This window comes from Alteromonas sp. AWJ4_197 (assembly GCF_056160285.1).
The window spans coordinates 519,042-576,712 of sequence record NZ_JBSWWW010000003.1; the positions used below are offsets into that span (position 1 = coordinate 519,042).

Consider the following 57,671-nt stretch of genomic DNA (forward strand, 5'->3'; position numbering starts at 1 on the left):
GGGTGTCGCCAGGATCAAGCCATCTGCCTGCCTGATTTTCGCGACAAATTCTGCGGCCTCTGTTGATTGCTCTACAACGCCATAAGCATAGTGAGGCAGTGCCGCCAGCGTATTGCTGCCGATAAGCTCTACATCAGCGCCTCTTTCTTTCGCTGAAGCCAGGGCAACAGCGAGTGCTTTTTCAGTTGATGAGTTTTCAGAGGTCGTGCCTCCGATCCCCACAATTTTCATTGGTCTGGTCATGTTTTTCTCTGTTTGCAGTGTGAATATGAAGGCAAGTTCAGCGCGCATCTTCGGCGCTGACTTTTTGTTTAATCATGGGTATCAAATCCCGTCCGAACAGTCTGACGTCCTGAATGGTGTCAAAGCCGTTGATCAGAAACCGGTCTACGCCGGCGCGGTAATATTCAAGCAGAGCATCAGAGACTTCTTCAGCCGTCCCCACCAGCGCCATTGCCTGTAAGCGCCCTTCAGTGGCCTTTGCAACGCCGGTCCACAAACAGGTGTCCAAACATTCCCCCTGCGAGGCCAGTGCCATTAAATGGCTGGCTGCGAGATCATCCTTTCCCTTATCCCGCCCAATCTTTGTGCCGTCCTGCTGAATTTGCGTCACCCGCTCCAGAACATTTTCTGCCTTCTTCCAGGCTTCTTCTGTGGTGTCGCCGACAATGATCCGCACTGACATTGAGCTCCCCGGGTTACGGCCAAACTCAGCCGCTCTGGCTTTAAACTTTGCGATTAAGGCGCGGGTTTGTTCAAGTGTACCCGGGCCAATGGCATACACATCTGCGCATTCCGCACCCAGCTTTACAGCAAGGTCTGAGGCACCGCCCCAGAAGACAGGCAGAACGGCTTGTACCGGTTTGATTTTGGAAAACGCCTGATTGAAGCGGTACCAGTCACCTTTGAAATCTGCCGGCGAGTGACTTCCCCATATCATTCGTAATACATCGATGTATTCCCGGCTGCGATAGTAGCGCTCTTCTTTACTGGTAAAATCGCCGTCGCATTCCAGTTCTTTGTCGCTGGCGCCGGTAATGATGTGTACCCCCGCTCTGCCACCGGAAAGCTGGTCCAGCGTGGCGAACATGCGGGCAGCCATAGTAGGTGCGATGAATCCCGGACGGTGTGCTACCATGAACTTCAGTTTGCTGGTGACCGCAGCGATATGACTGGCGATGGCAAAGCCGTCCGGCCAGGTAGCTGTCTGACCGATTAACACGCGGTCAAATCCGGCCTCTTCGTGGGCAATGGCGTAATCAACAGCAAATTGTGTATCAAAAACTGTGTCCACCGGACGCAGCTCCGAAGAATCGGCGTAAAAGTGCAATCCTACGATTTCACAAGGCATGATCAGTTCTCCCTCACTAATGGGTGTTTATCTTCTGCTGACAGAAACCGCTGCCAGGCATCCTGTTCAACCTTCAGCAGTGCACAAGCGTCTGCAGCAGGCGCCTGTGCGAACACATCCGAAGGCCACAGTGGATACTGCTGAACCGGGCTGTGTATAGCGGGTTGAAGTTGCGCAAGAAAATTGGTGGCTGGTTTTTTTCGCGCCTCTCGCAACGCGGTAATGTCTATTTCAGCGATGACCAGGTCTTCATCGCCGGCGGCTTTAACAGCGATACTCTTACCGTTGTAATCAAAACAGGCAGATGCTGCCGCTAACTCCCCCTGCACATTCGCCATGGCGAAATACAGTTGATTCTCGAATGCTCTTACGCCTCTTACACTGGCAGCGCCCTCCCGCTGCATATAATCCACACCGGTCAGGGAAGCCACAGAATTAACAATGAGTTCAGCGCCGTTTAAGGCAAGACTGCGGACAGCTTCCGGCCAGTGAGGCTCAGCGCCTATCAGCATGCCGATGTTTCCGAGTTCACAGGCGTATACAGGAAAGAAACCGCTTTCCCCGAATACCCGCGTGTATTGAGTGAATACATCATTCGGACTGGTGCGCAGGGAAATGCCGTAATTTTTCCGGTACACCATGCCAACTTCACCGGAAGGTGTAAGTAATGCGGACGATAAAAAGTATCTGTCGGGAATATCTGGGTGGGTTTCAGCAGCCTGGATAACAACATAAGTGCCGGTGGCAGCAGCCACCTCAGCAAATGCCTCTGTTTCGGGACCGGGCATAGTGACTGATGCCTTCAGCCAGCCCTCATAGTCCATTTGCTGATAGCCGGTAAAGGTGAATTCAGGAAACACGACCACCTTAGCGTTGTAGCACTCTGCCGCATGCTTTATCCGTGCGCAGCACAGCGCGATATTAGCTTGCAGTGTCTTGTTGCAGAGCGTGCCATCTGCATTGAAAGCAGGCCTGACAGGCGCATTACACATTGCGATGTTGTACCGCTCAATAGCTGGCATAACGGGTTCCCTGATCTGTTCCGGATTAAGCTACCTTAGAGACAGGGGTATAATATTTCTACATGAAAATACGCATTGATTATAGAGTTATTCTATAGCAGGATAAGTCATACACTTATATCAAATGCAGCGAGCAAGAATATGGATATCCGCCAGTTACGCAGATTTGTCACCGTGGCCGACTTAGGGAGTTTTAATAAGGCATCTGAAGCGCTGGCTATATCGCAACCGTCTTTGTCACGCAGTATCCAGATGCTCGAAGATGCGCTGGATATAAAGCTGTTTGAAAGAAGTTCCAGAGGAATATATCTGACTGCCCAGGGAGAAGAACTGCTGCCCCATGCAAGGATCATCATGACTGAGCGGGACCGGGCACTGGCAACCATCAATTCTTTGCGTAACAGGCGCGAAGAAAAACTCACCCTCGGGACAGAAAGCATGTTCACGGTAAACCGCCTGCCCGTGGCTATTTCAATGCTGGCAATCAGCGATCCGAATGTTCAGGTGATTGTCAAAGAAGGTAGTTTTCATGAACTGCTGGAACGGGTACGGGAAGGACGATTGCAAATGGCGCTGGGTTCTAAAGCACCGGACCTGGATATGAACGGACTCACCTTTGAAGAGTTGTCTGTAGAAGGCGCCAGCATTCTGCTCAGGGCTAATCATCCGCTGTTGAAAAACGGCAAGCCTTCCCTGAAAAATTTAACCAGAGCACGGTGGATAGTGCCGGATAACCCTGTGATGTATAAACGCTGGGAACAACTTTTTAATATGCACAACCTTCCCCGCCCGCAAATCGGCCTGCGCACCTCGTCCTTTCTGCTGATGAAAGGCTGCCTGCTGAACTGCGACCTGGTTTCAATGGGCAATCACAGAGAATATGCCGATGAAATCAATGCGGGAGAGCTCATCAAAATTGATTTCGGCGAGACCGCTTACATGCGCCCCGTCGGCCTGTTCTGGCGCGCTGAGGCACTGCTCTCCCGTAGTGAAAAAACCTTTATTGCGGCACTGAAGAAAATCAGTCAGTCCTGACCTTTTCTCTGATATACCCCGTCGAGCCATTTTTTCAGATCTTCACCGGTTTTACCGGGCAGTTCCAACATGGGGTAATGACCCACATCGTCGTAGTGGATCACATCGACTTGTGTACTCTGAAAGTCAGCCACGGCTTTTTCCACCAGATATTCCGGCAGTACGGCGTCCCTGTCGCCCCATTGCAATAAGATCGGCGCGGTAACCTGTGAAGCTTCCTCTTTCGCACCTTTCGACCACACCGCAGCCAGATTCGCTTCATAATAGGCCTTCACCAGCGCGAACTTACCCGGGATATTATTGGTTTCGTAATACCAGCGTACGGTTTCCGGTGTCAGCCTGGAAGGCTCACCATACAACCAGCCGAGGAATGCCGAAAAATAGGCTTCCGGTAAGTAACCCGGCGTCCAGTTCTGATGAATATACTGAAAGATATCCACCAGAAAAGGAGGCTCAGAGGTGGGCGGTGCAGACAATGGCAATGTAGAGAGTGCCAGTGCTTTTACCTGTTCAGGATGTTTCGCAGCATATAACACTGAAATCGTTGAACCGCTGGAACTGCCCACCAGAGTAAACTCAGAAATGTTTTGCTGCTGAACAAACTGTTCCAGCAGCGTAACCACACCGGGCATGCCCTTTGAAGGTTCAGGATCATCAGATAATCCGTAAGGTGGCCAGTCTATCCGGATGACACGGTAACCGGTTTTCAGCGCCTCCGCCCAGCCATCGTAAATACGCAGGTTAGTCATTGAACTGTGAAGCATAATGACAGCCGGCCCTTCCCCTTCATCACGAACATGCAGGGTAACATCACCTGTTTTAATAAATTCTGACGGTGCACCGGCATGCTTTGCCTTTACCTCTTCAAGGGAGGGATTCCACCATCCGGCACGCATAGAGCCAATGATGGCCGCTGCAGAAATAAACAACACTGCCAGAACGGCTAAAAACCATTTCAGTAAATAATGCATTTTTTATCCTTTTCCCGGCTTCGCCATATCAGCCACAGACGCTTCCATGCCGTCATACTTTTTCACGATTTCTTTTTTGATGGTGAATGCAAAGAAAGCCGCGAGCGCCATAGCAGGACCCACTACAAGCCCAAGAGAAACACCGACCATATCGTCAGTTTTAAACACATGCTGGGTCAGCATGGCCACCAGTACCGGACCAATGGATGCGCCAATCAGGCTGGCAAAAAGATGGTTCACTGATGTCGCTACCCCGCGCATATTAGAAGGAACAATATCCTGCAGAATAACCAGAGACATTACCCCCGCCATGGCAAGCAGCACCGATGGAATAGCAATGAGAAACACAGTGGTATAAAGCGCAGGGTTAAACGCAATCAATCCGTAACTGATGCAAATACAATACGTGAAGATAATCACGTTGCACCGGTTCACCGGGCTTTTGCCGGTTTTCTTTGCCGCAAATCCGCCGGCAAGCGAGCCCGCCGCACCGGCTGCAAAAGACATGATGCCCATGATCAGACCCACTTGCTGTGGCCCGATATCGAACCGGCGAAGCATAAGCGGCACATTCCAGGCGAATCCGGAATACTGCACAACAGCAACCACCATTGTCAGTAAGTAAAGAGAACCCACCGATTTCCAGTTGGCCCTGAAGAAATCATAAAAAACACGAAGACCACTGAAAGGGTTCTTTGACGCTGCTTCAGACACTATTTCCCTTGGTGGTTCCTTACCGGTAAGCAGCAGTAAAATAGCCAGGGTACCGAAGCTGCCATACAAGATAAACAGAAAGCGCCAGCCCTCAAAGGAACCAATTACAGGTAAATGTGTGAGACTGCCGGCGGTAACCGACTCCAGCACCTGCCCGCCAACAATGAGTGAAAAGCTGCCTCCGAACAATTGCCCGACAATCAACCCGCCTATGAGCATGCCGCGATAGGCTTTCGGGGCCAAATCACCAATCAAAGATATGGCCACAGGCCAGAGTGCTGCTTCGCCCGCTCCCACCAGCATTCTGAACACAAATAGAGACTCGAAACTGTTTGCCAGGCCACAGGCCAGTGTGCCAACACTCCAGGTTAACACTGCAAAGGCCAGTAGTTTGTTCCTTGCAAGGCGATCTGCCATTAATCCCAGAGGGATGCCGCAAACAGCGAAAAGCAAAGAAAAAGAAAAGCCCTGTAATACGCCGATTTGGGTTTCTGTGAGGCCTAAGTCAGCCCGTAACGGATCAACCACCATTGATAACACCATTCTGTCCATGGTACAGAGTGCAGCGGTAATGATCAGGGCGGCGATAGTTAACCGTCCACCGGTTGAATAGAACGTTTTATATTGGATGCGATCGGGTTTTACAGCTGAACCGTCAGCTCCCGGACTTTCTGCTTGCGCATTTGCCATGTTGTTCCCCTTTATTATTCTGTTCTTGCCTATATTTGAGGAGGGCCGGCAACAACATTTATACAAGCCCTCCTGTGATTTCTCAGAACTTGTAGCCTACCTCGACACCGAATTCTGCAGGACGTGGCGCAGCAATACTCAGGCACAACTGGTTATTGCCGTACAAAGCAGTGTTGTTTTCATTGAACACGCAAGGCGCAGAACCGCCCGCCAGTCCTGTTCCGATAGCACGGTCCTGGTTGAAAATATTCCGGCCATAAAGTGAGATATCGAGAATATCGTCCGCCAGAGTGATGCGGCTGTTGAAGGTCCATGCACTTTCAACCGTGACAAGGTTTGATAAATCCGCGTAAAACTCACCGCGATAATTACCGTCAACACGGACTGACAAACTCATGTTGTTGTAAACATCCGGTACAAAGTATTCACCTGCCAGTCTGCCGTTCCAGCGCGGCACGTTAGTCTGAGTTTTACCGTTCAGAGAAACCGGGTCGCCGCTCTCTCCTTCAAAGCCCCATGCAGATGTAGCAGACATAACGAAGGGATCGCTGTCTACAAATTCATGGTGCGCATAGCCCACTGAGGCAGATAAAGACAAGTTGTCTGTGACAGCAATCTTGCTCTCTGCTTCAAAACCGTAAACTTCAGAGTTACCCACGTTATCAACGTAAGTCAGCGGCACTATCTGATCGCCCACTTCCAGGTTATTAGAACTGGTAAGTTGCTGATCAGACACATCCTGATAGAAGGCCGCCAGATTCAGCATCATTTTGCCGTCCAGAAACTGGTTTTTAGAACCAAGCTCGAAGTTATCCAGCTCTTCCGGTTTTGCCGCAATGGCCTGCGGTACGCCATCAATCACAACTCGGCTCAACCTCGCACTTTTTATGCCTGATGAATACAAACCGTAAATCATGTTGTCTTCTGACAGCTTGTAAGTCAGTGTCAGCCGCGGAGAAAAGTTAGTGGAACTGTTGCTGCCCTCTTCAGGCATCGGCGTGGTGCATTGCGGGCAGGCGTTGTAGATGACTTTTTCTGTGGCAATCCTGCCTTCAGCACTGAACATCAGTTGCTCAGTGATATCGTAATCGAGACCACCAAACGCAGCATAGTTCTGCATTTCATCCACCCGCGCAGTACCAGAAGGGTTCACGTCACTCGCCAGAGACGTAAACTGGGTTTCGTCTTCTTCCCAAAAGTAATAAAGACCGGCGCGCCAGCGTAAATCCTGTGCATCGGGTGAAAGTAACAGTAACTGATGGCTGGTATTCTTAAATATTTCCCGTGACGGGTAAGTAAAACCTGCATAGAACGTCAGGCTGACTTCGTCGGTGCCCACCACATCGCCGAATACCGGATCCTGCCCCGGCAGATACGCACGGGTTGAGAATGCGGCATCCCTGTCGTCTTCGCTTTTGTAATAACCCCCGCTGTAAACCAGACGGTAATCAGCAATATCTTTGGTGACAATCAGAGAAGAAAAATAACGGTCTCTGGCCGTTCCCGCCGCGCCGAAGCTGGCGATTGTGCCGGTATCAGGGTCTGGCACCACTGACGGATAAAAGGAACCGCTTGCCCGGGGCAGAGTGATAAGGTCAGCACCATTTTCAACCCAGTCTCTGGGGTGCTGAATAACCGCCAGCTGACCGGTATCTTCGTCATGGGAATACATGGTTCTGAACTTCACAGATAATGTATCTGACGGTGCATAATATAACTGCGCGGTGACAATTTCCGATCGCTCACGACCAATAGATGTACCGTCGTCGGTAGCCTCTGCCACACCACCGTTCTGGAATTTGGTCGCCCCCACATTCAGCCACAGCTTGTCTTCAATTAAAGGGGTTTCAATTGAGCCTGCCACAGAATAACTGTTGTCAGCACCGCCGGAAACAGTTCCGGCAGACGCACGGAACTCACCTTCGGTTTCATTAGCATCAGGCGTTGCGGTAACAAAATTTATGGCGCCGCTGTATGTTGCGCGGCCAAAGCTGGCTGCTTGCGGCCCCTTTATGACTTCGATACGGTCAATGCCGATAAAGCCGAAAGATGCCAGCTGACCACTTAACGGAATGCCGTCAAGAAAGAACGATACGCCCTGATAACGCTCATCAGAGGTGTTTGGCGTCAGACCCCGCATACCCACTGCGGTGGGATCATTCCGGTTGCCGCCGGCCAGATAGAGGTTCGGGGTAATGTCCTGCAGATCGCGGACTTCGTTAATCTGGTTATTGCGTAATTCTTCTTCTGAGAATGCATTGATCGCCAGCGGCACTTCCTGTAGCGGCTCGGCACGGTTTTTAGCGGTAACGACGATACGTTCCACGCCTGAAGACTGAGAAGCAGCCTCTTCCGACCAGACCTGACCGCTAACGGCTAATGTGGCCAGACTGAGGATCCCTTTTGTGATGCTATTGAGTTTCGCGTTTGCCTTGTTTTCCATGATTTAACCTTGTTGTTGTAGTTTTATAATCCACCGGTTAAAACACATCTTTGTGTGCTGGTAATGGAGCGGACCGGCGGTGGTCAAGATACTGCTTTGACTGTGTGGTTAAGAGCTGTCTGAACCACCATAGGCAAACCTCATTTGTTATCTTATTAGGTATGGCAGTGTCAGAAATTGATAAATGTCGGGTCTCAAACCGAATTAGTTTTCGTTTGCAGCAACGGATTGCATTGTTTCTGCAATGGTTTGTTTGAGAAGCGGAATCACCTTTTCACCAATGAAGCCGGCATCGTTATCCTGATCAGGACCACGCAGCAGAAAGCGGTCTACACCCAGGCGGCGATACTCCATCAGGCTGTCGACAACCTGCTCAGGGGTACCCACCAGCACGCTGTTATTTCCGCGCCCCATGTACGCCTTGTTCAGACCGGTCCAGAGACACCGGTCAAGACGGTCACCACTTTTTGCCTGGTCCAGCATTCTGCGGAATGCCCCGGAAGCTGCTTCATCACCGGCTTTCTCATGATCGCCGACAATACCGATGTCGCCATTTTCACGCTGCGCCACCACTTTTTCATACAATGAAGCAGCCCGTTCCCAGGCAGCATCTTCGCTGTCACTGGCAATCACCACGATGGTCATCAGGACACTGATTTCACGTTTATATCTGGCAGCCGCTGCTCTGGCTTTTCCGGTGAGCATGGCTGCACGGTCAAAGGTGTCACCACCGAAGGCATACACGTCAGCACATTTACCACATAAATCGAGGGCCAGATCGGATGTGCCGGCCCAGTAAACCGGTACTGCGCCATTGCCGGGACGGACGCGGGCAAACGCACCACGAAATGTGTAATATTCGCCGTCAAAGTCAAAAGGCTTTTCTGAAGACCACATTTTGCGCATCACTTCCACGTATTCAGCGGCAATCAGATAGCGTTCATCTTTGGTGTTGAATAAGCCGTCAGCCTGCACTTCCCTGTCATCAGCGCCGGCGATGATGTGTACAGCACAACGTCCTTTGCTCAGACGGTCGATGGTGGCGATATGTCTGGCTGCCACGGTTGGCGGCACGACGCCCGGGCGGTGTGCCATTAAGAAATTCAGCGAGGTTGTTGAAGAAGCCAGGTAAGCACTGATTGCAAAGCTCTCCGGCATGGTGGCCGCGTTTGCGATCAAAACTCTGTCGTAGCCTGCTGCTTCCTGAAGATGTGCTGACGAGCGGATATAATCTGCATCGAAGTCGATGCCTGAGGGGGCCTTACCTACCGCAGCAGGAAAATGATTTACAAGGCCGATGACTTCCAGTTCATCATGATTGTGTACGCTCATGGCGTCTCCCGTAGATGTGTTGTTTTATTGACCAAAATCATCTTATGGGCTTTTAAATAGCTTTTCTAAATCAATTTATTAATCTGTTATAGACATACCGTATAGCCGGATACCCCGAAAATTTACTGATAAATTTCACTGACTTCCGGTAACAGGCGGAGCATTACACCAAACAACAGGCAATAAAAAACCACGCGGTCAAGGCGTGGTTTCTTGCGTGATTAACAACAGCGGAAGCTCAGGTGTAGTACGGGTCTTTCATCGGTCCTACAGAGCGCGAGCGAACAGGTTGCAGCGGAACAGGATCTTGCGTTCCCGGGAAGTCAGGGCCCCAGTTCACAGGGTCGCCATGCATTTCCATCTTCGCATTATCAGTATACCAGTCAACCAGACGGCCATCGCAACGCAGCAACCAGGTAGTGCCGTTCGGACCTGCCGCAAAGTCGCCGTGACGCACCAGCGCAGGACGGAAGAAATAGACACCCGGCCACTGCTCACCGAAGTTAAACTCAAATGTGCCTTCCAGCGTGTAGGCTTCTTCAAAGCATGGGTGATGCGCAAGAGGATGCTCTACCCAACCCGGTTTTGCTTTGATAAGACGGGTATAAAACTGTGTTTTCTTATCGATAAACAGCAGTTTAATGAACAGACCCGGTACCGGAGTGCCACCTGCTTCGAAATCCATAGGGCTGCCAATTTCAACAGGTACCCATTCCATCAGGTTACTGTGCTTAATAACCAGTTCCTGATCTTCACGGACAAAATCTTTCTGCTCAGTAGTCGCTTCAAATTCCCATGTACCGTATTCACGGAAATACAGAATTTCTGTGCCAGGTTTAACGTGAAGTTCAGGACAAACTACGCCCGGAGGGGTACACCAGTAACCACCTTCAATAAGCACTTCGTCACCAATTTTCACTTCACCGCTTAACACGTACCACTCGGTCTGGGCTACGTGAACACCAGCCGGACGTGACCAGTCTGTATCAAACAGAATTTTGGCAGATACTGAACCGTCTTCTTCATCGTAAGACAGGTTACGCTGACGTGCAGTACCGGTTGCACCAACCAGCTCGGCCGGGTGCCAGATGAGATCTTTCTCATCAATCATCTCTACGTGTGGACGCATAGCTCTCCTCCAAATCTTATTGTATTAGCTTTATGCCTTTTTAAAATTTAACAGCTCCCTGAATCAGGAAAAAATCTATTATTTTTATATTTTGCATAATCTTTCATTTAACTATCAGGCGACACAGTTGCGCCGGATGTTGTGCGCTATAGCGTTTTCAGAAATGCGATTAACGCTGCGCGCTGCTCAGGGTTTTGTAACCCTGCAAAGGCCATTTGTGTACCCGGCACAACAGATACCGGGCTTTGCAGCCACGCATCCAGCTTGTCGTCTGTCCATTTGAAATCTGCGCCGCTCAATGCAGCAGAATAGGCATATGTTTTATCATGCCCCACCTGACTGCCGGCAATGCCGGCCAGATTAGGACCAATTCGCATACCCGCATTTTCTGTGTAGGCATGACATGCCTGACAAAGCATAAACAGTTGCTTACCCTTCTTTACCTGCGCTTCATCAGCGAATGCCACATTGGCTTGCAGCAAGCCGGACAACAGCAAAAAAAAAGTGCTAATCAATACCTTCTTCATTGCAACCTCTCTTTATACGCGGGACAGAATTTCAAACGCTACGCGTTCACCGGATTCAAGGGCTGACTCCATACCAAAATCCACACGACGGGTATGTTCGCCGGCGAAGTGCATGCGGTGATGCGGCTCAATCATTTCCTTCGCAAAGCGGTTCACCTGCCCTGGAGTGTACATGTGACGGCAACCCTGAATAAGCGGGTCGTTCTTCCAGCCATAAATATCGAGGAACTTGAGTTTTCCTTTGGTAGAAGGGCGCATGCGGTTTATTTCTGATTCGATAAGAGCCAGCGCATCCGCTTTCGACATCTGATCCATCCGCGATGCTGCGTTGTCGGTAAACACCACCATGAAGCGTGATTTATCTTCGTCAGGGCGTTTTTCCAGTGCCCAGAACATCTGCACGGTTTCGTCACTGAAGAAAGAAGGTTCAATGCCATCTTCTTCCCAGTAAGGCTCTTCAATGATGCCGAATGCACGGCAGGTGTCGACGTAATTCAGTGTATAAATCCCCTCTTCCTGGCGGCCTGCCACTTCAGGGTAAATATTGACGTACTGGAGTGTTGAGAACGGAATAGCAGAAACCACGTAGTCACACTGAAAACGGCTGCCGTCCATACAACTTACTTCCGCGCCTTTTTCATTCATGTCGACCTGACGCACAATTTTATTCATGCGTACATTGTCGCCCAGTGCTTTTGCCATCGCTTCAGGCAAACGTGATGCGCCGCCTTCAATGTTGTTAATTTGAGCCAGACCGTCGTGCTCGCCTTTCTTGTTCTCAAAACCATAAGGCCGGTCGATAACTTCAAGTTTCTGGCCGCCAAAGGATGCATCAAACAATGTGCGGTTTTTCTCCTGAAGCATGCCCAGCGCGGATGCGTTCTGCATGTCTGTGGTTGCAGAAGCCAGCTTAATGGCTTCTTCCGATACGCCGCGTTGTCTGAGTAATTCACCAATTGAAATGTCGTAGCCGGCATTTTTCGGATCAAGCCAGTCGTTCAGATTTTCCAGCGGATTGGCTTCAATCAGCAATTTAGAGCCTAAAAGGGGCGGAATGATCTTGCGCTCTTTACCCACGGTTTTATTCAGTGGCGAGTTTTCCCACTCTGTTGATTTGATCCACGTTTTTTCAATGTAATTCGACATCGGCATCAGATGGCGATGTTCAGGCACCAGCTTGAGGTTAAAACGCGAACACAACGCAATTAGCCTGGCATAAGAGCGGCCAATCTGGCTGGCACCATACTCTGGTCGTGTTTCCACATCATCAGCGGTATATACCCGGCCACCCACTCTGTCCGAACCTTCAAGGACAATGGCATCAATACCGGCATCCTTAAGCAGGAGTGCGGTATTCAGACCCGACAACCCGCCGCCGATAACGACGACTTGTGTTTTCTCAGCCTCTTTTGCCTGTATTTTTCCTGCGACTGAAAGGGCTGACGCTGCCAGCGCACCTTTCATCAAATCCCGTCTGTTTATTTTCATTTGTTTTGTTGCCTCAAAAGTTAAAAGAAAAATGGATCAGCCATTATTGTTTTTGTTTGCTGTCATCAGAATGTTGGGTAACGCGCTGTCATCCCAGGTTTTTGACGGACGACCAATACGCACGATAACCATGGATTGTGAAGGACTGACGTAAACTCTCTGTCCTCCTGAACCGTCAAAAAAAATAGTGTCGTCTGCGGCAAATGGCGCTGCGGCCGGTATTACCGCAGGTATGTCTTTGCCATAAATACGGGCAGGATTGTGCGGACTACCACGCCACACCTGCCAGCCATAATTAGGAAATATAGTGCCCGGCGCCATCATTTGCGTGGTCCACTTTGCAGAAACCAGTTGCTTGCCATTGATGCGGCCACCCTGCGCCAGAATGATGCCGGTGCGTAACCAGTCTTCAGCGGTTGCCTGTAAACAACATGCCATACGTGCGCTGCCATCAGGTTTGTCCAACCAGACTTTTGCTGTGGACGCACCTGCCGGTTGCCATATTTTCTCAGACAGATACTGTGCATAGCGCTTACCAGTGACAGCCTCAATAATCCACCCCAGATACTGAGTGTTAGCATTGGCGTATTGAAATTCCTCATACGGCGCTGACGGCACCGGCCAACGGGCGAAGGCAGTATGCAAGTCGTTGCCGAAATAAGCATAGGTGTATGGATTATCCACCGGATTATCAAACAAAGGCGTTTTGATGCCGCTGGTCATTTCAAGCATGGAGCGTATTGGTGCGCGTCCAACTTTTGTGCCCTGCAATTCAGGGAGATACTTTTCTGCCGGATCATCAAGTGAGTCCAGCAGGCCGTCATCCAGTAAGGTACCAAATAACAAAGCCACCACAGATTTGTGCATAGACGCCGTATCAAACAGCGTATTTCGCGAAAAACCGCTGCCGTAATACTCCAGCGTAACAACACCATGCTGCCAGACAAGCAATGCATAACTGTCGTGTTGTTTGGCTAGCGCGATAGCTTCGTGGTGCTGCGCGTTGTCTTTTAATGCACGAGGAAGCGGCCAGCTATTATTTCCGACAACAATTTCCAAAGGCGAAAACCATTTTGTATCATAAACATAGCTGTTCACAGGAAAGGATTTTTGACGAGACTTTACCAGTTCTCGCTGGGCATCGCCGGGCCACTCTTCTGCCGCAACAACCCCATACCAGACCGACGTGATCATCAGAATGACAAATAAGAATGTAACCCCAATTTTTAATGTCATTGTCGCCCCGGCGATGTGTGGTGTTTGCCCATAATTTCATTCTATTGGCCGGTTTTTTATCCCGATATGACAAATGTCAGATTGAGAAGAAGTTGGTAAACGGCGCAATTTAGTATAATGTTATCTCTTTATGATATTTAAGAATCCAACCGGCTGCATCTGCATCGGCGATTACGATTGATAGGAGTGACATTATGATTCTGGTCTTTGGCGCAACTGGCCGTACCGGCAAGGCCGTGGTACAGGCATTGCTGGAAAAGCAGGCCACGGTAAAAGTAATGGTTCGACAGGCTGATAAAGCCCGGGACCTCTTTGGAGAGCAGGTAGAAATCGTCGAAGGTGAGATCGTGGATCAGGCTGCACTAGCCAAAGCCTTTAAAGGGGTTTCAAAAGTCTATTTACTCTTAGGTAACAGCGAAACACAATTGTCATTGGAAAAGCGAATCACCGACATGGCTGTCGAGTGCGGCGTCAAGTTGCTGGTGAAACAATCTTCGATGGAATCACTGGAAGCATCTGACAAGCCAATTCCTGCACTGCATGTTGAGTCTGAAAAATACATCAAGTCATCAGGTTTGAACTGGGTGATGATAAGACCAACTTTCTTTGCTCAGATGCTGTTGACCTGTGCCAGAGGCGTCACCACGGCAGATACACTATCGTTTCCTCTTCGTAATGGCGTTGTGGCTGTCACTGATGCCAGAGATGTGGCTGAAGTCGCCGCCAAGGTACTGACTGAAAGCGGTCACGAAAATAAAAGTTATGATCTTACAGGGCCGGAGCTGCTGTCGTTTAATACTATCGCGGCCTTATTGTCCTGCACAACGGAAAGGCAGATAACATACAAAGATATGCCACTTGAGACTTACAGAGCAATATTAAGTAACGTTATTGATGATGAATGGCGGGTTAACGCAGTATGTGAAGAACTGGATGCACTGGCACATAACTGTGTCACTCATATTACCGGTACAATTGAACAGTTGCTCGGCCGGCCACCCCGCTCTGCCGCAGACTTTCTAACGGACTACAAAGCCGCATTTATGCCACAGTAACCCTGTTATCGGGTGGGCAGTTTCGGCTGATTATTGGCTTCCCAATAGCGGGTTGCCTCCCGGTACATGCCCAGTCCTTCATTCAGAATGTATTGCTTGCAGAGCTCTGCCACCTGCGATAACACCTTTCCGGTCCGGTGCACGACGTGCCAGTGATCCACCAATGGGAATCCCTGAACAGGCAGCCTTACCAGCTGCTTACTTTGCCCCTCGTCAAGGCTTAACGCGGGCACAATCGCCAGCCCCATTCGGGCCAATACAGCGTGTTTGATACCTTCGTTGCTGGCGATTGTCATACGACGGTTTATAGTCAGCCCACGCTCATTTAGCTGTGTATCAATAATTTGTCGGATGCCCGCTTCTTCTTCACGCAAAATAAATTGCTCTGCTGCAATGTCATCCCAGATCAAGCTAGGACGGGACGCCAGGGGATGGGAAGATGGCGCAATAACAACCAGATGATTGACCCCGAGTTGAACACTGTCAATGTTCTCCAGTGCCGGCGGCTGTCCAAAAATATAGAGATCATCAAGATTGCGATTAAGGCGGTCGAGAATGCGCCCCCGATTACCGATTTCAATGGCAACAGTGATGTTCGGATACCGGCGACAAAACGGGCCCAGCAAATGCGGGATAAAGTACTCCGCTGAAGTAACCACGCCGATGCTCAATTCTCCGCTTTTGATATTCTCAAGTTCGTTTAAAGCCACTTCCAGTCTGTCTGTACAGGCAAAAATCTCTTTGGCGTACTCAAGTACCATCTTTCCAGCAAAGGTAAATTTCAGGCGTTTTCCCACAGTTTCGTACATAGGTATGCCGATGCCTTCAGACAGTTTTTTCATCTGCATAGAAATATTCGGTTGCGTTAAATGCAGGTTTTTCGCTGCCGCAGCGATACCTCCAAAACGTTCCACCGCAATTAGAATTTCAAGTTGCCGGAACGTACCTATTCGTGAATGGAGTCGCTTATTAGGAAATGCCGCCATGCTCGGATTCTCTGTTAAATTTAATTCATGCCAATAGGCAAATGATATTTTTATAACCTCATACCAGAATGTAAATGAAGCCAGTCTGATAGAAGCAGGCCATACCTGCAGCTATCCGGGGCCTGACGGTATGAAGACCTCTTTATACAAAGGGATTCCTGTTAAGGGCTCCCGCTTAAGCAGCGGCTTTAATTGCTTTAAAAAGCCTGCGCTGCCACATACATACACAGCATCAACGACAGAATCGCCAGCCTCTTTTAACAGCGACTTTTCGAGTCCTTGCAAAGCTACTTCGCTACAATCCGAAATACATTCCACGTTAGTTTTAGCTAATACACCAAGTTCCCCTGCGATACTGCGACCGTCGGCTTTATCGACACCAAACCAGAACAGCGGTAAATGATTAGTACGGACTGACGCTATAAGCGCAATAAGCGGGCCCCCCCCTTCTTTTTCTGCAATGAATAGCGGCCTGTTATAGCGGGCGATGTTTTCGCCGAATGTACCGGATGGACCTTCAAGGGTTAGCAGATCACCTTGCGCGGCGTATTCAAACCAGTAGCGGCTCATGAGTCCGGTTTCATGCTTACGGATCAGAATACGGATATGCCCGTTTCGCGGAGACGCATCACACATAGAGTAATTCCGCCGTATGCCGTCACTATTTGTAACAGCAACATGTTGTCCTGCCAGATAATGAAAACGGGCCGACATGGGCAGCTGTAAAGTGACGAGAATAAGCTCAGAAGAAAGCCGTTTGATTACAGACACCATAGCAGGAATATTCACGACCGGCGGGATGTTCTTATGGACAAGCTCTCCGGCCTCTATCAGTAAATCAGACGTAGCCGTGCGGGCGCAGGCAAGTATACAACCACTTGCCAGCTCGCTGGGTGTAAGATTCTCATCCCTGAATTTGTGTGTAGTGCCCTCAGCCACTGTCACAATGCATTGCCTGCACTTCGCTGAGTGACAACTGTGAGGAACCGGAAACTGCGAGGCGATGCTGGCATCCAGCAGGGTTTGTCCGGCCTGCTGACTAAACGTCACACCGCGGGTTGTGGAGATAACCAGTGGCTTTTTTGCCATTGCTTAATCTGCTTAGCTTGCCGTATACAGCCATGCTCTGCGCTGTTTATCTTTTGACTCATAGGCGGCGATGTCTGAAACGTGCTGCAAGGTAACACCAATGCTGTCCAGGCCTTTAAGTAACATTTCTTTGTGACCGGGTTCAATGTCAAAATGATAAAGTCTTCCCGCACTGCTGATCACAGCCTGCTTCTCAAGATACACCGAAACCTTCGAATCCTGAGGGTGAGTACTCACTTCATCAGCCAGTGCCTGAACACATTCCTGTTTCAGTACAACCGGAAGAATGCCATTGCGGATACAATTCTGATAAAAGATAGCGCCGAACCCGGGGGCAATAATTGCCCTGATGCCATATTCAGCAAGCGCCCACACGGCATGCTCTCTGGACGAGCCGCAACCGAAGTTATTACCGGCCAGTATTACTGATGTATTACCGTACTCCGGCTTATTCAATACAAAGTCCGGATTCGGCTCTCGGGAGTCCGGCATCTGATATCGCCAGGCCGCAAACAAGCCTTCACCTAAACCCTTTTTAGATACCCTGCGCATTTCGCGGCTGGGAATAATGGCATCGGTATCAATATTGATTTGAAGTAGCGGAGCGGCAACGCCCGTGTGGGTAACAAATGGTTCCATTAGCTAAAATCTCTTAACTGGCGCGGATCGCAAATAGCACCTGTAATGGCGCTGGCAGCAACCGTTGCAGGACTGGCAAGATGGGTACGGGTTTTCGGACCCTGACGGGATTCAAAGTTCCGGTTACTGGTTGAGATCACCCGTTCTCCGGCGCCAAAGTGCTCTCCGCCGGCAAAGAAACACATGGAGCAGCCACTTTCACGCCACTGAAACCCGGCCTCGGTAAAGATTTTGTCCAGCCCTTCCGATTCAGCCGCCGCTTTCACTTTTTGCGAACCCGGAACGCAAATCGCCTTCACGCCCTGCGCGACTTTTCTTCCTTTCAGGATACTTGCCGCACTGCGTAAATCTTCTATGCGCGCATTCGTGCAGGAGCCGATAAAGGCATTATCAATTTTCAGGCCCTTAACGGCCATTCCGCTGGATAAGCCCTGATAGTCCAGTGCCCGCGCAGCGGCGGTTTTAGCATCGTCACTGCTAAAGCAGTCCATTTCGGGTATCAATTCAGAGATACCGCAGGCATGCTGGGGACTGGTACCCCAGGTCACCGTAGGCTCAATCTCCGGTGCCTGAATAGTGATTTCTTTGTCGAATACCGCATTGTCATCAGTCACCAGCGTTTGCCAGTAAGCCAGCGCCGCATCCCACATTTCTCCTTCCGGGGCGTAAGGTCTGCCTTTCAGATAAGTAAATGTTTTATCGTCGGCTGCCACCAGCCCGGTAAAGGCGGCAAACTCTACCGCCATGTTACACAAGGTTAAACGACCTTCTACAGACAGCGCTTCAACGGCACTGCCGGCAAATTCGATGGCATAACCGGCGCCGCCATTGGCACCATACTGACCAATCAGATGCAGGATCATGTCTTTGGCAGTCACGCCTTCCCCGGTTGCCCCGTCAAAGTTCACCCGCATCAGTTTGGGTTTGCTGATACGCAAAGTCTGGGTGGCCATGGCATGCTCAGCTTCCGAAGACCCAATCCCCCACGCTGCTGCCCCCATCGCACCTTGCGTACAGGTATGGCTGTCCGGACATACCAGCGTCATGCCCGGCTGAACAATACCCATTTCGGGGCTGATCACGTGAGCAATCCCTTGCCGGTCATCGCCGATATCAAACAAGGTAATGCCCGCATCTGCGGCTTCTTTTCTGGTGGCCTGTATAAAATCCTTACCCGATGGCATCAGCGTGTCATCACCACGGCCGGGGAAAGTATCGACAATGTGATCCATGGTGCAGAACACTTGCTGAGGATGGCGCACCGGTCTGCCGGTTTCGGCCAGACTTTGCAATGCAATGGAGCCGGTTCTTTCATGCAGAAACACCCGGTCGATATAAATCAGAAATGTACCATCCGGGAGAGAGGCGACCAGATGATCGTCCCAGATTTTTTCGAAAAGCGTTTTCGCCATATTTTTCCCGCGTTAAATTTACCGGTTGTGCCCAATTACGGTTGTTGAGACTGCCATGCCTGTTGGATCTCTGATGCCGTTGCGAACCATACGCCCTGCTTATCTGCAATGTATTGCAGCGCATTCTCAAGACAACCAATACGGTGTGGTTGTCCGGTCATCCACGGATGCAGATTAATAGCCAGTAAACGGCCGCCCTGCTCTTCAGCTTCATTCAGCAGTAAGTCGCAGGCATCTTTTAACTGTGTTTCGTAACTGTCTTCGCTGTGCAGATTGCTGCCCATAATGAAAAAGTCATCCAGTTCGCTGGACAAAGGCATGGCCGTTATCCCGCCGGCATTGGTGCGAAATGCATAAGGCATATCATCGTTCACCCAGTCGCACATGTAGCTGATACCATTTTTCGCCAGCAAAGACGGTGTACTTGCAGACTGCAAACGGCCGGGGCTTAGCCAGCCGGTAACCGGCTGTTCAAAGCGGTTGCGCAGTACGCTGAGTGTTTCTGATATCAATGCATTTTCGGCGCTCTCTGATAGCCCGCCATGATGCAAATCATCCATTTTCCAGCCATGAGCAATCACTTCATCACCACGCCCGGCAATGAAATCCATCAGGTATGGTGCACGCTCAACCATGGCACCATTAATTGCCACCGTCGGTTTAACACCTGCCGAATCCAACGCTTTGAATAAACGGAAAATGCCGACACGGTTTCCGTAATCCCGCAAACTGTAGTGACGCAGATCCGGATAAGGCATTTTCATACCGCCGGGTACCGGCACCGGGTTTTTCTGTTCATTAAGCGGGAAGAACTGCACGTTAACATTCACCCATACCGCCAGTTTTTTACCGTCCGGCCAGAAGATACGGGGACGGTTCTCCAGCATCGACCAGTCATAAAAATCGTGGTCCATGCCGTGGCGACGCAGAGGGTAATTGAGGTGTTCAGCATCAAGACTCATCGCAAGCCTCCCCGCTTCGCAGCGATATCGTTTGAAACGGTGTCATAGTGGTTGTTCAAAAAGTGCGACGCAATTTCGCGCCCGGTCGTCACCCATACATCGCTGTGCCCGGTGATGTATTCCAGTGCTTCTTCAAACGCTTTCAGGCGGTGGGGACAACTGACCTGATAATTGTGAGTGGGTATACACATGATGGTGCCGCTTTCCGCGCCTTCCTGATACAAACGGTCAAAATTGGCTTTCAGCATCTTGCCGTACTGGCGGGGCTCCACTTTGTTCACCACATAAGCGATGGTGTCGTTCATCTCCAATGAATAAGGAATGGACGCAAAACGTTTACCTGAGCGGGTTTTAATGGGCGTTGGCTGATCGTCATGGAACAGATCGCAGGTGTAGAAACCGGCGTCGTCACCAAACAGCGCCGAACCGGCCTCTGCAAATAAATCAATCGTCTGCTCACTGTGGGAAAGCGCCGGTGCCAGATACCCTGCACACTTTTGCTGAGTGTGCCGGAAAATGGTTTCGATAGAGTCCGTGATCATCTCACGCTCCTGCTCTTCACTCATGCCATAGGTATAGCGGGTGTTGTAGATACCGTGACTGAAAAACTCCCACTCACGCTCTGCACATAATTCAATAATTTCCGGATGGTGTTCACACAGCGCAGTCGACAGAGAAATTGAGCCGCGGATCCCGTATTTGTCCAGCAGCTTCATTTGCCGCATGTGACCTACCCGGTTGCCATAGTCACGGATCCCATACCCGCCGATAGACGGATACGGACCGGGCCAGGCTTTGCGATACGGGTTCGCGGGCGGATCTAATTCATAGAACTCGATATTCGGCGCAACCCAGAACGCCACTTTAGCGCCGTCGGGCCATGTAATTTTCGGCCGGTCATGATAAGGCCAGTAGTCGTAATATCCGGGATCGTTCTTCATCAGCTTAGCCTTCCGCCTGATTATCCAGCCAGTCAAAGACTTCCTGAACCGCCAGCACATCGGCGTACTTCAGTGACAAATCGGTAAGGTTGGCAAAATGGAAACTCTCGTGCTTATCTGCCACACACTCTTCCGGCACGATGGTACGGTATCCGCGTGAAAGACTGTCTACCGCACCGGCACGGATACAACCTGACGTAGAACCGCCGGTAAGGATTACGGTATCGACCTGATGCCACACACATAGACTCTGCAACTGTGTTTCAAAAAACGGAGATGGCATTTTCTTGCAGTAAAACACATCTTTTTCAGGGTCGGTGATCAAACGGTCGTCCAACTCCGAGCGCTCACTGCCGAACTTGATATTTTGTAAGCTGTCCGGCGTATCTGTGCGGGTGCCCCAGATACCGGCATCTTCACCGGATTCCATGTAAGCAACGTTAGTCCAGACAACCGGCCAGCCCAGTTTGCGGAACTTTTGCGCCAGAGTATTCACATATTCCAGCTGGTTAGGATCGGTTTCGTAAGCAGTTTTGAATAAGTCTGTGCGTGTATACGCTTTCTGCAAATCAATGTTCACCAGAATGGCTTTCTTGCCGAATCCGAAACGTCTACGTGCAGGATTAGCCCTGACTTCTTCGTAGATTTCCCGGGCTGTTTTATTGGAAAGCTCCATATTATCTCCTCAGACAGAATGAACACCGAATAAAATATAGATATAACTATATTACAAATGTTACGAATTGAAAAACAGAGAATTTGGTTACTTAAACTGGCATAGCAACCGGAAGCAGCGTCGCGGGATAATTTGCAGTAAATACAGATAACCAAAACACTAATGCTATAGCGTTCCGGTTAATGAAGAATTGATAATAGTTAAAGAACAGCTATTCTTCCGAAGTTTTTTTACTCACTCGATATTCACAAGGCTGGTGAGGCTTTCAGGATCCATGATGCGGATAGATGTTGGTGAAGGCGTGGTGATCAACCCGTCTTTTTTAAGCCGGCTCAGCGTTCTGCTGACCGTCTCGACCGTCAGGCCAAGATAGTCGCCGATATCAGCCCGCGTCATAGGCAGCTCAATGTGCTCAGGCGTAGCACCCGGAATACGCTTCAGGAAATGGGAAATCGCATAGCCCACCCGTTCGTAAGCATTGAGCTGACCGAGCAAATACACCTGATCAAACGTCAGTTGCAGAATCATTGAACGCAGGCTTTTCAGGTTTTGCTTTAGCGTGGGAATTTCTTCTGAAAGCTCATACAGCTTCTTACGCTTAAATTCGTAAGCAGTACTGGGAGTAAGACACTTGATCCCATATTCGTAATGTTCTGAATTCGATAATCCGATGAAATCACCGGCAAACACGAAAGCGAGGACTTGGCGGCGGCCATCATTGGAAATCCGCTCAACCATGGCGCAACCTGAAGCCATATTGAATACGCGGTCTGAAGGGGAATGCTGCAAACAGAGGTATTGTTGCCTGTCCATTAATCTGAGCCTGGCATTTTGCGACAGTACCAGCATCTCATCTGCCGACAACGATTTGAATAACGGGCAGTCATTCTGACGCACGGGCGATTCAGTTGGATGACATAATTGCAACATAATACATGGCTCCCCATCTTCCGCACAGTTCAGGAAAGATAATTGGCAAACGACTATTCACGATACAATGCAAGTAGCAATAAACGTGCTCTTTTACAAAATATTAACAATATATTTTTGCGAAAAGTCAAATTATCAGATAACGCTCTGATTTAAATAGATGAATGGCAGATCGTAATATCATTAATATTTATGAGTGAAGCGCGGCCGGAGACAAGAAAGGCCGGTTTGCCCTTCAACAGTGCAACCGGCCGCGCCAGAGTAGTTCACCTGCAGATGTGCCGGATTACATCTCGTAAGACAGAGACAAACGCCACATCATGGGGTCAGCCATGAACCGGGGCTGAACGACATCGAATCCAAAGCCTGTGTACCAGTATTTTTCATCGGTGAGGTTTTTGCCGGCCAGCGTTAATTTCCAGCGATCCACTGCATAAGATGCATAAGCATCGACTAGTGTCAGCGCAGGAATATGGCCGATTTCAGCATTGTCAGAGGTTGAGAAGAAATCTGCTTTACGGTTTACGTTCGCGCCAATTGCAAACGTGCCCGGACCAATATCAGCCGTGTAATCCAGACCCGTGGCATACTGGAATTTAAAGACGTTCGTCATCTGATTGCCAAGCAGAGCACCGGTAGATTCTCCGCCCGTAGCGGCAGTATCAGTGTATTCGCTGTCCTGATAAACGCCATTTGCCCACAGGCTCAGGTTTGAAGTCAGCCGGACCCGCATATCAGCTTCAATACCTGTATGTTCAGCATCGTAGTTTTCGGTAATGAAAGCGCCGTCTGCCGTTACTGACTGTTGCTGAAGGTTGGTATAATCATTGAAGAAAGCAGATACGTTAAGACGAAGTCTGTTGTCCATCAAGTCTGACTTCACGCCGACTTCGTATGCACTTACTTCCTGCATCTGAAACGCTGTTCCAAGAGCCTCAGCGGTTGATGCCAGACTGTTGTAGCCACCGGCTTTAAACCCTACTGTGTAACTGGCAAACAGGAAAAGATCTTTATTCACCTGATATTCCACGCCCAGCTTTGGCGTAAACTTGCTGAAGTCATCATCGGAGACAACCGCCTCACCGGAAAGTGACGCGTCGAGGGATTTGTTTTCCTTTGTATAACGACCGCCAACAATAACACTTACATCATCACTGACGTTGAGATTCACCTGACCAAATGCAGCGTAGCTGTCGGTACTGACATCAAAATCGGTATACGACTCTGCCAGATAAATCACAGACTCGACATGCTGTGTCCCGCTTTCGTTGAAATAGTACAATCCGCTCACGAAGCTGATAAAGCCATCCATAGCGTCACCCTGGAATTGTATTTCCTGAGAAAACGCATCCTGATCACTGGTCGATTCCCGACCAAACAGTTCGATGTAGCCTTCACCGAACCAGGGGTATTCAACACCACCGGAAAAGCCGACGCCCCAGTCATCCTTCAGGTTGTTCCAGGAAGTAACGGAACTGACAGTCAGGTGACTGCTAAGCTCTTTTTCTAAATGTAAACTCGTACCAACTTGCTTATCTCTGGTGAATGAAGCATTTGGCGACAACACGGTATCAATACTGCCCGACGAGTATTCCCACTCATCGTATGGCTTGTCCATGCTTTCCATATCCACGGCGGAGGCATACATGCCATCTGCGTCGAAATCGGTATAAAACCCCTTCAAACGTGCAGAAAAATCGTCGCCGACATAATATAAGTCGCCCTGAAAACCTTTGAATTCTTCAGCGCCCACATCCTTCTGAAGTGTTTCTGCGTATTGCCGGCCGCCATCACGGTCACGGTACATGCCGCTGAATCCGCCACGTAACGTACCACTGTCGTTCAGCGAGCCACTCACCATCAGTTTGTCGTATTTTTCATTCCAGCGGCCAATTCCGGCTTCATTTTTAAAGCGGAATAATTCGTCCGGCGCTCTTGAAATAAACTTTAGTGCACCCGCCGAACTGTTCCGGCCGTAAAGCGTTCCCTGCGGCCCGCGAAGCACTTCCACCCTTTCCAGGTCCAGCATTTCAATAAACGAAGCGGCAGAGCGGGGTTGATACACATCGTCAATATAAATACCGACTTCCGCTTCCGCTGTAATATTCGCACCATCGGTAACACCACCACCGCGAATATAGGGAGCAATACCTGCACTGCCGCCTGTTACTCCGCGAATGTTTACGTTTGGCGCTACCTGAGTAAGGTCTTTCGCGTTATCTATCTGCATGCGCTCAACATCGCTGGCGGTAAGTGCCGTCATTGAAACCGGCGTACTCTGAATACTTTGCGCTTTGCGTTGCGCAGTAACAGTAATATTTTCGATTGCCAGATCGTCAGCTTCTGCGGTTTCCTGCGCCAGCGCAGAGTACGTCAGTGGCATTAAAGCAAACAACGTTGCCAGCGGACGAAGCTTAAATTGAGGATGTTTCATGTTGTTCAGTTCCTTCACTCGTGGCGTTTGCCTTTTCACTCTTATAATTAAAATGATTCGAATGTTCCGGCCGGCTTGCAGCCACTACATTTCTTATTCAGGTTCAGATAACCGTGGTGCAATCACCTTATAACCACTCAGAAAGGTGCACTATGACAAATGTCAATCGCTCCCGGATGGTTATGAGGTAGTGTCAAAGCATGCAAAAGAATGGTTTTTCTGAAAGGTATTATTATGAGTATTAAGACTTCATTCGCATTAATCACCGGTGCCGCCTGATATATTGCTCTGTGAGTTCAGGGCATATCCTTGTCCGGCCTTACCCGCATAAAACTGGCAAACCTGGGCAGACCTTTTTGTGTTCTGCCGTAAAGTTTGTAAGTGATCCAACTGCCCACCGGTGGCGGACTGGCGCGGTCTGCATCGCTCAGGCCACTGCCTACTTTGAAAATCAGGCCATCCCGGCTTTGCACGATGAGCGAGCCGGTCAGTCCTGCATATTTTCCTTTCCCTGCCACATAGCCAATCACTTTTGCTTCATCATCTTCATGACGTTTCAGTTTCAGCAGCAGCTCACTGCGACCATCCTTATACAGGGCCTGCCTGTGATGCAGCATAAGCCCTTCACCGCCCGCATTAACGACCTCATCCAGCCTTTGCTCCAAAGTTGCAGCAGTAGCCATTTGCTCCTGTGGCACAGCTTTAAGCGCAGTCCTGTTTGTGCTGGCCACCAGCTTATTGATTAGTTTTACCCGCTCAGCAAAGGGCTTTGCAGAACCCGGCAAGTCGAACACCATCATGCTGACTTCCTGCCACCGTTCATCCGGCGTATCACGCAATACCACCGATGCAATACGCTGAAAATCATTACGCTTCGTCCATAACTCCCCGTCCAGCGCCTGTGCCGGCCAGTTTGCAGTAAACCACTCAGGCGCATGTATTTTATTGCCGTTTCGCGTTTTCAGTTCTGTACCCGTCCACCGGGCCCGGACGCCATCCAGTTTTTCACTTACCAGGTAATTTTGAATATCTATCGAATCTGAGTACTGTGAAGCGAGTTGCAAAGGCATGTTGTCTTCATCAACAGGCTTATTTGCCAGCGCAGCAGCAGAGAAGACAGTGACAATCATGAGCAAAAAAGCACGGGCGGGATGTGTCATTCAGGTAGTCCGGTAAGGTAAAAGACTCAGACTACAGCGCGGCCCCGATAAGAAAACCGGGCTTACGGGCAGATTAGGGGCGGTTTCAGAGTGCCTTAAATAAAAAGGGGCGAAGTGGAAGGCGCATTTGATGAAATGCGCCGCGGCATTCAGCTTACCTGATAATGCGCTTTAACGGTGTCGATGAAAGCCTGCCAGGTTTCGTTAGGTTGCCAGATGGCATCCAGGTCTGCCTTCGCCTCAGCTTCAGGCTCGCCCAGTTGGGTGACACGGTACAAATAGGTAAACACAGCACCACGCCAGTTCAGTTTACAATGGGTCAAGGTTGTTCCTTCCCGGCTCTGTGCCTGCTGCATATAACCCACGTACTCCTGAAAATTTTCCAGCGTCGGGTTATCCCACACCACCTGCACATTCTCGTACGCCAGGCCAGTATCCAGAACAATTTCCCGTTCCTCACTTCTGTCACCGGGGATCAGGTCAATCACGGTGGTAACGCCCTGCGCTTTGAACACATCAAAATGAGGCTTTGACGGCAGGCCGGAACTCACCATATTTTCAGTATTTACCTGAAAATTCTTCAGCGGCGGCAGCTTTTCAAAGTTACCGCTGTCAGCAGCCTGAGCAAGTGTAGTAAACATCAGAGTAGTCAGTAGTAACAGGTGTTTGAATGCGTTCATCGTTCCCTCGTTGGCGAATGGTTCGGGCGGCTTCAGTAAGCTCACTATAGGGGTTAACGCCGCGCCGTACTACCATTCTTTTAGTTGCTGGAAATCTTTAATTCTGTCCCGCTGCATCACCATGGCTTCGAATACGTCTGAAAAACTACGGTTTGCGGCACTTAAATTAGGAAGAGACAGGTTAGCCTGAATAAAAAACTCATCAGCCTGATCCTGCCAAGCCTGCTCCCACCATCCGGTAATGACATGCCGGCTATTCATCATCCGCAAACTCGTCGGTAACTTATCGGATTTTTCAGCATTTATCTTTGATTGTGCCGGTAAAAGATTCCAAAGATCGTTGTTGGGCCAACGTGCAAATGGCATGGCGTGGTCAACAGCGTAGCTGTTTATCCTGATAGCCTTGCTGGACCAGCAGCATTTCACTTCTTCCTGCGTCAGCAAGCTGTCCACGCGGCCCCTGACTCTGGCTGTTGTTCTGACAGGGTCTTCCCAGCTCAATGCGCGGAGTAAATCCCCTTTAGAGACCATGCGGTTTTGTCTGCTCAAGTAGCTTTCCATCAGCGCTACCCATTCATTCACCAGCGACGGTTCTATCCAAACGCTGAACCGTGAAAGGGAATCCCAGATGCGTTCAGGCACATAGAATTTACCCACAGATGCAAAATAAGCCCCGTCGAGTGACAGGTTGTCCTTAACACGGGGATGGCTAAGAGTGACATGAAACACACCGTCTTTTGTGCCGGGAAGCGTGATGTATCTGACCGGCATATCTCTGATAACGGTGGCCACATCCTTTATAGTGCGATGAACAGCATGGGCACTCAGAGGGTCTGAAAAGTTCGCCCCTACATACAAATCATTGCCGGAAAACGAAGCCAGTTTTTCCCAGCCATCTTCTTTCAGGAATCCGGGCTTTTTAGCCGGGTCGCTGTTCTGCGGGAGATTAAAATGATCGAGGAGAGGCTTAAATAAACGGATCCAATACAACGCCACCAGTCCTGCCGGTAATACAACATATCCGTCGGTACGGTCGATAACGGCTCCTGGATGACCCTCCGCTATTCTGAGCAGGGTTCTGAGTAAGGCGACTTTGTATGTCGACGACTTGCTGTCGTTTACGATGATATTGCGAAGTAACGGAAAGGCACCGGAGCCGTCGTCCGGTAGCGTGAGTACCACGGTTTCCCATGTTACGTCGCTACGTCCAAGTTCATCAGGTTTTGCTTTTTTGTTCAGCAGCCTGAAGCTTAATCCAAACCGCTTTGCCAGCGCTGACAGTTCATCTGCGGAAACCGGATACATCGTGCGCCCGTCATCAACTGCGCCACCATGGCGAAGAGAGATAACAATTTTGCCATTGGCTTTTAGCAGACCACTGACTTTGCGCAGGCAGCGCTCCCGCTCAGAAGGCACAATGTGCATCCAGACCGCGCTGAGTAAGATAAGATCGAACCTGGCAGACAGATTAGACACTTTTTTGAGTTCCGGCAGACTGTCATCCAGCCAGTGAACAGGTTGATTTACGGCATAGTGTTGCGCCCGCTCGCGAATGCCGCCGGCAGGCTCAACAGCAACCACACTTAACCCTCTGGACGCCAGATAGCGTGCATCACGACCGGAACCCGCGCCAATATCCAGCGCAAAACCCTGTTGCGGTATTTCATCCAGCCAGTCCTCATGCACCTGTTCGAAAGACACACTGTTGTACTGCGCGGTCAAACGCTCAGCATGTTTCGAATAATAGGAGATGTTGTCAGACAAGCAGCGTTTCCTTCGCCAGCTATTTAAAGGATGCAATTGAATGAAACAGGTATATCAGCAAGGCGTGTTTAGCACAAGGGAGAGATACTCAGCAAACTGGCCTTGCGGGAAAATTACAGGTGCTGACTCATGTAGGCCAGAGCAGTTTCAAATGCTGACTTCTGGAAACCTTTTAAACCAGTCTCACTGAACTCTACGTACATCTGACTATCTTTTAACGCTGCTTTGATTTCAGTCGGCGGCATTATAATAACCTGCACACCGCTCAATAATTCCAGCGCAGCCTCCAATTTGAAGCCAATAGCACCACCGGCAAACTTGCCTTTCATCGGACGCTGGCGGATAACGATTATTTCGATTTTGTAGTCCTGCACCAACTGAGCAAAGGATTTTTGGAAATACTTAAGCTCATGGGCAGTCGCTGCTTTTTGCAGGCTCAATTTGCGTGTACGGCAATCAGGGAGCCGGAACATATCGTTCTCAAGATTCAACAGGGCAATGTTTGCATCATTTCCCGCCAGTTCTACACCACATACACGCATTTCAAAACTCCAACTTTAAGTACCGATCCGGATTATACCGGATATAGTGATTCGGGGGGCTGATTTTATGGTTTTGAATACTCTTTTCCGCATGGTTTAGCTGACAGAGAAGCTTCAGGGGAATTAGTGGTGATTCAAAGAACGATACGATTAGAAATTGGCGACAGAGCCTGATTCAAATGGCGCACCCGAGAGAACGGTAACAAGAACCGTTCAGAACGAGAATAACCTCTTCTACCATATTTGAATAAAAGTACCCACACAGACCATATTGTACCTATAGTTATCGAGGCTTTGAATTAAAGAATGCATAAAGATGAGCGGATGAATATAACTTGGGCTGACGTAAATTTGTAACGGTAAGTGCTACCAATGCCAAAAGCGGTAAAGCATGACATATCATTTAACTTAAAGCTAAATCAGCGTTTTTTTAATTGGAAATTAGATCGCGAGTCTACTCGTTGGGTTGTCGGCGGTGAATACGGACAATCGCTTACTGATTTTAAAAAGGCTTGGGTAGTTTTACTGGATACAGCCAAGATCACGGACCTACGTTTACATATCTTGCAGCTACATTTTGCGAGCAAGTTGGTGATGACTGTTGTAAATTTCATACTACTCGTAAGTTACTTGGTCATGGTTCGTTGGATATGACGCTCAGGTACGCGCATTTGCCATCTGAGCTCAAGTCGAATGCAGTCAACTTGTTCTAAGTTGAGTTATATTTTTGTAGTAAGGTTTATCAATATGGAAGAAACTAAACATTGCCCCTATTGCGCAGAAAAAGTACTAATCCAAGCAAAAAAATGCCGCTATTGTCATGAATGGCTACCTAGTCCAATAAAAATTAATAGCAAAAATTTGCATAGAAGCTCCAATTCTAAAATAAGGAAAGAAACATCTAATGCGGATGAAATTCACATTGAAGTAGATGAAGAATTATTACTGAGAGACTCCTATTTCTTTTATCAAGACAAAAAATACAGCTATGAAGGAATTAGCCAAATAGCACTAAAAATAAAGGAAGAGAGCATTTTTTTCATCATGGATTGCAGCGAACTCGAGCTATTCATAGCTCACAAAGACTTAGAAAGATTAATTATTATTAGAAATCTAGGTATTCCTTTTGCTAATAAAAAAGGAAAAATCATCAAGCAAGCATTTACATATTTAAACAATTATTTATCACCAATATTTTTTGACTGCTTTTTAGCAGAACTTGAAAATCATGGAAAAGTAAGAATCTTCGAAGACACTTGGTTGGATTGCAATGCAAATCTAATTCAAGGTAGTCAGATAGTCAATCTGCTGGTCTCTCGTGAAATGGGCGAATATCATAAAAAAACAATTTCGGTTGAATCAGACCAATTTTTCGAAGGTACTGGTCCATATTTTTGGAGTTTCTCAGAAAAAAAAGGATGGTGGAGAGATTCGATTTCCCCTAACATGATAATAAATTTCACAGCAAAAAAAATGATATTTGAATACATCGAAAATCAAGCGAGGCAACGTAAAATTTTATAAAAAAGCTTTATTACAGAATAGACTTGATTTAAAGCTTAACAACATTCGCTACTTAGTGAGAGACAGTAACAGTCTTGGCCGAGCTACGAAGGCTATCGAAAATTGAACATTACACAGAGGACTTAAAGAAAATCCAAAGGCTTCTGATATACTAAATTTTTTGAATTGAAGGATTGTTACTTCTATAGGAGAGAAGACGAAGCGACCCGAAAAAATTACCTAAAAACTGACAATAATACAAATGAAATTAAGTAGAGTTACTTTGATAGTGTTCTCACTCACCTTAAGGATATGCACTATGGTGAACAATAAACTATTACGCGTGTGCACGAATGGCGCATTAAAAATAGCCATAAAAGAGCCGTATTACGGCTCTTTTTCTTGAAGTTTTATAATTAAATATAAAACTTGAAAATGATGCTAGACTTCGAAGACTAAAACTCAAGACTTTCTATCGTTTTATCTCTCAAATCTATAGTTTGACATAGAGAATCTAACTTTTCCTGCAATTCGATACATTCTTTAATTACCAAAACTTCCAATATTTCTTTTAAACGGCTTATTTGCAAATCCTCTAGCTCTATCGTGTATAGCTCAATTCCATCTTGATTATCACGAACTATCTTTATGCTTTTCAAGTCTTCGACATCATCATGTTTGATTGAAACTTTATTATCATTTATAACAATCAACTCATCCAGAAAATTTTGAATCGCATCTATAAAACAAAAATTAAGATCGTTATCAATTCGCGGAATTAGATCATGAGTAATATCATAACTACGAGTCAGCCGTCTTAGCCTTATACTATCGCTAGATGTTTGAAACCAAACTTGGCATGAGGAAGGAAGAAAGCTAACTATAGAGCAATTTATTCCATTAAAACCGACTACATTCAAAACATGATTATAATAGGGCTTGAGGAAATATCTTTCATAGTTCTCAGTGTCAATATAAGAAAGATACTTCAACTCTTCCGCATAACTCCCAGATTTTTCGACCGCCGCAGAATAAAATTTAAGTTTCATTGTAGAGTCTGCGTTATTAATAAAGCTAGCTGCATGATATTCCATCACACTTTTATGAATGAATTGATATTCATAGCCTTCCTTTAACAGTAAGCAAGTGTTTTTTACGCAATCTTTTAAAAAGGATATCTCTGACAGCGGCTCAACATTACACAAAAGAGAAGCATCTTTGACCTTCTGAATAGCATCTCTTTGAGAAAGAGTCTTTGAATCTGTTCGCATGCAAAAAAAACTATATGCTTCAAATAACTTCTCTAGTTGATTAATTGTCAATTTTGAGGAAAAACTTCTTCTAAATCCAGGCTTAGTAGAGTCGTGCCTTTCGGCTAAAAGATTAAATAAGTCTTGATAAAATTCATAAGGAGATGATGGAATTTTATAAGTGCTATTGTATGTTATACACAATAAAGTCAGTAATAATGGGGTCGTAATAAGTTCGACAATCTGAAAACTTTCACCTTCTAAAAATTTAAGAATTTTATAAATTTCAGATGTATCTTTTTTATAAAACTTTTCCAAAATTGGCCTAAAATCATCCTGAGCTAATGGAGCAAGATCATAAACGGTAAAATATGCTGAGTTCTGTATATCGCAATTGGGCCTTGATGTTACTATGATGCTGAGAGCCGTAAACCGAGATGCTATATGCTCAACATACGATAGTGTGTCTCTAACAAATTCCCCTAACACTTCGTCAAACGCATCTAGCAATAAAATAAAATGGTTTGTTCCCAAAAATGCTTCAACTTCATCATCTCTACAGTTTAGTCCATATTCAGTCAATGCATTAGCAATTAGTTGTTTTAACGAATTTTTTTCTGAAATTTTCATCAACTCGATAAAAATTGGAATCTTGTTCCCCTTATTGAGTTCAACACCGGCAAGATATCTCAAAAAAATGGACTTGCCCTGTCCAGCAGTTCCTTGAATGACAGCTTTTTCTCTTTGTGGGAAATCATTGAGTGAATTAATTTGAATTTTCGAATCATCCCACAAAACTTTTGATGGATAGTAAAAATTAGTTAAACTGACCGCTCGATCCGTTTGCCATATTGTTTTGACATTTAAAATAGAGAGACCCTTTTGGTAAACAGCTTCCTCATTAGGTCGTCTAGATGTTTTAATTTTACCTTTTAACTGAGAGTAAATATCGCTAATCGGGCCTCTTAACGCTTGAGATTCAATGCTCATACTGCTGTCCTTAGAAGTTTTTGGGCACTTTAACACATCAAAGATAAGCTAAACACAGCTAGATATTTGCTACATATTTCAAAAAGGGAATTTTCAGAAGAAGATAATCGGGCTACAGCCCTTTAGAAATGGCGCACCCGAGAGGATTCGAACCTCTGACCTTTGCCTCCGGAGGGCAACGCTCTATCCAGCTGAGCTACGGGTGCGTAGTAGGGGGATTGAATGACAGTGGTTGTCTGCTCAATCGGGCGCTAATGATACTGATGCATGGCACCGGCTTCAACTGATTTATCCGTTATCGGGCATATTCGTTGTTTAAGAAGCCGGCCGTTGTATTTATTGCTGTTATCTTAACCAGCGCACGCACTTACACAGTAACCAGCTGAAGCTGCGTTTGGCGATGAATGCTGCGTACTGGCCGCGGCTCATCCTGTATTGTTTTACCTTCTCCAGAATGGCTGCCCATTCCTGCACAATGGCTTCGGGGTAATACTGCTTCGCTTTAACCGCCCCTTGCTGCTGCATATTACGGATGCGGTCGGGGTCGTTTTTAAGTGCAACGAGTTTGGCTTTCAAATCGTCGTAGTTGTTTATTACGACGGCCTGGGTATCGTTTTCAATTTCATCAACGTAAGCAGATTCCGGTGTACAAATTGGAATAGCACCGGTGATCCAGGCATTAAACAACTTGCTGGCGGGTTTGTTGATGTGTTTCTTACCAGTGAAGTCTCTGGCGAATAACACACCGTCTACCTGACTGTAGTTCCGCCAGTTTGCCGGTGACGATTCCAGGTGCCATTTAAGGCCGTTTTCTTCTATGAACTGATGCCAGTCGTCTGATTTCAGCTCCGGCGCCAGGTTCTCAGCCAGGCCAAAGTAGTAAATGTTCTCAAAGGTATTGCCACGGGCAGGATCTCTGGGCGTCATACCCGGTTGTGGCCAGTGGTGCACGAAATAGGTTTCACCGGTGGCGAACCGTTCCGGCCGCGGTATACCGGACATTTTGGTTTGCGCCATATTCTGACAAATATGCAACTGGGCGAAGGGATGACGGCTCCAGTCAGCCTGTATACACACCAGCACCTGCTTACGGGTTGGAATTATGGAGTCCGGCAGGAATGCCCGGTGCGCAATAATCACGCCTTCTTCCGGCAGTGTGTGGGTAAGTTCACAGGGTACGCCGGCCAGTTGCAAACGGTTATAGGTTTGCAGACCCCAGCAATATTTGCCCAGCGAATAATCTTTCCATGTGAAGTCGGTCTGCGCGGGTAACTGAGCAGGTTTCTGATCTTCCGGTAAATAGAAATACACGTTCATTGTTTAGCTGATACCACATCGGTAAGTGTTAGCGCTGATGACTGCTTAGAGCTGTTCACCTGTTTCAGGCATCGGCATTCCCTGAACAGGCAACATAGCAACGAAGCCTTTGTATTTCAAGCATTCACGGCGCTATGCAGTATGCCGTAAAAGGCGGTAAATACGGCCGTTGTCATCTGCCGGTAACTTGTGAGTTTAAGCTAATTTGGGTAATGTCCCGTATAGCTTTACTTGCAACACCATTTTACAGGGATTTCTATGCGCCGATGGCAACACGCAGTACCAGCACTTCTTTTCTCCATATTGTTTTCTGGCATCACACAGGCAAACGCGGCTGACGGTGAATGTCTGGTGAAAGATGTGTCTGATTATCAGTGGCGTGTACGTCATCCTGCCGACTTGCCGGCCCGTCTGGAACTGGCACCCGGCGCAATGGTGGAAGAATGCTTTACCATGAAAGGTGTAGGCAAATACCCGCTTACACTGACAGCCAGAGGCATTGCGATTTCAGTAAACGGTGCACCGGCTGTGAAAGATCAACCCGTTGAAGTAAAAGACGGCGACACGCTGCGGGTCAGTCTGCAGGCACCGGACAGATACAATACGATGTGGACAAACCGTCTGGAATTCAAAGAATCAGACACTGAGCGCCGCCGTGGGATTTACCGCATTGTATGGATAACACAAACCGCCAATACGCCCAGAAAACCTGAAACCTGGTACGTGGGCCCTTCCCGTCAGTACCGTCAGTTGAAGGACATTCTCCCGCAACTTGCCGCAGGCGATACAATTTATCTGGATCCGGATGCCGAATATGAGCCAGTTGAGATAAAAAACATCTCCGGCACAGAAGCGCTGCCTATCCGGCTTATCGGTAACACAAAAAATGCCGGAGACAGACCGGTCTTCGCGGGCGGTACAGAGCGTTTCAACTGGACGCTGGCAGTGCGCCATTCTCATAACTGGACTATAGAAAACGTGGTCCTGCAGGACGGCGGGCTGTGTTTCCGGAATGAAGCCACGAATACCGTACTGAAGAATGTGCTTATTCGTCGTTGCAGTACCGGCGTGCTGTCCACCGATCGTAATTCCGGCAATTTATCGATGATCAATGTGGAAGTCACGGAAAGCGGCGGTAAGAAGCCGGGCCGCTCCTGGGGACATGCTGTGTACGTAGCCAGCGATCAGCACAGCTTTCCGGGCAGCCAGTTTCTGTTGAAAGACAGCTTTCTGCACGACAACCGTGGCAACAGTGTGAAATCCCGTTTTGAAAACACCCTGATTGAGAATAACTGGATTGAATCCGGTGAAGATCCTCAGGCGAAATACCTGGTGGAGCTTATCGGGTACGATCAGAAATACGATTTTACCGGCCAGCAATTTAAGGTAAAGGGCAACACAATGCTGATGCGCCCGCCGGGTCTGGGCAGCCGTACAGGCGGTGACGGGAACAGCGGCTCAAGAGGCGATACGCTGTACGAAAACAACTTGTTTTTGATAGATGAAGATTTTGGCCGCACCATTGTCAGAACCTTTCAGGGGCTGCACTCAGTAACGCTGCGCAATAATTCGATTGCCTTTATTGAAGATGAGAATGAGCCGGTACTGCTGACAGATGAAATTCCGGATGCAAACTGGGTGGAAGGCCACCCGGTGATCACCCTTGAGAACAATAACGTGACGGAAGATACCCGTCTGCTGAAGCGGGATGAAACCGGTGACGGCGATGACCGTTCTGCGGTGACCATTACCGGCAACCGGGAGCTGCCCCCTATTGTCACGACGATGGAAAAAATCGAAGAATTACGGCCACAGGAAGGTGGCTACATTGAAATTAAATCGTTCTGACGCACTCGAACGGTAAAAGTACAGCAGCGCCTCAGCGGCGCTGTACAGTATCGATAATACGCTGTGCAATGGCTTGCGGCGTGAGCATGTTGCGGTAATAGTTCAGGTTCGCATCACGCATTTTCTGCATGGCTTCAGGTGATTCCAGCAAGCTGGCTACCTGCTCAGTACATTCTTCTGCAGTGGTGTATTGCAGGTAATTCTGTTTATCCTGAATATCGCCGGGCAGGCTGTAGTTAAACACTTCGCTGACAATAGGTTTGCCCAGAGCCACATATTCCGCAAATTTTGCGCCCAGGGATTCATGTAAGCCGGTAGAGGCAATGCACACGCCGGCCTGTTTTACTCTTTCCAGATAGTTTTGTTTAGAGGTATCGTTTGCAGCGATAACCAGATCCGGTGCAACCTTGCGGGCATACGCGTCATCCATCACCCCCACCAGCGCTCTGTCGCCAAAGCGTTCTTTCAGCTGGCGTACACAGGCGATACGCAGGGAATTAATTAACCGCCGGTCTTCGGCCTCCGCTTCACTGATTTCAAATTCTTTATCAAAATCCGGGTCCCACAACCGTACATAAAACATCACGGTATTGCCGGCCGGATACGGATTCTCAAACTGGGCAGCACGGGGCATAAAGCTCATTTTGTTGGCCGTATCCACAGACTTAATAAACGTTTTCAGTTTATTGGATGCGCCGCTGTCAGAATAGGCCATGTACCGGCGGGTTGTGAGCACGGAGCGGACTGACGGATAGATTTCAAAATACAGCCCGAATGGCTCCAGCTTGTTCATTGCCGCCGCATCTTCAGGCTTCAGGGTGCGCTTGAAGTAGACATCGCACTTATCGTAATCCTGCTGGCTGATTGCCGGCGAGTCGGCTGTATCGACAAACACTGAGCGGTTATCCACAGTAAATGACAATCCGCTTTTGTGATGACGTTGACAGTCGAACTGATAATCCAGCCTGATGTGCCCTTTTGCAGCCAGCGCTTCCATACCGGTGTAAACCTGCTGCAAATGTCGGGCATTGGATGCTAACGGAATAACAACGTGCGGCTTACTTGTACTCACAGTATTTCCTTATTGATGCAATCAGCGTTCACGGCACAGCGAATTACTTGCCGTGGATCACTTTATATTCTTCGTGCTGTATACCGAACAAACCGGCAATGGTGCCTGCGGCAGAGCACAGGCGGAACAGCCCGTCCACCCGGGTTGTTTTATTATTGGTAACAACACCGGTAATGAGTTTCGCCAGTCCGCGAAGCACTCTGACACCACTTAATGCCACGCAGCGGAGTAAGGCAGTTTTGTATGATTCTTCAAACACGTGAGAACGGGTATAGCCGATCCCGGAACGGAATCCCCGCCGGCAGAACCATTTAACGGATGCCCGTGAAGCGGGAAATTCTTCCACCACCGGAGCATCGATATAAACACACTGATATCCCGCCTGCTTCGCCCGCAGGGCAAAGTGATAGTCACTGGCACCGGTCATGGCAAAACGGGCATCGAAACAAGGCGTCAGTGCTTCGGTTATGCGCCGGCTCAACAACAGGTTATTGGTGTAAAACACGTCAATGAACTGTCCGTGTGTGTAGGGATTTTTGCCGTAAATTAATTCGACAGCCCACTCCGGTGTGCCCGGCTCGCCCACAGAAATAACATGGCTGGTCACCACATCCACATTGAATTCACCCGCCGCACTGACCAGCCGGTTAAGCCAGTCAGGTTGTTGCGGCCATTCATCGTCATCAATGAACACCAGGTAATCGCCATTCATCTTATGGAACAGTTCCACGCAGCGGTTGCGGGCAAACACAATACCCTGCTGTTTTTCCACGTCGTAAGACACCGGAATAGCCCCGTCCTGCTGACGGGAGATAACGACGTCCTTACTGCTCTCACTGGCATCGTTATCCACCACCAGAATGCGGGGGTTGATGTCTTCATCGCACTTAAGCGCAAGCAATCCGTCCAGTAACCGCCCCAGCCATTCCGGGCGGCGACAGGTAATAACGGCAATGACCACATTTTTCATTTGCTGTTCCTGTTTCTGACCAGGTTAATGAGCTCCATGCTCTCTTTTCGGGCACACAGTAAAGACAGACCGGTATAAATCACACCACCGGTAAAGACCTGAATAATAAATACCAGCCAGGGAGTCATGGATTGCATCAGGTACTGCCCCAGCCACCAGGTAGCAGTAAGCATACACAAGCCAATCAGATGGGGCTTGTACACCGCGCCGATAAAACGCTTGAAGCGGATATTCAGGCAGCGGCATGAACGGTAAGATGCAATCATAAAGCTGATAAAGAATGAGAACAGCCACGACAATGCCATGCCTCCGCTACCAAACTGTGCACCGATATAAAAGCCCGGGATCAGAATAGCGGCAAAGATGATCGTGTTGACGATGATCACATTCATTTTATTCAGTGATTTCAGCACCGGCCCGAACAGCTGTTCCAGGCTCCGCATTGGCATAGATAAACAATACAGTGTGATGATCATTGCTGCCGGTACCCACTTCTCGCCGAAGAATGCCGGTACCATGGTATTGGCTGTGGCCGCGACGCCCCAAAAGACGGGAACGAATAGCAAGGCACTCATGCGCTGACTTTTCAGGAAATAATATTCAATCTGCGAAGCCTGATCCTGAATTTTAGAATAAACCGGCAGCGCGACCTGCCTGAGCAGCGGCAGCACTTTTACCGCCGGCATCATCGCCAGCACGGCAGCGAATTGGTAAAAACCTAGATCGATAGTACTTAAATACAAACCGGCAATGGCAATATCGAGATTGAAGATGCTGTAACCCACGGTGGCCTGTAGTGCAGCTTTCCATGAGAAATCGAGGATCCCTTTGATTTTGGATGTAAGTTTGCCGGGCCGTACCCATTTACCGGCACGGATGAGATAACCGGTTTGCCGCACCGTTTCCATCGCCAGAACACCAAACACGATTGACCAGTAACCCAGCCCGTACCATGCCATAAATACAGTTGAAAGCGCGCCGAGAGACTCTGACGCTGCATCAACCATAGACAACTTTTTGAAGCGCATTTCCTTGTTGAGCATGGTGCCCGACATGAAGCCTATCAGGGAGATCAGGAAAGTGAGGGATGACACGCGGATGACATCTTCCAGCCTGGGATCGTCGTATACACCGGCAAGAACCGGCGCCAGCAACTGAAGTAACAGAAACAGTGAGGTATGGGCGATGATGGTCAGCGTATAGAACTGTCCGAGAATGTCATCATCGACGTCTTTTTCCCGGATAAGCGCAGCAGCAATACCGTTTTTACTGAACGCCCACAGCAGTGATGTAAAGAACGACGATAAAGCGATAACGGCGTAATCTTCCGGAAACAGGAAACGCAGGGTGAAGATGGTGGTAAGCCAGCGCACACTCTGTCCGAGGATTTTACCGATAGCCACCCACTTCAGTGAATGCAGAACAATGCTTTTCATTATTTAGACGCTTTCCCTTCACCGGCGGATTGAAGAAAAACGCGGTAATATTGTTCAGCAGTCTCTTTCCAACTGAAAGAGCCGGCATGTTTAACAGCAGCTTCAATCGCCTGCTCTGAAACAGGATTCAGCATCAGTGATTCCATCGCTGACGACAGAGCAGAAACAGACGCCGGCTCGACCAGCGTTGCGTAACTGGCGGCAACCTCTTCACAGGCGGTACCTGATGAAGTGATCACCGGGCAGCGCATGGCCATCGCTTCAATAATCGGGATCCCGAAGCCTTCGTAAACGGACGGGAAGACAAATGCGCCGGCACCGGCATACAGCGCAACCAGCTCCTCTGCCGACAGCCGCTTATTGATGATTTTAACCCCGGGTACATCGCAGGTACGGTCACCGGCCAGCTTTAAAAAAAGCGGCCACTTGTTGTCTGCTTTGATTTTTTCGTACGCTTTAATAATACGGTCAACGTTCTTGCGAGACTCGTCGTTGGACACATGGAGAAAGTAAGGCGCAGTATTTTCAGCGGGGTTCTCAGGCGGCGTAAATACCGATAAATCCACGCCGTTGAGAATAACGTCGATTTTACCGGACGGAATATTCAGGGTGTCGTTTATTACCTTTTTAGAAAATTCTGACACGGTAACAATGCGGCTGTAGCGGCCGGACGCCGCTTTCCACGCTTTTTTCTTACGACGGTTACTTTTATAGATTTCAAAGCGGTGACGCAAACCTTCGCTGTAATGCTCCGGAAATACCAGCGGGCCCACACCGTGCAGAGTAATGATTAGCGGCTTTTCCAGCAGCGTCAGCCATTTCGGCGGTGCGTGACCACCTCCTGCGCGGGGATCCCAGATAACGTCAGCAGTGGATAACTGCGCAGGCTCACCGGAACAAAAGTAAGACGCACCGAGCTCCGGCAAATACTGCACGATATTGTCGATACAGACATTAAAGCTTTCCGGCAGCGTCTGCGGCCGGTACACGCCCACTGTGAACATTTACTACTTTACCTTTTAAAATCTTACTTTTTGCTTTTAACGAACTGTTCCAGCTTTTTAAGCGGCCAGCTGACTTTCCACCACAGTGATTCGTAGGCTTCAAGAAAATGACGGCGGAAGTACACTTCTTCTTTCTTCAGCGATAACAAATGTTCCACCAGCACGGGGGACAAATTGTCCAGATACGCCTGATACCGCGCACTGAGTGCGACCAGTTTATCATGATCTGTTTCCCGTGCAGTAAGCGCGTTATACACCTGCGCAGCAATATCAGACAGTTCACCTTCAGGTATGTTAACGCTTTTCTGATTACGCATTTTCTTGTCAACAAAACCCAGTTTCAGCGCATCCACATCGATGTTGAGTCCGGCAGCATCAGATACGGCCTTTGCCATCTCCTCAGGGCGCTCCAGTAACGTGTGATAGCTCAAGATATAGCGAGGCTTTCCCTGGCTGCAGAAGTAGCCGGTGAGGGTATAGTTAAGCCATAACATTAATGATTTATCGGCAGAGAAGCCGTCACGCTTTTTCAGCGAGCCGTATACTTCAAAGGGAGAGCGCACCATCAGCAGATAAAACGGTGACAACGCCATTTTATCGAACACCTGTTGCCAGAAAGGCAGCAGCAACGTGGTACGGGGATCTTTCATTCCCCAGCAGGATTGTTTGCCGTAATCGCTTTCAAGCACCTTTACCGCTTCATCAAGCAAATGACTACCGTTTTCCGGTGGCGCTGCGTACATGTTCTGTGCAAGAGGATCGTCCCAGGACCATAAGGCTTCATCAAGAAGCTTTTCGTTCATGTTGACCAGATACGAGTTCTCGTAAAACCCTTTCTCGTTTACCCCTTTTTGCGGCGCAAACAAAGCACTGCCCATGAAAACACCCAGTTCGGCAAGCATACCGGAGACAGCGGAAGTACCGCTGCGGTGCATTCCGATCACAATGACGGCTTTCTGTTCCATTTATACAACTCTCTTACGGAATGATTTCAGGGTGCGCAGCAAGGGCGGCGGCGTAACAGATAACAACAGCCCGGAAATGAGGTATTTCACCTGTCCGGGTTGTACTTTCCAGGCATTCAGGTAACAGTGACCGGCATCCTGCGGGTGATTCTGATATAACAAATTATTGGCATAGTGCAGATAAATGCCGTACTCGGCTTGTTTACACAGTGCTTTTTCCTGCGCACTGACACCGTCCATGGCTGCAATTTTACGCACACAAACCAGATCAGCGATCAGCATTTTCTTTTCATTCAGGGAATAGTTTTCTCCGTGAATAAAATAAATGGCGAGCGGACGCTTTATCACGGCAAGGTTAGAAATACGGGCCATACGCAGCCACACGTGGCGGTCATCCACACCATGCAATTCGCGGCTTTCATCGAAACCACCAATTTCAAGAAACAGCGATTTACGGGCCATGGCGGTACAGCAGGAAATGAAATTCCGTTTCAGTAACGCTTCAAAACACTGCCCTTCGAATTCCGGCTCACTGACCGACACTTCGCCGTGCTTTCGCACTTCTACCCAGCTGTAAACCAGACCTGTTTCAGGATTATCAAAGGCCGGCAGCTGGTACTCCAGCTTTTCAGGCTTCCATTGGTCATCCTGATCGCAAAAACCAATCACATCCCCTTCTGCCACACTAATACCGTAATTACGTGCTGAGGCAACTCCACCGTTTTGCTTAGCGTGATATTTCACCCGCGGATCGTGCAGATAGGTTTCGATCAGTGCTTTTGAGCCGTCGGTAGAGCCGTCATCAATAAGCAGTATTTCCAGGTTGGGATACGTTTGTGCCAGCAGGCTGTCTATGGTTAAGCCCAACGTTTTCTCACCGTTGTATACGGCAACAATGACACTGGCTTTCAAAGTACTCAATTTACCTCTCCCTGAATGCTTTAGTAGAAGTACGACAGCAAGCTTTTCAGCAGCAGGTACAACAGAATCAAACTGACAACACTGTATCCGATACCCCGCGCAATATCTTTACCCTGAAATGCCAGCGGCAACTTCGGATACTTATTACGCAAGCGGTAGAAAGACGCCGACACGATTGCCGCAAAAATGTAGAAGAACATGGCGTAGCTGCGGCTGATGAAGAATGCCGTTACGGCAAAGCCGATAATTGACACCGCCATGTACAAGCTCAGCGTTTTCTCCTGGCGCAGGCTGTCTCCGGCTTCACCCGGAATATCCGGCATTCTGCGGATACGGAACAGCATGTAAAAGATGAAGATGAAAAATGCCATCCACAGCGTATACCCGATGATGCCAAGCTCGGACATAATGGTTACAAATGAGTTATGAGCAACCTTGGGGTGATACTCCAGAAAGCGGTTTTTACCAAACCCAAACAGAGGCCGGTATTTAACCATCTGGATCCCTTCATACCAGGCAGTCAGACGGTCCATGGCACTGGCGTCTTTATCGTCAATTGACCGGAAAGACATCAAAGCAATAAATCCTGCAGGCACGCCCATTGCGGCCACCAGCATAGCTTTTACCTTGCCGAAGCGGATATAGAAGAAAGCGAAGAAAACAGCAAACGCACCAATCATGGAGCCCCGGCTTCCGGTCCAGTAAACCCCGAGCAGTAACAGCGCAAACACACTTAAGGATGCCAGCTTGGCCAGTTTGCCTTTTGCTGTCACCAGAAAGTAAGCAGCAAAAGGAATGTTCATGACCAGGAACATCCCCATGTCGTTGGGATCGTTAAAGATACCGATATAACGAACCTGCTGAATTTCGTTAGCACTGTCGTACCGGTAAATGGCGCTTTCCGCCCAGCCCTGTCCGAGAGGGTCGGCAAGCTGGCTCCATGCCTGATGAACCATGACAAGACACGCCACCAGCGATATCAGCAGGATAATGCGTTGCCGCTTCAATGACACCAGAAAGCCAAGATACAGAATGAATGGAATAACGTTCGAGTTTACCCAGTCAATTACCGGCGTGAGATCACTTAAGAACCGCCCGGCGCGGAACTCAGACAGCACCATGGAAAACAGCAATAACACCAGCAAAGTACACTGGATATCCCATATTTTCGGTCTCAGGAAAAGCAGATAAGCAACGAATGTGGAGATCAGAATGGTACGCAGGATCGGGAATTCAACTTCCCAGAACGGCCATTCGTGAGGACGAATAAAAACCAGTGCCGTGTATAAACACAACAAAAAGAAACCAAACGGTGAGGTTGCCGCATCGTTAAGCGGCTTTAATTTATGCGCGGAGGGCGCTTTGGGTATGGCCTGCTGTTCGTTCATCGGTTCACACCTTGTGACGAACACCTGCCCCGTAAAGTGTGCCCACTTTCAGCATCCGTGCCATTCATCCAATAATTCATAACTTCCGTACCGGGTTATACAACATTTCGCGCTTAAAACACGCAGAATAAACAGTATTCAAGCGGTATTCAACTAACTCGGCGGTAACGCATTCGCACCACCGTATGCATTACGATATCTTCGCTTAAAGGATCGGAATTATTTCATCCGGACACGCACGACATACTCAAAACCCTAAAGCTTCGGCTAACGTCTTCATGAATCTGGCGTTTTCATGACCGAAATCAGGTTAAAGAATATTTCACCCACTTTTTCCAGGTATTTGTGACCAAAATGTTGTCGGGGACTTTTTAACCGCTATAATCAGGCAATTACTGCTAATAAGACCGTTGCCGGAGACAGATGTGAAAGTAAAAGCATTGATAGCGATGACTGTTGCTTTGGGGCTCACCACCGCCCATGCACAGGAAATGACAGACGAAGCAATAAAAGAAAGAACAAAGCCTTACGGTGAACTGAACATCGCAGGTGCAGCGGCTGCAGGCGCCGGCGCATCTGCCGCCCGTTCCGGTGAAGATGTTTACAATGGCGCGTGTGTAGCCTGCCATGGTTCGGGTGTTTTAGGTGCGCCGCGTTTGCACAATGCTGCAGACTGGCAACCCCGCCTGGATGAACGTGGGCTGGACGGCGTATGGCAAAATGCTTTGAATGGTATTAACGCTATGCCACCCAAAGGTACCTGTGCCAATTGTAGTGATGACGAGATTAAAGCAGCCATCGAATTCATGATCGAAGGCATTTAATTAACAAATACTTTACCCTGCATTCATAATAAGCATTTTGACTGCAGGGTATTAATCTTCATACACTTCCCCGCCAGTTCCTGACAAATTCCCTCAGATTAACGTCAATAAGTAGCATTTTTCATACAAATCGGTTAATTTATTAACGGGCACTAAACAGAATAATAACCGGCTAATCAGGATGTCTTCAGAGTCAACGCAGTACGAGTTGTCAGAGGAAGAGCTTCGCGAACTCATACCGCAGCTGCAACAACTTACGGACAAGTACAAACGGTCTGAGCGCGTACAGAAAGCGCTTTTCGATATTGCCGAACTGGCAAGTTCCGTCAGCAATCTAAACCGCCTCTATCCCGCTATTCATGAAATCATTGGTGACTTCATGAATGCAGATAATTTCTTCGTTGCCTTCTACGAAAAAGACGCCAACCTCGTTAACTTTGTTTATTTTGTCGATGAATTCGACGAACAGACTATCAGACAAATCCCGGCAGAATCGTTGATGGACGGGATCACCGGCCACATTCTGCGTACCGGCCGTCATGTATTTCTCGAAAAAGATAATCAGGAAGCCTTCACCCGTGAAACCGGGGTGAGCATTGTTGGCGCTGTTCCCCATCAGTTTCTCGGTGTACCGCTAAAGCGTGGCTCGCAGGTTATCGGCGCAATGGTGGTGCAAACTTACGACGACACAATGTTCTATACAGATGAAGATCTGGAAGTGTTGTTGTTTGTCTCCCAGCACATTGTGAATGCGGTAGACCGGGTAAAAAGCCGCGAACTCACTGAGCGCACCATCCGGGACAGAACGCGGCAACTTCGAAAAATCAATGACGAGTTACAGGAAGAAATTCTTGAACGCCAGAAAATAGAAACCCTGCAACAGGCGTTGTATGAAATTTCAGAGTTGTCGGCGAACCTGGAAGGCGACATGGATGCCTTCTACGCCAGCATACACAAAATACTGGCCCGCCTGATCACTGCTCCTAACTGTTACATTGCCACGCTGGATGAAACCGGAGAATACCTCGATTTCCCCTACTTCAGCGATACCACCGAAGATACCATTGAACGCAGGCCGCTGGGACTGGGCTTATCGGAATTCGTTTTACGTACCGGCCAGACGGAGCTTATCAACCCGCCACGGGTACTGGAACTGACTCAGGCAGGCGAACTGGATGTGGCAGCTGCCCAGCGAATGCTAAAAAGTGCGAACTCCTGGCTTGGTTCCCCGTTGGTGGTAGACGGAAAGATTTCCGGCGTTATAGGTATTCAGACCTACGGTAAGCTGGCTAAATACACGGCTAAAGATCTCGAATTGCTGCGCTTTGTCTCCCATCACATTGCAGCAGCAATTGGCAGAAAGCGGAATACCGACGCGATTCAGCAATACAATGCACTGCTTGAGGAAAAGGTCAGAGAACGCACCCGGGAACTTGATAAGATCAATTCCTTCCTGAAACAGCAGATTGAAGAACGAAAAGAAATAGAACTTAAACTGATCCATGACGCGCATCATGACAGTCTCACCGATTTACCTAACCGCACGATGTTCACCAGCCGGCTTGAGCTGGCTGTTGCCAACAAGCAGCGCTACCCGGAAAACCTGTTTGCAGTACTGTTTATCGACTTAGATCGCTTCAAAACCATTAACGATACCCTCGGCCATCATGCCGGCGACGAATTCCTTATCGAAGTCAGCCGCCGTATCGCTTTGTGTATCCGCGGACACGATCTGCTTGCCCGCCTTGGCGGTGATGAATTTGTGGTATTGCTGGATAACTTTGAAGATGCTGCCGCCGCTGAAGACGTAGCAACCCGTATCATTGATGCGATTTCTAAACCTTTCCTTCTTGATGGCAAGGAGATGTATTCCGGCGCGAGCGTGGGAATAGCTCATCTTGAATCATATTACCGCACCGCTGATGAAGTGCTGCGGGATGCAGATGCAGCTATGTACCAGGCCAAAACGCTGGGTCGTGGCCGTTTTGTGATGTTCGATAAATCCATGCGCGACCGCCTGATTGAGGAACTTGAGCTGGAAAACGAGTTCCGTCTTGCTCTGCGCCGGGAGGAGTTCGACTGTTATCTGCAACCGGTGATGGATTTGCGGAACGACAGCGCGTTTTATCATGAACTCTACGTGCGCTGGGAGCATTCAAGACACGGTAAAGTTAACCGTAAGCATTTCCGGGAAGTGGCAGAGCAAAGCGGCCTGACACTCGACCTTGATTTATTCCAGCTCCGTAAAGCCTGTGAATTGCTGAACGATGAAAAGGAAGAACCTGCCGGTATCGAAAAGATTGCAGTGAATGTGTCGATTAATCACCTGCTGCAGGCATCACTGGTCACAAAAATTCTGCAGTTAGTAGAAGAATATAAGGTATCACCTGACCGGCTTGTGTTTGAGTTTGATGAAAACGATTTAAACCGGCGTTCCCAGTTTATCCTTCCTGCGATTAAGAAACTGAAACGGGCCGGCATCACCCTGGTGCTGGATAACTTTGGTAGTGGTCTGGCATCACTGAGCTACCTGTTTGCCTATCCTTTCGACTACATCAAAATTGACCACAGATTCGTGAAATCCCTCCCCCGGTCACAACGGAACCTGAAGCTGATCCAGTCGGTTATGCTGATTTCAGAACATCTGAAATTCGACGTTATCGCCGAAGGCGTCGACGCCAGAGCTCAGCTTAAAGCCCTGAATGAAATTGATTGTCACTATGCCCAGGGCAAGATACTTTCAACCCCGGAACCGGTGGCAAGGCAGAAACGCGCGTAACAACGCGCTTTAATTCTTCCCTAACATGGCTTTTAAGCTGGCGAGTCCCGCTTCGTTGGTCTTTTTGCGCTGCTCCGCTGAGGGTTTCACTTTCTTTTCTTCCCACACAACGTCATCTACAGGCAGTTCGTAGAGGAAGCGGCTGGGTTCGGGGTTGATAACTTCACCGAACTGTCTGCGCTCTTTCGCCAGACTGAAGATAAGTTCGCGCTGGGCACGGGTGATCCCGACATAAGCCAGACGCCGTTCTTCTTCCACGTTATCTTCATCAATACTGCTCTGGTGAGGCAGTAAGCCTTCTTCCATTCCCACCAGGAACACCACCGGAAACTCCAGACCTTTTGAGGCATGCAGTGTCATCAGCTGCACCTGGTCGGCTTCGCCGTCTTCCTCGCCCCGCTCCATCATGTCGCGCAAAATAAGGCGGTTCACCACTTCCTGCATGGTCATCGGTGACTCTAAATCAGACCCTTCCAGCATATCAGTCACCCAGCCAAACAGGGTACTGACGTTCGCCATGGCCATTTCAGCCGCTTTGGGACTGGGGCTGTGCTCATACAGAAACTCTTCGTACTGCATGGAGCGGATCATATCCCTTAATACCGCTTTGCTGTCGCCGCGCACAACGTTGTCTGAGGTTTCCACCACCCACCGTCCAAACCCGGCAACACGCTGGTAAGCCGATTCACCTAATACGCCGGAAAGACCTGAGTGCGTGGTAGCAGCAAACAGCGAAATACCGACCTGATTAGCGAAATTTCCCAGCTTCTCAAGTGTTGCCCGGCCAATTCCCCGATTCGGTGTATTAACAACACGCAAAAAGGCGTTATCGTCATCCTGATTCACCAGCAAGCGCAGATAGGCCATGATGTCTTTCACTTCAGTTCTGCCGAAGAACGACATGCCACCGTTGATACGATAAGGAATACGGTTGCTCATCAGCAGCTTTTCGAACAGACGGCTCTGGTGATTACCACGGTACAAAATCGCGTAGTCTTTGTACTGGGTGCGGTTCATAAACTTATGCGCAATCAGTTCAGCGACGACTCTTTCCGCTTCATGTTCTTCGTTCTTGGCCGAAAGAACACGCAAGGGTTCGCCGTAGCCCATCTCAGAGAAAAGGGTTTTATCAAACAGGTGCGGATTGTTCTGAATAAGAATGTTGGCGCAGTGCAGGATCCGGCCTGAAGACCGGTAATTCTGTTGCAGCTTTATCACATTCAGTTTCGGGAAATCCTCTTGCAGCAAATGCAGGTTCTGCGGACGCGCCCCACGCCAGGAATAAATTGACTGATCGTCGTCACCCACCACAGTAAACCTTGCCCGCTCTCCCACCAGCAGTTTAACCAGTTCATACTGACTGGTGTTGGTATCCTGATATTCGTCCACCAGCAAGTAGCGGATTTTACTTTGCCACTTTAACCTGACCTGCTCATTGGTTTTAAGCAGTAAGGTAGGCAGCAGGATAAGATCATCAAAATCCAGCGCGTTATAGGCCCGCAGGTGATTTTGATAATGGCGGTAAGCTTCTGCAAATTCCCGTTCACCGGCACTGGTGGCTTTTTTCGCCAGCGCATCGGGTAATAACAGGTCATTCTTCCAGTTTGAAATACAGCTTTGCAGCAACTGAAGTTGATCTTTGTCGCCGTCGATAGTGTCTTCGGTTAAGTCATTCAGTAGCGCTGTGGAATCTTTATCGTCAAATAATGAAAAGCCGGGTTTGAGTCCAAGTTCTTTAACATGGGCCTTGATGATGGTCAGGCCCAGGGTGTGGAACGTACACACTTTCAGGCCTCTGGCCTCCTGCTTGCCAAGAGTCTGCCCTACCCGCTCTTTCATTTCCCGCGCAGCCTTATTGGTAAAGGTCACAGCGGCAATTTGCCGCGCCGGCAAATCGCATTCCCTCACCAGGTGAGCTATTTTATTGGTGATTACGCGCGTCTTTCCGCTTCCGGCACCAGCCAGTACCAGACAAGGCCCGGAGACGTACGTCACAGCAGATTGTTGTGCATCATTTAACTTCATAATGAAAAGGAGCGAGCTAACGGTTTGAGAGAATGACGGTTTTTTAATTGCATGTGCGTGGCATCTAATTAGAATACGAAACACATAGTCGCGATGACGCGCATTATAAAGGAAATAGTATGCTTGATCCGAAAAAACTCGAAGAAATCGCCAAACAAATTTCAGACGCTGTACCGCCCGGGGTACGTAACATGGCCGAAGGAGCCGAGGCACGGGTGAAGCAGGTATTGCAGGCCCAGTTAAGCAAACTGGACCTTGTTACGCGGGAAGAATTTGATATTCAAAGCCAGGTACTGATCCGTACCCGTGAAAAACTGGAAGCCCTGGAAGCCCGTCTGGCTAAGCTTGAAGAAGACAACACGCCGGACGCTTAAGTGCTCCGGCGTTGCAACATATGCCTTAACCCTACAATGCGTTAAGGCCTATTCTGTCGACCATTAACCCCACAGCAAATACTAAACCGACATAGTGATTGTCCAGAAACGCTTTAAAGCAGGCCATCCGCCCGCGGTCCCGTGTTTCGTAAGACTGAATAGCAAATAAAACGGCACAGGCTACCAGCGCCACGTACACTGGCCAGCCGTAATTCAGTGAAACCGCAATACTTCCCAGAACCCCCAACGTGAACAGTTGCAGTAAACCAATGATCAGACGGTCGTTTTTACCAAATAAAATGGCAGACGATTTAATGCCGACAATCAAATCATCGTCACGGTCGACCATGGCATAGTAAGTATCGTAGGCGATGGTCCATGCCAGATTAGCAATAAACAGCAGCCAGCCTTCAATGGGTACATATCCCAGTGTGGCGGCAAAGACCATGGGGATCCCCCAGCCGAATGCCGCGCCCAGCACAGCTTGTGGCATATGGGTGTAACGCTTCATAAACGGATAACTGGCAGCAAGTAACAGGGCCACCACGGACAATGCAATGGTTTGCCAGTTAAGCAGTAAAACCAGTAAAAACGAGATCCCGACCAGCAAAGCAAACAGCTGCAAGGCTTCTTTTTCAGTTACTGTGCCCGCCACCAGCGGACGTTGATTGGTGCGCTTTACACTGCCATCTACTTTCCTATCTGCGTAGTCGTTGATGATGCAGCCGGCAGAACGCATCAGTACCACGCCGGCGATGAATATCAGCGAGATCCCTAAATCCGGCAGGCCACCGGCAGCGATAACCAGCGCCCAGATAGTCGGCCATAACAGTAAATAAATACCGATAGGTTTGTCCATGCGGGTCAGTTGCATGTACGCCCGCCAGTTACTAAAAGACAATTCAAGTGACATGTTTAACGTTCCGTTTGATAAACAGGTGATTCAGGTAAGAACAGTTCAGCAACCAGCAGGGCATGCTGCCGGTAATGAAAGCAGGAACGCCGGCCCAGAAGCGTGATTCCGGTATCGCCGGCGAACGATGAATTCTCCACTTTACATAATTCAAAGGCGCCGCGCACGAAGCGGTCATCATTAAATAAACGCTTACCCAGAGGCTGACTGCCAAGCTGATTAAATTCAGTTTCCATCAGCACCAGCGGAATTACCGAGCGGGCGAATACCCAAGGCGTGCCGCCGTTCATTAAGAGGACTTCCCGAACAATGTATTTGCCGTCACCATCTGGTACCGCCACAGCACTGAGGCAAGATAATTCAGCGTCATGGAGCGGCGCATTGCCTTCCCCCACCAGTGCCAGAGAAAATTTGTCAGTAAGAGATTCTATCCGGTCGGTCAGTGAACCGGTGTCCAGCAACCAGGAACGGGCACAGACCGGCAAAGCCTGAGCAGCACTGGCAGCTTCCCAGGCAACATCAAGACCGGCGGGAAAGGTTAAATCTAATTCCAAAGACTAATACACCATTGAAGATAACGGCCCTATCTTAGCATTGGTATAGCACTGAGCCCAAAGTCCTGTGCAAAGATACCCTATATTGCGGTGTTTATTTTGCGGCGTTTGCTAAACTACACTCATACTTGTAACGCGTTAACTGACTGAAATTCTGTATAGCCTATGAAAATGTTATCTCTTCGTGCATTCGCTGCGTTGTCATTACTTTGTAGCCTGCTGAGCTTTTCAAGCCATGCCCAGGATGCTCCGAACTACGGGTATTTAAGCCTGGAGCCGGACATCATTACTAATTACATTGGTCCTTCCGCGAAAAAACTTGGCTATGTGCGGGTCACGGTAGAATTAATGATAGACAGTGTGGATGTACTCGATATTGCAGAGCATCACCTGCCATTATTGCGTGCTACAGCCATCGAAATATTTGGTCAGCAACCGGAAGATAAAGTGAAATCGCTCACCGGACGGGAAGACATCCGGCTGGCAATTTTAAAGGCGCTGCAGGATCACATGCGTAAAGAGACCGGCGCCAGCATTGTAAAAGACGTCATCTTTACCAAGTATTTGTATCACAGCTGAGCCGGTTTGCGGCGGCCTGAGCCCAGTGCCAGTAACGCCGCCATCAAACAACCGCTGATAAGGCCGACAGTATGAGCCGTGTTGGCCATGTTCACCCACAGCACATCAGCATAGCCCAGCACCAGCCACACCAGCATGAAACCGACAATGGCTTTGGGAATGGATAATCCCCAGGACGGTCTCAGCCAGCCAATCCACCATACGAATCCGAGTACGGCATAAACCACACCGGACAAACCGCCGAAGGCAGGACCACTGACCACAGCCTGCGCGAGGTTTGATGCTATCGCGGAGACCACAAACACCAGCAGCAACATGGAGAAACCAAAGGTGCGTTCAATCTGCGCGCCCAGCATGCTCCACCACAGCAGATTAAAGATAAAATGCAGGGCAGAGAAATGTATGAATGCAGGCGTAATCAGGCGCCAGTACTCATGGGTTTGCAGCAACTGTCCCACAGGCTGCATTTTCAGGTACTGACTGACAGTACCGAAGAAGCCGAGCCAGGATAGGGCATAAACCAGTGTACAGATGAACAGAACGGAGGCTGCGAACGGCGCAGTTTTCGCCCACGACAACAAATTGCCGATGCTGAGATTACCGGATTTCGAAGGATGTAATGCCACATGCTCACCGTTTTCCCAGGCAGCCTGCTGATATTTAGGATGGCCTGGCTGACGGATGAACTCTTCGCAAATTTCAGTCGCACGGCTAATGTCTCCGCCGTCAGCGAGTACAATAATGTACTCACCCTCTTTTTCAGAATCTGCAACCTGAGAACGTAACTGCTGGCTGGTCAGATAATTAGCCAGCAGATGAGCGTAACTTTCATTAGTAATAGCAATTAACGGTGTACTCACGTTTATGCTGTCACCACATCCTGAGAGAGCTTCCACGCTTCAAAGCCGCCGTCCATGCTGTATACGGAATCGTAGCCCTGCTGCGCGATAACGTTAGCCGCCTGCTGGCTGCTGACGCCGTGATAGCACACCACCAGCACGGGTTTGTCTTTGGCAGTGTTTGTCAGAAATTCAGCGAAATTGTCATTACTGAGATGAAGAGCATCAGGCATGTGCCCTGTTGCAAAAGATTGCGGATCACGAATATCGACAACCGCAAACTCGCCGAGTCTGGCTGCTGCATCCTGTACGCTGATATGCTGAAATTCTGACATTGTTGATAACTACCAGTTAAGAATAACTTTTCCGGACTGCCCTGACCCCATGGTATCGAACCCTTTCTGAAAATCGTCGATACTGTACTGATGGGTAATAACAGGAGAAATATCCAGACCACTTTGTAACAGACTGGCCATTTTGTACCAGGTTTCAAACATTTCACGGCCGTAAATACCTTTAATGATTAAGCCTTTGAAAATCACCTGATTCCAGTCTACCGCCACATCAGTTGGCGGGATCCCCAGCATAGCAACCTTTCCGCCATTATTCATCTTATCTAACATGTCACGGAAAGCAGCAGGGACACCGGACATCTCAAGGCCCACATCGAAGCCTTCAGTCATGCCCAGTTCGTTCATGACATCTTTTAATGAGGTGGTACCCACGTTGACCGCACGGGTTGCCCCCATTTTTTCGGCCAGTTCAAGACGGTACGGATTTAAGTCAGTGATCACCACATGACGTGCACCAACATGCTTCGCGACTGCCGCAGCCATAATACCGATAGGACCGGCACCGGTAATCAGCACATCTTCACCGACCAGATCAAAGGACAATGCGGTATGTACAGCGTTACCGAACGGGTCGAAGATTGACGCCATATCATCGCTGATATTGTCAGGAATGCGGAATGCGTTGAACGCCGGAATCACCAGATATTCTGCAAAAGCACCGGCCCGGTTAACACCAACCCCTTCGGTATTCCGGCACAGATGACGACGCCCGGCACGGCAGTTACGGCAATGCCCGCAGGTGATATGGCCTTCACCGGACACTCTGTCACCAATTTTGAAACCGGCCACTTCCTGACCCATGCCCACAACTTCACCCACATATTCATGACCAACGACCATGGGTACAGGAATCGTTTTCTGAGACCACTCGTCCCAGTTATAAATATGCATGTCGGTGCCGCAGATAGCGGTTTTACGGATTTTAATCAGCAGATCATTGTGACCCACTTCCGGCTCTGCCGTATCCTGCATCCAGATCCCGGGTTCGCGGTGCGCTTTTACCAGTGACTTCATCAGATAACTCCTAACTCTTTACCCACTTCGATAAACGCATCGACAGCTTTATCTACATGCTCAATGGTGTGACCGGCTGACATTTGTGTGCGGATGCGGGCCTGACCTTTCGGTACGACGGGATAAGAGAAGCCCACAACATAAATACCTTTCGTCAGCATTTTTTCAGCCATTTCACTGGCCAGACGGGCATCACCTAACATAACCGGAATGATGGCGTGATCTTTACCCGCCAGAGTAAAGCCCGCTTCTTCCATGCGTGTACGGAAATGCACGGCGTTCTTCCACAGTTGCTCGCGCAATGCATGACCGTCAGCCATCATATCGAACACTTTCAGTGAGGCAGATACGATGGGAGGCGCGACGGAATTAGAAAACAGGTAAGGACGTGAGCGCTGACGTAACCATTCAACAATTTCTTTCTTGCCGGAGGTGTAACCGCCCGATGCTCCGCCAAGGGCTTTACCCAGCGTGCCGGTAATGATGTCAACGCGGCCAATTACGTCACAATATTCGTGGCTGCCACGACCATTTTCGCCAAGAAAACCGGTAGCGTGACAGTCATCAACCATCACCATCGCATCGTATTTGTCTGCAAGATCGCACACGCCTTTCAGGTTCGCGATAACACCGTCCATGGAAAACACACCGTCGGTGGCGATAATTTTAAACCGTGCGCCATCAGCAACGGCCTGCTTCAATTGCGCTTCGAGTGCGTCCATATCGTTATTCGCATAGCGATAACGTTTAGCTTTGGATAAGCGGACACCGTCGATGATGCTGGCGTGATTCAGTGCATCAGAAATGATCGCATCTTCCGGCCCGAGTAAGGTTTCGAATAAGCCGCCATTGGCATCAAAACAGGACGGGTACAAAATGGTGTCTTCGGTACCCAGAAAATCGCTGATTTTCCCTTCCAGTTGTTTGTGAATATCCTGCGTACCGCAGATAAAGCGCACCGACGCCATACCAAAACCATGACTGTCCAGGCCTTCTTTGGCTGCCGATACCAGATCCGGATGATTAGCCAGACCTAAATAATTGTTCGCGCAAAAGTTAATGACTTCACTGCCATCGTCGACGGCAATGTCAGCTTGCTGCTGTGAAGTAATAACCCGCTCATTTTTGTACAGACCTTCTTGTTTTACTTCTTCTATCTGCTCACGTAAATGCGTGATAAATGACTGTGACATGTTTCTCTCCGTCGTCGAAAACGCGTATTCTAATGGTTGGGTATTGATGGGTACAGCCTTGCTGTATCAAGGGTTCAAACCTGTAGACGGGGAGTGTAAATTTTTTCGCACACCTTTGCCCGGCATATGCGGATTATTTCTGAGCTCAAAACTCAAACTGATGCTGAGAACTGCCGGCGTTGCGTTTATCCACATTTTGCCAGCAGCCGTCTTTGACGTTTTTCTCCAGCCGCTCCCAGAGTTGCGCTTCAGGAATGGGCGGGCTGATTAAATAACCCTGGGCCTGATGACAGTAAAACTCTCCCAGTTTGCCCAGTTGTTCCGGCGTTTCCACCCCTTCAGCTATCACGGTTCTTCCCAGACTTCTGACGAGGGCTATGGTAGATTCCACGATATTGGCATCTTCCGGATTATCCAGCATGCCGCTGATAAACGACTGATCGATCTTTACGTAATCCACGGGCAGGGATTTCAGGTAACTCAACGACGAATAACCGGTGCCGAAATCATCGATGGCCACCAGACACCCCATATCCTGCAAGGCTTTGCACACATCAATGGCGGAATCCATATCAGACACCAGCGCGGTTTCTGTCAGCTCCAGCTCCACTTTATCCGGAGCCAGTTCATAGAGCGCCAGTTGCTGGGCCAGAAAATTGGGCAGTGTGATGTCTGAAAACTGTGCAGCAGAGATATTAATTGCCATTTTCAGTTCACTGTAACCGCTTATATTCAGCTCATTGAGAATACGCAAAGAACGGGTGAGTACCCAGTAGTCCAGTTCCAGCATAAACGGCGTATTTTCCAGCATGGGAATGAATTCTCCCGGGGATATATATCCTTTTACCGGATGATACCAGCGGATAAGTGCTTCAAAGCCCTCCAGCCGGAAAGTATCAATACTGATTTGAGGCTGCAATGCCAGGCTAAACTGATTCTCTCTAAGCGCAACCCTTGCTTCCCGTTCGAGCTCAACTTTGCGCATCACCTTAATATTCATCGATGCATCGTAAAGTTTGAAAGAAGCACCTTTCAGTGCTTTGGCTTCATACATGGCAATGTCAGCATGCCGCAACAGCTCCATTGCCGTTGTTTCGGGCTGATTAGTGATGGCAACACCAATACTGGTAGAAACGTAAAAGGGCAGGGAATCTACCTGAATAGGCCGCGAAAACACGTTAATCACTGATTTCGCCACCGCTTCCACTTCGCTTTTATCACGGACTTTACTGAGTAAAATAACAAACTCATCTCCGCCAAAGCGCCCGACCAGGTCGTGTTCTCCCACAGCATTGGCTATACGCTCAGCGGCGGCATGAATTAATTTGTCGCCGACATCATGGCCGTGACTGTCATTGACCTTTTTAAAATCATCCAGGTCGAGAAATAACACCGCAGCCAGCCCCTGATCACGGGTGGCGTTCACAATGTGTTTTTCAATCTGAAAGGTCATCATTGTGCGGTTTGGCAGGCCTGTCAGGCCATCGAACATGGCCATGTTTTCAAGCTGGGCGTTCGAAGCTGCAATCTTTGAATCCTGTTCTTCCAGCCGTTCAGCAAGGTTGTGCGCCGTTTCTTCCAGCAAATCAAGTTCATCCGGGAACAGCTTGTCTTTCCATTGACGGCGAAAACTACTGCCGTGGGAAAACTCCTGATACCTGTGTTCTGCCAGTAACGGTAGCCGCTCCACCAGCTGAAGCAACTTGGTTTTATATTGGTGGATCAGTAACAGCAGCAAAATAGTAAAGAGAAAGAAAAGTGTGATGGCGGTACCAATGACCATGTTCTGGTAGGCGTTCACCGACTCAACAACCGCTGTTATATCGCGGATAAACAGAATGTAGTAATCCTGTTCAGACATAGGCAGCAAGCTTACCAGTAAGCGTTTCTTATCCTGTTTGACCAGCACGCCCCGTTCAACCATCCCTTCAGTGGTGGCATCAGAAGGTGTCGCTGCCAGTACAGTATTGACGATTTGTTGATTCTGATTCGACAACTGACTGACAATTTTTAAATCAATATTGTCAGCGCTGTATCCTTCGTAGCGCACAATGGCAATTTTATAAGCGCTGGAGAACTGGGAAAGTGCTGCCAGAAGTTCACCGAAGCTGGAACTGAGCACCAGCACCGCGATTTGTTGATCTTCTGTCATGATGGGTGCGGTCACGTATCGGTAACACATCTCACGACAATCAAACCGGTTCTGCGGGCGAATTTGTTCCCGGGTATGTTGCTCCATTTCCGGAATGAACGCGGGCATTTTGTCACGGTTGCCGGTTATCAGCTTACCGTCTGCATTGAACAACCACATTTCACTGATTTGCAGGCTGACATTCAGCGCATCCTCGGACT

At 48.8% G+C, this 57,671-nt stretch carries 49 protein-coding genes and 1 tRNA gene (2 of these 50 cut by a window edge); 8 read left to right on the forward strand and 42 right to left on the reverse strand.

Going from position 1 to position 57,671, the window contains the following annotated elements:
- The 3 genes in view from ACXAGC_RS08860 to ACXAGC_RS08870 are tightly spaced (at most 37 nt apart) and all read right to left on the reverse strand, a layout consistent with a single transcriptional unit that may run on beyond the window.
- Nucleotides 1-243, reverse strand: partial view of an NADPH-dependent FMN reductase gene (locus ACXAGC_RS08860; RefSeq protein ID WP_474844083.1) — the beginning only. The gene continues 336 nt to the left of window position 1, outside the view; only the first 243 of its 579 coding nucleotides appear in the window; the start codon lies at nt 241-243; the stop codon falls past the left edge of the window.
- A gap of 37 nt (nt 244-280) precedes the next feature.
- Nucleotides 281-1,351: an LLM class flavin-dependent oxidoreductase gene (locus tag ACXAGC_RS08865; RefSeq protein WP_474844084.1), complete on the reverse strand. Its 1,071-nt coding sequence runs from the start codon at nt 1,349-1,351 to the stop codon at nt 281-283.
- Between the two features lie 2 nt (nt 1,352-1,353).
- On the reverse strand, nt 1,354-2,373 hold the full coding sequence (locus ACXAGC_RS08870) for a carbon-nitrogen hydrolase family protein (protein WP_474844085.1): 1,020 nt from the start codon (nt 2,371-2,373) through the stop codon (nt 1,354-1,356).
- Between the two features lie 141 nt (nt 2,374-2,514).
- Here ACXAGC_RS08870 and ACXAGC_RS08875 point away from each other — a divergent pair, with 141 nt between their 5' ends.
- Nucleotides 2,515-3,408 (forward strand): LysR family transcriptional regulator, encoded by an 894-nt coding sequence (locus ACXAGC_RS08875; protein WP_474844086.1) that lies wholly within the window; start codon nt 2,515-2,517, stop codon nt 3,406-3,408.
- Here the strand turns inward: ACXAGC_RS08875 and ACXAGC_RS08880 are convergent.
- The 8 genes from ACXAGC_RS08880 to ACXAGC_RS08915 all read right to left on the reverse strand — a co-directional run bounded on the left by ACXAGC_RS08880 (nt 3,399) and on the right by ACXAGC_RS08915 (nt 13,938).
- Nucleotides 3,399-4,379 carry an alpha/beta fold hydrolase gene (locus ACXAGC_RS08880; protein ID WP_474844087.1) on the reverse strand — a complete coding sequence of 327 codons (981 nt, stop codon included), beginning with the start codon at nt 4,377-4,379 and terminating at the stop codon, nt 3,399-3,401. The genes ACXAGC_RS08875 and ACXAGC_RS08880 overlap by 10 nt on opposite strands.
- 3 nt (nt 4,380-4,382) lie before the next feature.
- Nucleotides 4,383-5,783 carry an MFS transporter gene (locus ACXAGC_RS08885; RefSeq protein ID WP_474844088.1) on the reverse strand — a complete coding sequence of 467 codons (1,401 nt, stop codon included), beginning with the start codon at nt 5,781-5,783 and terminating at the stop codon, nt 4,383-4,385.
- Nucleotides 5,784-5,865: 82 nt separating this feature from the next.
- Nucleotides 5,866-8,226: a TonB-dependent receptor gene (locus ACXAGC_RS08890; protein ID WP_474844089.1), complete on the reverse strand. Its 2,361-nt coding sequence runs from the start codon at nt 8,224-8,226 to the stop codon at nt 5,866-5,868.
- A gap of 204 nt (nt 8,227-8,430) precedes the next feature.
- Nucleotides 8,431-9,558, reverse strand: coding sequence for an LLM class flavin-dependent oxidoreductase (locus ACXAGC_RS08895; protein ID WP_474844090.1), 1,128 nt, complete (start codon nt 9,556-9,558; stop codon nt 8,431-8,433).
- Nucleotides 9,559-9,796: 238 nt separating this feature from the next.
- Nucleotides 9,797-10,687 carry a DUF4437 domain-containing protein gene (locus ACXAGC_RS08900; RefSeq protein WP_474844091.1) on the reverse strand — a complete coding sequence of 297 codons (891 nt, stop codon included), beginning with the start codon at nt 10,685-10,687 and terminating at the stop codon, nt 9,797-9,799.
- Nucleotides 10,688-10,833: 146 nt separating this feature from the next.
- Entirely contained in the window at nt 10,834-11,214 is a 381-nt protein-coding gene (locus ACXAGC_RS08905; RefSeq protein WP_474844092.1) for a c-type cytochrome, read from the reverse strand.
- 12 nt (nt 11,215-11,226) lie between these two features.
- On the reverse strand, nt 11,227-12,702 hold the full coding sequence (locus ACXAGC_RS08910) for a flavin monoamine oxidase family protein (protein WP_474844093.1): 1,476 nt from the start codon (nt 12,700-12,702) through the stop codon (nt 11,227-11,229).
- A 36-nt stretch (nt 12,703-12,738) separates the two neighbouring features.
- Complete coding sequence (locus ACXAGC_RS08915; protein ID WP_474844094.1) at nt 12,739-13,938, reverse strand: serine hydrolase domain-containing protein; 1,200 nt, start codon at nt 13,936-13,938, stop codon at nt 12,739-12,741.
- Nucleotides 13,939-14,132: 194 nt separating this feature from the next.
- Here ACXAGC_RS08915 and ACXAGC_RS08920 point away from each other — a divergent pair, with 194 nt between their 5' ends.
- Nucleotides 14,133-14,993: an NmrA family NAD(P)-binding protein gene (locus ACXAGC_RS08920; protein ID WP_474844095.1), complete on the forward strand. Its 861-nt coding sequence runs from the start codon at nt 14,133-14,135 to the stop codon at nt 14,991-14,993.
- 5 nt (nt 14,994-14,998) lie between these two features.
- On the opposite strand, the gene ACXAGC_RS08925 is transcribed toward ACXAGC_RS08920, so the two are convergent.
- The 13 genes from ACXAGC_RS08925 to ACXAGC_RS08985 form a co-directional block, all read right to left on the reverse strand.
- The gene (locus ACXAGC_RS08925; RefSeq protein ID WP_474844096.1) at nt 14,999-15,979 is read right to left on the reverse strand and encodes a LysR family transcriptional regulator; all 981 of its coding nucleotides are present in this window, start codon (nt 15,977-15,979) and stop codon (nt 14,999-15,001) included.
- A gap of 111 nt (nt 15,980-16,090) precedes the next feature.
- A complete protein-coding gene (locus ACXAGC_RS08930; RefSeq protein ID WP_474844097.1) occupies nt 16,091-17,068 on the reverse strand; it encodes an FAD-binding oxidoreductase in 978 nt (325 codons plus the stop codon).
- Nucleotides 17,069-17,080: 12 nt separating this feature from the next.
- The gene (gene leuD, locus ACXAGC_RS08935; RefSeq protein WP_474844098.1) at nt 17,081-17,707 is read right to left on the reverse strand and encodes a 3-isopropylmalate dehydratase small subunit; all 627 of its coding nucleotides are present in this window, start codon (nt 17,705-17,707) and stop codon (nt 17,081-17,083) included.
- A complete protein-coding gene (leuC, locus tag ACXAGC_RS08940) occupies nt 17,707-19,119 on the reverse strand; it encodes a 3-isopropylmalate dehydratase large subunit (protein ID WP_474844099.1) in 1,413 nt (470 codons plus the stop codon). The genes leuD and leuC overlap by 1 nt, the downstream gene beginning before the upstream one ends.
- A 35-nt stretch (nt 19,120-19,154) precedes the next feature.
- Nucleotides 19,155-20,081: a polysaccharide deacetylase family protein gene (locus tag ACXAGC_RS08945; protein WP_474844100.1), complete on the reverse strand. Its 927-nt coding sequence runs from the start codon at nt 20,079-20,081 to the stop codon at nt 19,155-19,157.
- The gene (locus ACXAGC_RS08950) at nt 20,078-21,022 is read right to left on the reverse strand and encodes a polysaccharide deacetylase family protein (protein ID WP_474844101.1); all 945 of its coding nucleotides are present in this window, start codon (nt 21,020-21,022) and stop codon (nt 20,078-20,080) included. The genes ACXAGC_RS08945 and ACXAGC_RS08950 overlap by 4 nt, the downstream gene beginning before the upstream one ends.
- A 4-nt stretch (nt 21,023-21,026) precedes the next feature.
- Nucleotides 21,027-21,698 carry an isochorismatase family protein gene (locus ACXAGC_RS08955; protein WP_474844102.1) on the reverse strand — a complete coding sequence of 224 codons (672 nt, stop codon included), beginning with the start codon at nt 21,696-21,698 and terminating at the stop codon, nt 21,027-21,029.
- A 234-nt stretch (nt 21,699-21,932) separates the two neighbouring features.
- Nucleotides 21,933-22,628 (reverse strand): Crp/Fnr family transcriptional regulator, encoded by a 696-nt coding sequence (locus ACXAGC_RS08960; protein ID WP_474844103.1) that lies wholly within the window; start codon nt 22,626-22,628, stop codon nt 21,933-21,935.
- 286 nt (nt 22,629-22,914) lie between these two features.
- Nucleotides 22,915-25,062 (reverse strand): TonB-dependent receptor, encoded by a 2,148-nt coding sequence (locus ACXAGC_RS08965; RefSeq protein WP_474844104.1) that lies wholly within the window; start codon nt 25,060-25,062, stop codon nt 22,915-22,917.
- Nucleotides 25,063-25,358: 296 nt separating this feature from the next.
- Nucleotides 25,359-26,222 carry a DNA ligase gene (locus ACXAGC_RS08970; protein WP_474844105.1) on the reverse strand — a complete coding sequence of 288 codons (864 nt, stop codon included), beginning with the start codon at nt 26,220-26,222 and terminating at the stop codon, nt 25,359-25,361.
- Between the two features lie 149 nt (nt 26,223-26,371).
- Nucleotides 26,372-26,947, reverse strand: a complete 576-nt coding sequence (locus tag ACXAGC_RS08975) for a protein tyrosine phosphatase family protein (RefSeq protein WP_474844106.1) — start codon at nt 26,945-26,947, stop codon at nt 26,372-26,374.
- Nucleotides 26,948-26,971: 24 nt separating this feature from the next.
- A complete protein-coding gene (locus ACXAGC_RS08980) occupies nt 26,972-28,666 on the reverse strand; it encodes a class I SAM-dependent methyltransferase (protein ID WP_474844107.1) in 1,695 nt (564 codons plus the stop codon).
- Nucleotides 28,667-28,779: 113 nt separating this feature from the next.
- Nucleotides 28,780-29,208, reverse strand: coding sequence for a DUF3010 family protein (locus ACXAGC_RS08985; RefSeq protein ID WP_119503238.1), 429 nt, complete (start codon nt 29,206-29,208; stop codon nt 28,780-28,782).
- A gap of 747 nt (nt 29,209-29,955) precedes the next feature.
- Between ACXAGC_RS08985 and ACXAGC_RS08990 the strand changes: the two genes are divergently transcribed.
- Nucleotides 29,956-30,732: a hypothetical protein gene (locus ACXAGC_RS08990; RefSeq protein WP_474844108.1), complete on the forward strand. Its 777-nt coding sequence runs from the start codon at nt 29,956-29,958 to the stop codon at nt 30,730-30,732.
- Between the two features lie 434 nt (nt 30,733-31,166).
- On the opposite strand, the gene ACXAGC_RS08995 is transcribed toward ACXAGC_RS08990, so the two are convergent.
- The 3 genes from ACXAGC_RS08995 to ACXAGC_RS09005 form a co-directional block, all read right to left on the reverse strand.
- A complete protein-coding gene (locus tag ACXAGC_RS08995; RefSeq protein WP_474844109.1) occupies nt 31,167-32,951 on the reverse strand; it encodes an NACHT domain-containing protein in 1,785 nt (594 codons plus the stop codon).
- A 129-nt stretch (nt 32,952-33,080) separates the two neighbouring features.
- Nucleotides 33,081-33,157, reverse strand: a tRNA-Arg gene (locus tag ACXAGC_RS09000).
- A gap of 139 nt (nt 33,158-33,296) precedes the next feature.
- Nucleotides 33,297-34,268: a glycosyltransferase gene (locus tag ACXAGC_RS09005; protein ID WP_474844110.1), complete on the reverse strand. Its 972-nt coding sequence runs from the start codon at nt 34,266-34,268 to the stop codon at nt 33,297-33,299.
- A gap of 258 nt (nt 34,269-34,526) precedes the next feature.
- On the opposite strand from ACXAGC_RS09005, the gene ACXAGC_RS09010 reads away from it, so the two are divergent.
- A complete protein-coding gene (locus tag ACXAGC_RS09010; RefSeq protein ID WP_474844111.1) occupies nt 34,527-36,116 on the forward strand; it encodes a hypothetical protein in 1,590 nt (529 codons plus the stop codon).
- 31 nt (nt 36,117-36,147) lie between these two features.
- Here the strand turns inward: ACXAGC_RS09010 and ACXAGC_RS09015 are convergent, their stop codons facing one another.
- From ACXAGC_RS09015 to ACXAGC_RS09045, 7 genes are read right to left on the reverse strand one after another with little or no spacing between them, the layout of a single operon-like run.
- Nucleotides 36,148-37,188, reverse strand: coding sequence for a glycosyltransferase (locus ACXAGC_RS09015; protein ID WP_474844112.1), 1,041 nt, complete (start codon nt 37,186-37,188; stop codon nt 36,148-36,150).
- 43 nt (nt 37,189-37,231) lie between these two features.
- The gene (locus ACXAGC_RS09020) at nt 37,232-38,158 is read right to left on the reverse strand and encodes a glycosyltransferase family 2 protein (RefSeq protein ID WP_474844113.1); all 927 of its coding nucleotides are present in this window, start codon (nt 38,156-38,158) and stop codon (nt 37,232-37,234) included.
- A complete protein-coding gene (locus tag ACXAGC_RS09025) occupies nt 38,155-39,594 on the reverse strand; it encodes a lipopolysaccharide biosynthesis protein (RefSeq protein ID WP_474844114.1) in 1,440 nt (479 codons plus the stop codon). The genes ACXAGC_RS09020 and ACXAGC_RS09025 overlap by 4 nt, the downstream gene beginning before the upstream one ends.
- A complete protein-coding gene (locus tag ACXAGC_RS09030) occupies nt 39,594-40,598 on the reverse strand; it encodes a glycosyltransferase family 4 protein (RefSeq protein WP_474844115.1) in 1,005 nt (334 codons plus the stop codon). Before ACXAGC_RS09030 ends, ACXAGC_RS09025 begins: the two co-directional genes overlap by 1 nt.
- Nucleotides 40,599-40,621: 23 nt before the next feature.
- Nucleotides 40,622-41,563 carry a sulfotransferase family protein gene (locus ACXAGC_RS09035; RefSeq protein WP_474844116.1) on the reverse strand — a complete coding sequence of 314 codons (942 nt, stop codon included), beginning with the start codon at nt 41,561-41,563 and terminating at the stop codon, nt 40,622-40,624.
- Complete coding sequence (locus tag ACXAGC_RS09040; protein ID WP_474844117.1) at nt 41,564-42,484, reverse strand: glycosyltransferase family 2 protein; 921 nt, start codon at nt 42,482-42,484, stop codon at nt 41,564-41,566.
- 20 nt (nt 42,485-42,504) lie between these two features.
- The gene (locus ACXAGC_RS09045) at nt 42,505-43,872 is read right to left on the reverse strand and encodes an O-antigen ligase family protein (RefSeq protein ID WP_474844118.1); all 1,368 of its coding nucleotides are present in this window, start codon (nt 43,870-43,872) and stop codon (nt 42,505-42,507) included.
- Between the two features lie 425 nt (nt 43,873-44,297).
- On the opposite strand from ACXAGC_RS09045, the gene ACXAGC_RS09050 reads away from it, so the two are divergent.
- Nucleotides 44,298-44,696, forward strand: a complete 399-nt coding sequence (locus ACXAGC_RS09050; RefSeq protein WP_474844119.1) for a c-type cytochrome — start codon at nt 44,298-44,300, stop codon at nt 44,694-44,696.
- A 181-nt stretch (nt 44,697-44,877) separates the two neighbouring features.
- Complete coding sequence (locus ACXAGC_RS09055; RefSeq protein ID WP_474844120.1) at nt 44,878-47,475, forward strand: sensor domain-containing phosphodiesterase; 2,598 nt, start codon at nt 44,878-44,880, stop codon at nt 47,473-47,475.
- 9 nt (nt 47,476-47,484) lie between these two features.
- On the opposite strand, the gene rep is transcribed toward ACXAGC_RS09055, so the two are convergent.
- Nucleotides 47,485-49,500 (reverse strand): DNA helicase Rep, encoded by a 2,016-nt coding sequence (gene rep / locus ACXAGC_RS09060; protein WP_119499478.1) that lies wholly within the window; start codon nt 49,498-49,500, stop codon nt 47,485-47,487.
- Between the two features lie 119 nt (nt 49,501-49,619).
- Between rep and ubiK the strand changes: the two genes are divergently transcribed.
- Nucleotides 49,620-49,874 carry a ubiquinone biosynthesis accessory factor UbiK gene (gene ubiK / locus ACXAGC_RS09065; RefSeq protein ID WP_119499477.1) on the forward strand — a complete coding sequence of 85 codons (255 nt, stop codon included), beginning with the start codon at nt 49,620-49,622 and terminating at the stop codon, nt 49,872-49,874.
- A 31-nt stretch (nt 49,875-49,905) separates the two neighbouring features.
- Here ubiK and ubiA read toward each other — a convergent pair whose 3' ends face one another.
- Entirely contained in the window at nt 49,906-50,787 is an 882-nt protein-coding gene (gene ubiA / locus ACXAGC_RS09070) for a 4-hydroxybenzoate octaprenyltransferase (protein ID WP_474844121.1), read from the reverse strand.
- Nucleotides 50,788-50,789: 2 nt separating this feature from the next.
- Nucleotides 50,790-51,341: a chorismate--pyruvate lyase family protein gene (locus ACXAGC_RS09075; protein ID WP_474844122.1), complete on the reverse strand. Its 552-nt coding sequence runs from the start codon at nt 51,339-51,341 to the stop codon at nt 50,790-50,792.
- Nucleotides 51,342-51,506: 165 nt separating this feature from the next.
- Here ACXAGC_RS09075 and ACXAGC_RS09080 point away from each other — a divergent pair, with 165 nt between their 5' ends.
- Nucleotides 51,507-51,920, forward strand: a complete 414-nt coding sequence (locus ACXAGC_RS09080; protein WP_442858435.1) for a flagellar basal body-associated protein FliL — start codon at nt 51,507-51,509, stop codon at nt 51,918-51,920.
- Here the strand turns inward: ACXAGC_RS09080 and glpG are convergent.
- The 5 genes from glpG to ACXAGC_RS09105 form a co-directional block, all read right to left on the reverse strand.
- Entirely contained in the window at nt 51,911-52,780 is an 870-nt protein-coding gene (gene glpG / locus ACXAGC_RS09085; RefSeq protein ID WP_474844123.1) for a rhomboid family intramembrane serine protease GlpG, read from the reverse strand. The genes ACXAGC_RS09080 and glpG overlap by 10 nt on opposite strands.
- A gap of 2 nt (nt 52,781-52,782) precedes the next feature.
- The gene (gene glpE, locus ACXAGC_RS09090; RefSeq protein WP_119499473.1) at nt 52,783-53,094 is read right to left on the reverse strand and encodes a thiosulfate sulfurtransferase GlpE; all 312 of its coding nucleotides are present in this window, start codon (nt 53,092-53,094) and stop codon (nt 52,783-52,785) included.
- A 9-nt stretch (nt 53,095-53,103) separates the two neighbouring features.
- Nucleotides 53,104-54,126, reverse strand: a complete 1,023-nt coding sequence (gene tdh, locus ACXAGC_RS09095; RefSeq protein ID WP_474844124.1) for an L-threonine 3-dehydrogenase — start codon at nt 54,124-54,126, stop codon at nt 53,104-53,106.
- Nucleotides 54,126-55,319 (reverse strand): glycine C-acetyltransferase, encoded by a 1,194-nt coding sequence (locus ACXAGC_RS09100; RefSeq protein ID WP_474844125.1) that lies wholly within the window; start codon nt 55,317-55,319, stop codon nt 54,126-54,128. The genes tdh and ACXAGC_RS09100 overlap by 1 nt, the downstream gene beginning before the upstream one ends.
- Nucleotides 55,320-55,464: 145 nt before the next feature.
- Nucleotides 55,465-57,671 carry the 3' portion of a putative bifunctional diguanylate cyclase/phosphodiesterase gene (locus ACXAGC_RS09105; RefSeq protein WP_474844126.1) on the reverse strand. Its footprint extends 271 nt past the window's final position, so only the last 2,207 of its 2,478 coding nucleotides appear in the window; its start codon lies off the right edge, out of view — the gene reads right to left on this strand; its stop codon occupies nt 55,465-55,467.

Coding starts and splice junctions, on each gene's coding strand:
- ACXAGC_RS08865 (WP_474844084.1), bottom strand. CDS start 1,351: ATGCCTTGTGAAATCGTAGGATTGCACTTTTACGCCGATTCTTCGGAG.
- ACXAGC_RS08870 (WP_474844085.1), bottom strand. CDS start 2,373: ATGCCAGCTATTGAGCGGTACAACATCGCAATGTGTAATGCGCCTGTC.
- ACXAGC_RS08875 (WP_474844086.1), top strand. CDS start 2,515: ATGGATATCCGCCAGTTACGCAGATTTGTCACCGTGGCCGACTTAGGG.
- ACXAGC_RS08880 (WP_474844087.1), bottom strand. CDS start 4,379: ATGCATTATTTACTGAAATGGTTTTTAGCCGTTCTGGCAGTGTTGTTT.
- ACXAGC_RS08885 (WP_474844088.1), bottom strand. CDS start 5,783: ATGGCAAATGCGCAAGCAGAAAGTCCGGGAGCTGACGGTTCAGCTGTA.
- ACXAGC_RS08890 (WP_474844089.1), bottom strand. CDS start 8,226: ATGGAAAACAAGGCAAACGCGAAACTCAATAGCATCACAAAAGGGATC.
- ACXAGC_RS08895 (WP_474844090.1), bottom strand. CDS start 9,558: ATGAGCGTACACAATCATGATGAACTGGAAGTCATCGGCCTTGTAAAT.
- ACXAGC_RS08900 (WP_474844091.1), bottom strand. CDS start 10,687: ATGCGTCCACACGTAGAGATGATTGATGAGAAAGATCTCATCTGGCAC.
- ACXAGC_RS08905 (WP_474844092.1), bottom strand. CDS start 11,214: ATGAAGAAGGTATTGATTAGCACTTTTTTTTTGCTGTTGTCCGGCTTG.
- ACXAGC_RS08910 (WP_474844093.1), bottom strand. CDS start 12,702: ATGAAAATAAACAGACGGGATTTGATGAAAGGTGCGCTGGCAGCGTCA.
- ACXAGC_RS08915 (WP_474844094.1), bottom strand. CDS start 13,938: ATGACATTAAAAATTGGGGTTACATTCTTATTTGTCATTCTGATGATC.
- ACXAGC_RS08920 (WP_474844095.1), top strand. CDS start 14,133: ATGATTCTGGTCTTTGGCGCAACTGGCCGTACCGGCAAGGCCGTGGTA.
- ACXAGC_RS08925 (WP_474844096.1), bottom strand. CDS start 15,979: ATGGCGGCATTTCCTAATAAGCGACTCCATTCACGAATAGGTACGTTC.
- ACXAGC_RS08930 (WP_474844097.1), bottom strand. CDS start 17,068: ATGGCAAAAAAGCCACTGGTTATCTCCACAACCCGCGGTGTGACGTTT.
- leuD (WP_474844098.1), bottom strand. CDS start 17,707: ATGGAACCATTTGTTACCCACACGGGCGTTGCCGCTCCGCTACTTCAA.
- leuC (WP_474844099.1), bottom strand. CDS start 19,119: ATGGCGAAAACGCTTTTCGAAAAAATCTGGGACGATCATCTGGTCGCC.
- ACXAGC_RS08945 (WP_474844100.1), bottom strand. CDS start 20,081: ATGAGTCTTGATGCTGAACACCTCAATTACCCTCTGCGTCGCCACGGC.
- ACXAGC_RS08950 (WP_474844101.1), bottom strand. CDS start 21,022: ATGAAGAACGATCCCGGATATTACGACTACTGGCCTTATCATGACCGG.
- ACXAGC_RS08955 (WP_474844102.1), bottom strand. CDS start 21,698: ATGGAGCTTTCCAATAAAACAGCCCGGGAAATCTACGAAGAAGTCAGG.
- ACXAGC_RS08960 (WP_474844103.1), bottom strand. CDS start 22,628: ATGTTGCAATTATGTCATCCAACTGAATCGCCCGTGCGTCAGAATGAC.
- ACXAGC_RS08965 (WP_474844104.1), bottom strand. CDS start 25,062: ATGAAACATCCTCAATTTAAGCTTCGTCCGCTGGCAACGTTGTTTGCT.
- ACXAGC_RS08970 (WP_474844105.1), bottom strand. CDS start 26,222: ATGACACATCCCGCCCGTGCTTTTTTGCTCATGATTGTCACTGTCTTC.
- ACXAGC_RS08985 (WP_119503238.1), bottom strand. CDS start 29,208: ATGCGTGTATGTGGTGTAGAACTGGCGGGAAATGATGCAAACATTGCC.
- ACXAGC_RS08990 (WP_474844108.1), top strand. CDS start 29,956: ATGGAAGAAACTAAACATTGCCCCTATTGCGCAGAAAAAGTACTAATC.
- ACXAGC_RS08995 (WP_474844109.1), bottom strand. CDS start 32,951: ATGAGCATTGAATCTCAAGCGTTAAGAGGCCCGATTAGCGATATTTAC.
- ACXAGC_RS09005 (WP_474844110.1), bottom strand. CDS start 34,268: ATGAACGTGTATTTCTATTTACCGGAAGATCAGAAACCTGCTCAGTTA.
- ACXAGC_RS09010 (WP_474844111.1), top strand. CDS start 34,527: ATGCGCCGATGGCAACACGCAGTACCAGCACTTCTTTTCTCCATATTG.
- ACXAGC_RS09020 (WP_474844113.1), bottom strand. CDS start 38,158: ATGAAAAATGTGGTCATTGCCGTTATTACCTGTCGCCGCCCGGAATGG.
- ACXAGC_RS09025 (WP_474844114.1), bottom strand. CDS start 39,594: ATGAAAAGCATTGTTCTGCATTCACTGAAGTGGGTGGCTATCGGTAAA.
- ACXAGC_RS09030 (WP_474844115.1), bottom strand. CDS start 40,598: ATGTTCACAGTGGGCGTGTACCGGCCGCAGACGCTGCCGGAAAGCTTT.
- ACXAGC_RS09035 (WP_474844116.1), bottom strand. CDS start 41,563: ATGGAACAGAAAGCCGTCATTGTGATCGGAATGCACCGCAGCGGTACT.
- ACXAGC_RS09045 (WP_474844118.1), bottom strand. CDS start 43,872: ATGAACGAACAGCAGGCCATACCCAAAGCGCCCTCCGCGCATAAATTA.
- ACXAGC_RS09055 (WP_474844120.1), top strand. CDS start 44,878: ATGTCTTCAGAGTCAACGCAGTACGAGTTGTCAGAGGAAGAGCTTCGC.
- rep (WP_119499478.1), bottom strand. CDS start 49,500: ATGAAGTTAAATGATGCACAACAATCTGCTGTGACGTACGTCTCCGGG.
- ubiK (WP_119499477.1), top strand. CDS start 49,620: ATGCTTGATCCGAAAAAACTCGAAGAAATCGCCAAACAAATTTCAGAC.
- ubiA (WP_474844121.1), bottom strand. CDS start 50,787: ATGTCACTTGAATTGTCTTTTAGTAACTGGCGGGCGTACATGCAACTG.
- ACXAGC_RS09080 (WP_442858435.1), top strand. CDS start 51,507: ATGAAAATGTTATCTCTTCGTGCATTCGCTGCGTTGTCATTACTTTGT.
- glpE (WP_119499473.1), bottom strand. CDS start 53,094: ATGTCAGAATTTCAGCATATCAGCGTACAGGATGCAGCAGCCAGACTC.
- tdh (WP_474844124.1), bottom strand. CDS start 54,126: ATGAAGTCACTGGTAAAAGCGCACCGCGAACCCGGGATCTGGATGCAG.
- ACXAGC_RS09100 (WP_474844125.1), bottom strand. CDS start 55,319: ATGTCACAGTCATTTATCACGCATTTACGTGAGCAGATAGAAGAAGTA.